Consider the following 54931-nt stretch of genomic DNA (forward strand, 5'->3'; position numbering starts at 1 on the left):
CCTCGTCGGCTTCTACGGCGACCGAATCGACCTCGACGGACTACCCCTCGCCACGAACGAGTGACCAACTAGAACTAAACCCCCAAGACGTCAAAGAAAGGGCATACACAAAACTCAAGACATTCCCTCCTGTGCGAACGCGGCTTCCTGAAGACCTGTTAGCGCGATCATGACAAAAGCGACAACAAGCGTAACGGCGCGAAACGCACGCACAGAGACCCCCCAAGGCCCTTACCGGCACTGTATGGCGATCTATCTATCAGACGGAGATCGTTCTTACAAGGATCACAACGCACAAGCCAGCCCATCGCTGCAAATCGAATGGTCTGATACGGCACACGGGCGCTCGCCGCACAGAGCTGCAGCCCTCGGCCGAGTTCCGTGTTTGACTACCTTCCGTAGGAGTCCTGTTGATCACGTCCGGAGGGATTCGCCCGTGGCCCATTCGGTTGGCAGTCGTGGTGTCGACGAAGTGTTCCTTGCCCTGCCCCTGCGTGCCCTCGCGGACGCCGCGCTCGCGCGGGCCCGGGCACTGGGGGCGGAGCACGCGGACTTCCGGGTGGAGCGGGTGCGCAGCGCCTCGTGGCGGTTGCGGGATGCGAAGCTGTCCGGGTCGTCCGACACGACGGACCTCGGGTTCGCGGTGCGGGTCGTGCACGGCGGGGCGTGGGGGTTCGCGTCCGGCGTCGACCTGACCATGGACGGGGCCGCCAAGGTCGCCTCGCAGGCGGTGGCCATGGCCCAGCTGTCGGCGAAGGTGATCCGGGCGGCCGGGTCCGACGAGCGCGTGGAGCTGGCGGCGGAGCCGGTGCATGCCGAGCAGACGTGGGTGTCCTCGTACGAGATCAACCCCTTCGAGGTGCCCGACTCCGAGAAGATCGCCCTGCTCGGTGAGTGGAGCGGGCGGCTGCTGGGGGCCGACGGCGTCGATCATGTGGACGCCTCGCTGATGGCCGTACAGGAGAACAAGTTCTACGCGGACACCGCCGGGACCGTCACCACCCAGCAGCGGGTGCGGCTGCATCCGCAGCTGACCGCCGTGGCCGTGGCCGAGTCCGGTGAGTTCGACTCGATGCGGACGATCGCGCCGCCCGTCGGACGCGGCTGGGAGTATCTGACCGGCACCGGATGGGACTGGGACGACGAGCTCGCGCGGATCCCCGGGTGGCTGGCGGAGAAGATGGCTGCGCCCGGCGTCGAGGCGGGGACGTACGACCTGGTCGTCGATCCGTCGAACCTGTGGCTGACCATTCACGAGTCGATCGGTCACGCGACGGAGCTCGACCGGGCGCTCGGGTACGAGGCCGCGTACGCCGGGACCTCGTTCGCGACGTTCGACCAGCTGGGGAAGCTGCAATACGGGTCGGGGCTGATGAACGTCACCGGTGACCGGACCGCCGAGCACGGGCTGGCGAGCGTCGGGTACGACGACGAGGGTGTGGCGGCGCAGTCCTGGGATCTCGTACGGGACGGGGTGCTCGTCGGGTATCAGCTGGACCGGCGGATCGCGAAGCTGACCGGCTTCGAGCGGTCGAACGGGTGTGCCTTCGCGGACTCCCCCGGCCATGTGCCGGTGCAGCGGATGGCGAACGTGTCGCTGCAGCCCGCGCCCGAGGGGCCGTCGACCGAGGAGCTGATCGGGGAGGTCGAGCGCGGGATCTACGTGGTCGGGGACCGGTCGTGGTCCATCGACATGCAGCGCTACAACTTCCAGTTCACGGGGCAGCGCTTCTTCCGGATCGAGAACGGGAAACTGGCCGGTCAGCTGAAGGACGTCGCGTACCAGGCGACGACCACGGACTTCTGGGGGTCGATGTCGGCCGTCGGCGGCCCGGAGACGTACGTCCTGGGCGGCGCCTTCAACTGCGGCAAGGCCCAGCCAGGGCAGGTCGCGGCGGTGTCGCACGGGTGCCCGTCGGCGCTCTTCAGGAACGTCAATATTCTCAACACGACTCAGGAGGCCGGACGATGACGCCCGTGAAGCCGCACGAGATCGTCGAGCGGGCGCTCGAGCTGTCCGTCGCCGACGGCTGTGTCGTCATCGCCGACGAGCAGTCCACCGCCAATCTGCGCTGGGCCGGCAACGCCCTCACCACGAACGGCGTCACCCGGGGCCGCACCCTGACCGTGATCGCCACCGTCGACGGCGCCTCGGGGACCGCGTCCGGCGTGGTGTCCCGGACCGCCGTGACCGCCGACGACCTGGAGCCCCTGGTCCGCGCCGCCGAGCAGGCCGCCCGGGACGCGGGGCCGGCGGAGGACGCGGGACCGCTGGTCACCGGGGTCGCGGCCTCCCCCGACTTCACCGCGCCGCCCGCCGAGACGTCCTCCGAGGTCTTCGGCGGCTTCGCCCCCCGGCTGGGCGAGACCTTCGCGCACGCCAGGGCCGCCGGACACGAGCTGTACGGCTTCGCGAACCATCTGATGACGTCCACCTACCTCGGCACCTCCACCGGCCTGCGGCTGCGCCACGACCAGCCGACCGGCACCCTCGAGCTCAACGCCAAGTCCCCGGACCGTACGAAGTCCGCGTGGGCGGGCCGCGCGACGCGCGACTTCACCGACGTGGACCCGGCGGAGCTGGACGCCGAGCTCGCGCAGCGGCTGGCGTGGGCGAAGCGGCAGATCGAGCTGCCCGCCGGGCGGTACGAGACGCTGCTGCCGCCCAGCGCGGTGGCGGACCTGATGGTGTACCTGACCTGGTCGGCGTCCGCCCGGGACGCCCACGAGGGCCGGACGGTGTTCTCCAGGCCCGGCGGCGGCACGAAGATCGGTACGAAGCTGACCGACCTCCCGCTGACCCTGCGCAGCGACCCGGCGGCGCCCGGGATCGAGTGCGCGCCGTTCGTGGTGGCGCACGCCTCCGGCGGGGAGTCGTCGGTGTTCGACAACGGGCTGCCGCTGACCGCCACGGACTGGATCCGCGACGGCGAGCTCACGCATCTGCTGTCCTCGCGCTTCTCGGCGGGGCTCACGGGGCTGCCGGTCACGCCGGAGATCGACAACCTGACCCTCGAGGCGGGCGGCACGAAGTCGCTGGAGGAGATGGTCGCCGCCACCGAGCGCGGGCTGCTGCTGACGTGTCTGTGGTACATCCGCGAGGTCGACCCGGCGACACTGCTGCTCACCGGGCTGACCCGGGACGGGGTGTATCTGGTGGAGAACGGCGAGGTCACGGGCGCGGTGAACAACTTCCGCTTCAACGAGTCCCCCGTCGACCTCCTCGGCCGCGCGGCAGAGGCGGGGCAAACGGCGCCGACGCTGCCCCGGGAGTGGAGCGACTGGTTCACCCGGGCGGCGATGCCGCCGGTGCGGGTGCCGGACTTCAACATGAGCTCGGTCAGCAAGGGGGTCTGACCCCGCCGGATCCAGCCGGCCACCCGCCCCGGCTGGGGGTCCGGGGGTTACCCCCGGAGATATGCAGTCGGGCCGCCGGTGGTGAGCGCGTACCCTCTGAGGTGCGCGCCGGCCGGCGCGCCCGTACACCACAGCCGAGGAGAGACAGATCGTGACGGACATCGTCGACGAGCTGCAGTGGCGCGGGCTCATCGCCCTCTCCACTGACGAGGACGCACTGCGCAAGGCGTTCGCGGACGGTCCCGTCACCTTCTATTGCGGCTTCGACCCGACCGCGCCCAGCCTCCACATCGGCAACCTGGTCCAGATCCTCACCATGCGCCGGATCCAGCAGGCGGGCAACCGCCCGCTGGGCCTGGTCGGCGGGGCGACGGGCCTGATCGGCGACCCGAAGCCGAACTCGGAGCGCACGCTGAACGCGCCCGAGACCGTCGCCGGCTGGGTGGAGCGGCTGCGCGGCCAGATCGCGCCGCTGCTGGACTTCGAGGGCCCGCACGCGGCAGTCATGGTCAACAACCTGGACTGGACGTCCGGGCTGTCGGCGATCGACTTCCTGCGGGACATGGGCAAGCACTTCCGGGTGAACAAGATGATCGCCAAGGAGGCCGTCGCCCGGCGGCTCAACTCCGACGCGGGCATCAGCTACACGGAGTTCAGCTACCAGATCCTCCAGGGCATGGACTTCCTGGAGCTCTACAGGCGCCACGGCTGCACGCTGCAGACCGGCGGCAGCGACCAGTGGGGCAATCTGACGGCCGGCACGGACCTGATCCACCGGGTCGACCCCACGGCCGTGGTGCACGCGATCGGCACCCCGCTGATCACCAAGGCGGACGGCACGAAGTTCGGCAAGACGGAGTCCGGCACGGTCTGGCTCGACCCGGAGATGACCACGCCGTACGCGTTCTACCAGTTCTGGCTGAACGCGGACGACCGCGACGTGGCGAACTTCCTGCGGACCTTCAGCTTCCGGAGCCGCGAGGAGATCGAGGACCTGGAGCGGCAGACCGCCGAGCGGCCGCAGGCGCGGGCCGCACAGCGGGCGCTGGCCGAGGAGCTGACGACGCTGGTGCACGGGGCCGGGCAGTGCGCGGCCGTCATCGCCGCGTCGAAGGCGCTGTTCGGCCAGGGTGAGCTGGCGGAGCTGGACGAGGCGACGCTGGCCGGGGCGCTGGCGGAGCTGCCGCGGGTGAAGGTCGCCGAGCTGGGCCTCGTGGTGGATCTGTTCGCCGAGGTCGGACTGGTGGCCAGCAAGTCGGCGGCGCGGCGGACGGTGAAGGAGGGCGGCGCCTACGTGAACAACGTGAAGGTCGCCGCCGAGGACGCCGTCCCGTCGCGGGACGAGCTGCTGCACGGGCGGTGGCTGCTGCTGCGGCGCGGCAAGAGGAATCTGGCGGCGGTCGAGGTCGGCTGACTCCCGCTTGCGCAGGGGCCGGGCGGGCGACTCGCGTCGCCGCCCGGCCCCTGCGCGACTCAGTAGTGCTGGGGCGGGGGGTTCCGGTGCTTCTTGTTGCCCCGCAGCGACGCGTACAGCGGTGCGCCCACGGCCACCGCCAGGACCGCGCCCGCCAGCTCCAGGAGGTGCCGGATCCAGTCGATGCCCGAGGTCTCCTCGACACCGATCCAGCCCGCGACCGCGTTGCCCAGCAGGGAGCCGACGATGCCGCAGACAATCGTCAGCCAGATCGGGATCTTCTGTTTGCCGGGCAGGATGAGTCGGGCGATGAAGCCCAACACCAGGCCCACCAGAATCGCCCACAACCAGCTCATGTCGCCTCCTATGGCGCGTTACGCGCAGTTCGTTCCACTGTCCGCCCGAATCGGGTACGCCGCATGCCGGATACGTCCGTACGATGCGTGCACGGGTGCGGCCGTCGCGTCGCCGTACCCGCTCTCGGCGCCTTGCGCAGGGCGACGTATGGTGAGGAGACCCAGTCGTCAGGTGGTGGAACGTGATACGGAAGCGCGGCGGACCCCAGGTCTTCGCGATCAGTGGGGCGCGCAAGGGGCTGGCCGAGGATGTGGCCGGCCGCCAGCGGCGCTACGTGATCTCCATGCTCGTGCGGTGTGTCGCGGTGCTGGCCGCGGCACTGTTGTGGAACGTGGAGCGCTATGTGGCTGTGGTGGCGCTGGTGCTGGGTACGTTCATGCCCTATGTTGCCGTGATCGCGGCTAACGCCGGGCGTGAGAACGCTCCTTCTGGTCCGTCCCCATTTGTTCCTGTGCCGGTGCGGCCGGCGCTGGGGCCGGTGATCCGGGGGGACGATCAGGCCGAAGGCGTACCGGAAGATGAGGAATCGGGCGGCAGCAGTCGTGATTCCGGGGCGCGTTGAGCGGCTGAGTTGTCAAAAGCTCAAGAAAACCTCAGATCAATCATGGCGTTCTGCTGACTCGAACCCCCCGCTCCGTGACATACTTCGTAGGCGCTCCGCATCCCCCGTCGGAGCGACGGACCGACGCCGGGCGGCTCCCCCCGTGGCTGCCCGGCGTCGCCATGTCCGGGACGGTCGTAGGGTGGGGGTGTGACATCCCCTGTGAACGATGCGATCTGCTCCGCGAAGGGGTGCCGGGTGGCGGCCTCGTGGGTGCTTGTCTGGAACAACCCGAAGGTGCATACGCCTGAGCGGCGGAAGACGTGGCTCGCCTGTGGGGAACACCGGGAATACCTGGAGCAGTTCCTGGGGGTTCGGGGGTTCCTCAAGGAGGTCGTCGCGTTCACGGACTGGCGTCCGTAGGGTCGCCGTCCCGGGGGCTCCGCCCCCGGACCCCCGTATCGGCGCTTCGCGCCTTGTCCTCAAACGCCGGACAGGCTGATAGGTCAGCCGCCGATCGCCGACATAGGACGCTCCGGCTGGACGAAGTCCTCGCTGTCCAGGCCCGCGCCCGCCTTCTTGCCCCACATCGCCTCGCGCCAGCGGGTCGCGATCGCCTCGTCGGAGGCGTCCGAGCGGAGGAGGGCGCGGAGGTCCGTTTCCTCGCGGGCGAAGAGGCAGTTGCGGATCTGGCCGTCCGCCGTGAGGCGGGTGCGGTCGCAGGCGCGGCAGAAGGGGCGGGTGACCGAGGCGATCACGCCTACGCGGTGGGGGCCGCCGTTCACCAGCCAGCGTTCCGCGGGGGCCGAGCCCCGGGCCTCGTCCGGTTCGGGCGTGAGGCTGAAGCGGGTGCGCAGGGACGTGAGGATGTCGCCCGCGGTGATCATGCCGTCGCGCTGCCAGCCGTGCTGCGCGTCCAGGGGCATCTGCTCGATGAAGCGGAGCTCGTACCCGTTCTCCACGGCCCAGGCGAGGAGGTCGGGGGCCTCGGTGTCGTTCACCCCGGGCATCAGGACGGTGTTCACCTTCACCGGGTCCAGGCCCGACGCCCGCGCCGCCGCGAGGCCGCGCAGGACGTCCGCGTGGCGCTTGCGGCGCGTCAGGCGGTGGAAGACCTCGGGGCTCAGAGTGTCGAGCGAGACGTTCACCCGGTCCAGGCCCGACGCGCGCAGGGCCGCCGCCGTGCGTTCCAGGCCGATGCCGTTCGTCGTGAGCGACAGCCGGGGGCGGGGCTCGAGGGCCGCGCAGCGTTCGACGATGCCCGTCAGGCCGGGGCGCAGGAGGGGCTCGCCGCCGGTGAACCGCACGTCGGTGACGCCGAGATCGGTGACCGCGATACGGACCAGGCGGACGATCTCGTCGTCCGTGAGCAGCTCGGGCTTGGCCAGCCACTGCAGCCCTTCCTCGGGCATGCAGTAGGTGCAGCGCAGATTGCACCGGTCGGTCAGGGAGACCCGCAGGTCCGTGGCCTGTCGGCCGAAGGTGTCCAACAGCATGGCGGCGGCCCCTCGCTCGGCTGGATCTCTCTGACGCCACCCTACGCGAGGCCGCCGACAAACTGTAGGACGTGGAATTTATATTCCGGATTATGGAATCGCGGTCAGTGCGCCCCCGCGCCCGTGAGCGCCCGTACCTCCAGCTCCGCGTACTTCTCGCCGTCCGTGTCCTCCACCGGCGTCAGCACCGACGCCAGCCACCCCAGCAGGAAGCCCGCCGGGATCGACACCAGCCCGGGGTTCTCCAGCGGGAACCAGTGGAAGTCCACCCCGGGGAACATCGACGTCGGCTTCCCCGACACCACCGGCGAGAACAGCACCAGCAGCACCGACACCGACAGCCCGCCGTAGATCGACCACAGCGCCCCGGAGGTGTTGAAGCGCCGCCAGAAGAGGCTGTAGAGGATGGCCGGGAGGTTCGCGGAGGCCGCGACGGCGAACGCCAGCGCTACCAGCCCCGCGACGTTCAGCTTCCCGGCGAAGATGCCCAGCCCGATCGCCACCGCCCCGATGGCCACCGCGGAGATCCGCGCCGCGGCGATCTCCTGGCGCTCGGTGGCCTGTCCGCGCCGGATGACGTTGGCGTAGATGTCGTGGGCGAAGGACGACGACGAGGCCAGCGTCAGCCCGGCCACGACCGCGAGGATGGTGGCGAAGGCGACCGCGGAGATCACGGCGAGCAGGATCGCCCCGCCCGGGGAGCCCTCTCCCCCGCCCAGCTGCCAGGCGAGCAGTGGTGCCGCGGTGTTGCCGGCCGGGTTGGAGGCGACGATGTCGGCCCGGGTGATCAGCGCGGCGGCGCCGAAGCCGAGGGCGATGGTCATCAGATAGAAGCCGCCGATGATCCCGATCGCCCACAGCACGGACTTCCGGGCGGCCTTCGCGGACGGCACCGTGTAGAAGCGGATGAGGATGTGCGGCAGCCCGGCGGTGCCCAGGACCAGGGCGAGGCCCAGGGAGACGAAGTCGAGCTTCGAGACGGCCGTGGCCCCGTACTTCTGCCCGGGCTCCAGGAACGCCCGCCCGGTGCCGCTGTGGTGCGCGGCGGCGTCCAGCAGCGCGGGGACGCTCCAGCCGAACCGCTGGAGGACGAGCACGGTCAGCAGCACGGCGCCCGCGATCAGCAGGGCCGCCTTGACGATCTGCACCCACGTGGTGCCCTTCATGCCGCCGACCGTGACGTAGAGGATCATGATGACGCCGACCAGGACGACGATCAGGTTCTTGCCCGTCTCCCCCGTGACCCCGAGCAGCAGCGCGACGAGCGCCCCGGCGCCGACCATCTGGGCCAGCAGGTAGAAGATCGACACCACGATCGTGGACACACCGGCGGCGGTACGGACGGGACGCTGGCGCATCCGGTACGCCAGTACGTCCCCCATGGTGAAGCGGCCGGAGTTGCGCAGCGGTTCCGCGACCAGCAGCAGGGCCACCAGCCACGCCACCAGGAAGCCGACGGAGTACAGGAGGCCGTCGTACCCGAACAGGGCGATGGCGCCGGCGATGCCGAGGAAGGACGCCGCCGACATGTAGTCGCCGGAGATCGCCAGACCGTTCTGGAAGCCGGTGAACGACCGTCCGCCCGCGTAGTAGTCGGTGGCGTCCTTCGTCCGGCGCCCCGCCCACACGGTGATCGCCAGGGTCGCCAGGACGAAGACGGAGAACAGCCCGATGATGAGCGGCCGGTGCTGCTGCGCGTCCACGGCCAGGGGGACGGGGGTCATGCGCCGCCCTCCATCCGCCCGCGGATCTCCTCGGCGCGCGGGTCGAGGCGGGCCGCGGCGTAGCGGGCGTACCACCAGGCGATCAGAAAGGTCGTCAGGAACTGGGCGAGGCCCAGCGCGAAGGCGACGTTGACGTGGCCGGTGAGCTCACGGGCCATCAGGCCGCCCGCGTAGTTGGACAGCAGGACGTACAGCAGGTACCAGCCGGTGAAGGCGAGCGTGAGCGGGAAGGCGAACGAGCGCTGCGCGTGGCGCAGTCGCGCGAACTCCGGGCTGCGCTGCACCTCCCGGTAGCGTCCGGGCCCCGGCTGCCTGGGGATGGCGGCGGGGGCTGCGCTCCCCGGCTGCGGTGGTGCGGTGTTCACGTGGGCTCCTGGTCCGTTGGGGGCGGATCGGCACTCGGGCGGTTTCTGCCGTTCTATGGCGATCCCTGTCCGATATGACGATTTGCGCATGTTACAAATGCGACGGCCGGTACCCCTGGTGCCGACACGGCTGATCTGTCACCAAGTGGCGTATTGAACGGGGGTGGTGATCGGGGATAGCTTCCCTTGCCATGTCCCCGCCCACGGGTGCGCACCTCGTCCGCGGGCGGAATCACCGATGATCTGGAGATCCCATGACTCATCCCGGTTCGAGACGCCGCCGTCTGCTCGCGGTGTCGCTCGGTCTGGCGCTCACCGCGTCGCTCGGCTTCCTGCCGGCGGCAGCATCGGCCGCGACCGCCCCGGCCGCCGGCACCGAGGCGGCGGCCGCGGGCACCCTCGCCTATGTCGTGAACACCACCCCGGACGCCCGCACCGTCGCGCGGGTGTCCAGGGCGATCGAGGATGCCGACGGACAGGTCGTCATCGCGTACGGGAAGATCGGCGTCATCGTCGTGCACTCCGCCAACCCTGACTTCGCCGCGCGGATGCGCGCCGTCCGCGGGGTGCAGTCGGCCGGTGCCACCCGTACCGCCCCGCTGCAGGCCGCCGGCACCACGGAGGTCGGCGCGCCGCAGAAGCTCGACGCCGCGCAGCGGGCCCGTACCGCCGCGGCGGCGACGCCCGCGCAGGAGCCGCTCGAGGCGGACCAGTGGGACCTGCGGGCGATCAAGGCCGACCAGGCCTCGGGGATCAACCCCGGCAGCTCCAAGGTGACCGTCGCCGTCGTCGACACCGGTGTGGACGACACCCACCCGGACCTGACGGCGAACTTCTCCGCGTCCCAGTCGGCGTCCTGCGTCGGGGGTGTGCCGGACACCAGCCCGGGCGCCTGGCGGCCGATGAACGCCGGCCACTACCACGGCACCCATGTCGCCGGTGAGATCGCCGCCGCCCGCAACGGCATCGGCGTGGCCGGCGTGGCACCGGGCGTCAAGGTGGCCTCGATCAAGGTCGCCCAGCAGGACGACACCCAGCTCTTCTACCCGGAGTCGGTGGTCTGCGCCTTCGTCTTCGCCGCCGATCACGGCGTGGAGATCACCAACAACAGCTACTACATCGACCCGTGGCTCTACAACTGCCCGGACGACCCCGACCAGCGCGCCATCCTCGACGCGGTCGGCCGGGCCTCGATGTACGCCCAGGGCAAGGGGGTGCTGAACGTGGCCTCGGCGGGCAACTCCTCCCACGACCTGGACTCGGACGCGATCGTCGACGCCTCGAGCCCCGACGACGGCACCACGTTCCCCCGGACCATCGACCCGCACGTGTGCCTCGACATCCCGACCCAGCTGCCCGGCGTGCTCACCGTGAGCGCCACGGGCCCGCTGAACGGCAAGTCGTACTACTCGTCGTACGGCAACGGCGTCATCGACGTCGCCGCCCCCGGCGGCGACGGCCGGGTCCCGGCCGACACCCCGTCGAAGAACGGGCGCATCCTGTCGACGCTGCCCGGCGGCCAGTACGGCTTCCTCCAGGGCACCTCGATGGCCGGCCCGCACGCGGCGGCGGTGGCGGCGCTCATCAAAAGCAGTCACCCGGCGCTGGGCGGCGCCCAGCTCCAGGTGCTGCTGAAGGCCCAGGCGAACGACCAGGTCTGCCCCGAGTTCTACGACACGGACGGCAACGGCGTCGCGGACGCGGTCTGCGTCGGCGGCAAGAGCCGCAACGGGTTCTACGGCGAGGGCATCGTGGACGCCCTGGACGCCGTCAGGAAGTGACCGGCTGCACCGATTGAGGGCGGACGGTGTGCTGTTCCCGCAGCACACCGTCCGTCAGCAGGTACTGGGCACCGAGATAGGTGGCCATCACCCAGAACGACGCCAGCGGCAGCTGCGGCCAGTCCGCCAGGTCGGTGGCGATCAGCCCGTCGGAGACAAAGAACAGCGCGCCGCCCGCCGCGGCGGTGCGGCCCAGCTCGGTGGCGCAGCAGGCCATCGCCGCGAGCAGCAGGCTGTAGAGCCCGATGGGGATCCGCAGGGCGCCGTCCAGCCCCGTCCACAGCGCGGCGACGAGCCCCGCCCACACCACGGCGTAGCCGACCGCGACCCACAGGCCGGGCCGGGCGCGGAAGAGCAGCAGGTAGCAGACGTGCCCGGCGGCGAAGCACCCCATGCCGGCGAGGAACTGCACGGTCGAGCCGAACTGCAGCAGGACGTCGCCGGCCCAGCCGCACAGCAGCGCGGCCGTCAGCAGCCGCGGCGCCTTGCGGGAGGCGGCGTAGGCGGCGAGGGCGGGCATCAGCAGCGGCTTGGTGAGGTCGTCCAGCCAGTCGAGGCCGGCGAGCAGGCCGATCAGATGGACGGCGCTGATCCCGGCGAAGACACGCAGCAGCGGCTTGGGCCTGGGCATGATGTCGGCCCACGCCGGGCCTCTGCTCAGGGTGCTCATGCGACTGTCCCCTCCACTGCTGCCGTTACGCCGCTCGTCGAACGTGGCAGAACAATAGCTTCCGCAAGCGGCGCCATGGGCCCCGCCGGACAACCGTGACCAGCCTGTTCACCGCCCCCGATGGCCGGTTTTCGCTCACGCCGCCGAGTCGGCGGCCTGCGGGGCCGCCGCGACGGCGGCCGGGGCCCCGGCGGGCTGCCAGCCGGGGCCGCGGAACACCCGTCCCAGGCGCTCGCGCCAGTCCCCCGCGGCCCGTACATCGCGTGCGATGGCGGCGTACTCGTGGGTGGCGACGCGCAGCGGGTTGAACGTCGTGATGTTCTTCGTCAGCCCGTAGACGCACGGCTCGGTCTGCGCGCGCTCCGGCTCGAAGGAGCGGAAGAGCCGGTCCCAGACGATGAGGATGCCGCCGAAGTTGCGGTCCAGATAGCTGCCCTGGGAGGCGTGGTGGACCCGGTGGTGCGAGGGGGTGTTGAAGAGCCACTCCACGGGCCGCGGCAGTGTCCTGATCCGCTCGGTGTGGATCGGGAACTGGTAGACCAGGCTGACGGACGAGCAGAAGGCCAGCACCGCCGGATGCACGCCGGCGGCGATCATCGGCAGATAGAAGAGCCAGGTCGTCGCACCCGTCCAGGGCTGGCGCAGTGCGGTGGAGAGGTTGAACTTCCGGCTGGAGTGGTGGACCACGTGGCTGGCCCACAGCACCCGGATCACATGGTGGCCGCGGTGCGACCAGTAGTAGCAGTAGTCCTGCGCCAGCAGCGCGAGCAGCACCGACCACCAGGTGATGTCCCAGTGCACCGGGGTCGCCGCGTACAGGGCGGTGTAGACGGCGACCGCCGGGATCTTCCACAGCGCCTCGGTGAAGAGGCTGCCGAGGCCCATCGTGATGCTGGTCGCGGCGTCCTTCGTCTCGTACCCGACGGCGTCGTCGTCGGGATGGAGCCGGTAACTGATGATCTCGACGACCGTCAGCAGGATGAACGCGGGTATGGACCAGAGCACCACGTCGGGGAGCTGGGGAACAGACATGAGCGCAGGTTAGAGGCACCGGGGCGGTGGCACCAGAGGCCGCCGCCGCTTCATCGCGCCACCGGCGCGCCCACCGGCTGTTTGCGGATGAACGCCGAGCGTAGCCGGTGGTAGGTCCCGCCCGTGAAATCCAGACGCATCCGGGCCAGTTCACCGGCCCGGTACAGGGCCAGGGGCTTGGTCTCCTCGTCCAGCTCGCGGCGCCGGGCCTTGTCCCGCAGCCGCGCGGCCAGATGCGGGGAGGCGGCGACGCGGCGGGCGAGGGCGGCGGCCTCGCCGGGGAAGCCCTCGGGGGAGGCGGGCAGCACGCAGTCCGCGAGGCCCAGATGGCGGGCCCGGGCGGCGCTGACGGGGACGGCGTCCTCGGTGAGCCGGCGGGCCTGCTCGCGGCCGACGCGGCGGGGCAGGGTGTACGTCCAGTACTCGGAGCCGTACAGGCCCATCAGCCGGTAGTGGGGGTTCAGCACCACGCCCTGGCGGCACCAGACCTCGTCGGCGGCCAGCGCCAGCATGACCCCGCCGGCCGCCGCGTTGCCGCCGAGGGCGGCGACGGTGAGCCGGTCGGTGGTCGTCAGGACCGCCTCGACGAGGTCGTCCATGGCGTTGATGTTCTCCCAGGACTCCCGCACCGGGTCGGCGGCGGCCTCGATCTCGCCGAGGTGGATGCCGTTGGAGAAGAAGTCGCGGGTGGCGCCGAGGACGACGACCCGGGTGGGGCGGGTGAGGGCGTGCCGGTACGCGCCGAGCAGCCGGCGGCACTGGAGGGTCGACATGGCACCCGCCGGGAAGGAGAAGCGCACCAGGCCCACCCGGCCCCGCTCCTCGTAGCGGACGTCGGTCCAGGTGCGCCGGCCGGGCGGCAGGACCAGGCGGACGGGGGCGTCGGGCAGCGCGCGGGCCTCGTCGCCCAGCGCGGTGACGGCGGACTGCTTGAACGTGGGGACGGTGCGGCGTCCGGGTCTGAGCTGGGTGAGCCACACCGCCCCGTCGGCCGTGCCCCGGCAGACGGCGCCGGCCCGGCGGGCGAGGAGACGGCCGGGGGCGCCGGTGATGCGGTCCTCCTCGTGGCCGCCGTAGAGGAAGAACTCCCGGCCGCCGATCTCGTCGAGGACCCCGGGCTGGGAGTCGGCCGCCCGCAGCCGGCGCAGCACGGTCGCAGTGGTGTCGCGGGTCCAGTCGATCCGGCGCCGCGCCTGCGGGAAGCGGGGGCGGGCCCGGCCGGTGACGCCGGGGCGGGAGTAGTCGAGCGGCTCGGGGCGGTAGCCGCCGGAGGCGAAGCGCTGGACGGCGAGATGGACGGCCTCCAGGGCGGCGTCGGCCACCTCGCCGCGGTAGAGGTCGCTCTTCGCGGCGTCCGGGGGCAGTTCGCAGGCGACGCTCGCCCAGATGTCGCCGGCGTCGAACTCCTCGGCCGCCTGCAGAACCGTTACGCCCCAGTGCCGCTCCCCGCCGTCGATCGCCCAGTCCAGGGCCGCGGGGCCGCGGTCGCCCACCGGGCCGGGATGGACGACCAGACAGACCCGCCGGGTCCACAGCTCGCGGGGGATCGCGGACTTCAGCATCGGGGCGACGACGAGATGGGGGTCGAAGGTACGGACGGTGGCGCAGACCTCCTCGTCGGCACCGGCCAGTTGGAGTCGTACGACATGTCCCCGGTCGTGGAGCTCGGCGTCCACGCGCTGGGTCAGGCTGTTGTTCGCGCTGGCGAGAAGAAGGATCCGCATGTGTCCTCCGGGCGGCTGTGAATCATCACCATTGGTGCACGCGCCACCACACGAGGTAACGCGATTCCCCGTTTCCGCCGAATCGGTCAGGCGTTTCGGATATACCTGTTCGGGCGTGCGCCCGCGCGGGCAGGCTGCCGCACAGGTCCTCTCGGTTCAGGGGGACTTCCTCGCGTGTACGTGCCACCGTCACCGCCGATTCGCCGGCAGACCCGACCGTGAAGCGCCCCTCCCGAACTCCCCGAGGACCCAGGAGGCACCTTCATGTCCCCCATCGACCGCCGCAGGTTCCTGCGGACCGCGGGCGCCACCGCCGCCTTCACCGCACTGGCCGACAGCATCGACCGGGCCGCGGCCATCCCGCCCGCCCGGGGGTCCGGCTCGATCCGCGACGTCGAGCACATCGTCGTGCTGATGCAGGAGAACGAGTCGTTCGACCACTATCTGGGCCGGCTGTCCGGCGTCAGAGGCTTCGGCGACCCGCGTCCGGTCGTCCTGCCGTCCGGCAGGACCGTGTGGCACCAGCAGGACGGCGAGCGGACCGTGCTGCCGTTCCGCCCGGACGACGAGCTGCTGGGCAGCGAGTATCTGCAGGGCCTCAACCATGACTGGGCCGGCGGCCAGGCCGCGTACAACGGCGGTGCGTACGACAACTGGATCGCGGCGAAGACCGCCGCCACCATGTCGTACCTGGACCGCGGGGACATCCCGTTCCACTATGCGCTCGCCGACGCGTTCACCGTGTGCGACGCGTACTTCTGCTCCTTCATCGGCGCCACCGACCCCAACCGCTACTACCTGTGGTCGGGTTCCAACGGCAGCGACGGCACGGGCGGCGGGCCCGTCCTCGGCAACGAGGAGCGCGGGTACGGCTGGCGCACGTACCCCGAGCGGCTCGAGGCGGCGGGGGTGTCCTGGAAGATCTACCAGGACGTCGGCGACGGGCTGGACGCGGGCGGGTCCTGGGGCTGGATCGAGGACGCCTTCCGCGGGAACTACGGCGACAACTCGCTGCTGTACTTCGACAACTACCGGGAGGCGCAACCGGGCGACCCGCTGTACGAGAAGGCGCGCACGGGGACGAACGCGAAGGCCGGCGAGGACTTCTTCCACGTCCTGCGCTCCGACGTGCGGACCGGGAAGCTGCCGCAGGTCTCGTGGATCGTGGCCCCCGAGGCCTTCAGCGAGCACTCCAACTGGCCGCCGAACTACGGCGCCTGGTACATCTCGCGGGTGCTGGACGCGCTGACCTCCGACCCGGAGGTGTGGAGCCGGACGGCGCTGTTCGTCACGTACGACGAGAACGACGGCTTCTTCGACCACGTGGTCCCGCCGTTCCCGCCGCTGTCGCCCGAGCAGGGCGCCTCCACCGCCGACACCTCGCTGGACGTCTACCGCGGCGGTGTCGCGGGGTACGCGCGGCCGGGTCCGTACGGGTTCGGGCCGCGGGTGCCGATGTTCGTCGTCTCGCCGTGGTCGACGGGCGGTTACGTCTGCTCCGAGACCTTCGACCACACCTCGATCATCCGGTTCACGGAGGAGCGCTTCGGCGTCCGCGAGCCGAACATCTCGCCCTGGCGCCGGGCCGTGGCCGGCGATCTGACCTCGGCGTTCGACTTCCGGCGCAAGGACACGCGGGTACGTCCGCTGCCGGACACCTCCGGCTTCACGCCGCCGGACCGGGAGCGGCACCCGTCGTATCCGCTTCTCCCGCCGGCCGACGGGGCGATGCCCGGGCAGGAGCGCGGCGGGCGTCCGGCACGGCCGCTGCGGTACGCGCCGGTGGTCGACGGGCGCCGGGGCGCGGACGGCTTCGAGGTGTCGTTCAGCGGCGGCGCGCACGCCGGTGCGTGCTTCTACGCGACCTCCGCGGCGGACGGCCAGGGCCCGCGTACGTACACGGCGGAGGCCGGGAAGAGCATCGCCGGTGCCTGGGCGACGGACGGCGCGTACGACGTGTCGGTGTGGGGGCCGAACGGCAGCCTCGCCGCCTTCCGCGGCGCCACGCTGGACCCGGGCGCCGAGGTGACCGCGCGGCACGACGCGCGCACGGGCGACGTGACGCTGACGCTGGACAACGGCGGCCCGCGCGAGCGGCGGCTGACGGTGACCAACGCGTACGGGGGCGCGTCCCGCACGCTGCGGGTGAGGCCCGGCGCCCGGGTGCGGCACACGGTGGAACTGCGGCACAGCGCCCGGTGGTTCGACGTGAGCGTGACGGACGAGGCGGACCCGGCGTTCCTGCGCCGCTTCGCGGGACACGTCGAAACGGGCGAGCCGGGCGTGAGCGACCCGGCGCTGGGCACGGACTGACGGCTGCCCGCGGGCGCCCCGCCCCCGGGACCGTCAGCGCGGCTTCACGGCCGTCACGCAGCGGGTCCACGGCGGCAGGTCGGTGAAGACCAGGTCCTTGAAGCCGGCCGTCTCGAGGACGTCCGTGTACTGGCGGACGTCGGTGTCCACCGGGGCGTCCCCGTCGTGGGCGTGACGGGACATCCGGGCCATCGCGGCGACCACCCGCGGCGTCACCCGGCCGGTGGGGAAGGCGTCCGCGAGCAGCAGCCGGCCGCCGGGGCGCAGCACCCGGTACATCTCGCGCAGCGCGGCCTCGCGGGCGTCCGCCGCGATGTGGTGCAGCGCGAACGTGCTGGTGATCACGTCACGGCTGGCGGCGGGGAGGTCCAGCGACTGGGCCTCGCCCTGCTGGAAGCGGATGCCCGGCACCGCCCGGGCGCGGCGGCGGGCGTAGCGCATCATGCCCGGCGACGGGTCGATGCCCAGCACGTCGCCGTCCGGGGCGACGCGGGCGGCGAGCCGGCGGGCCAGATGGCCGGGGCCGCAGCCGATGTCGACGACCCGCTCCCCCGGTGCCGCCCCGGTGGCGGCGGCCAGCCGCCGGTCGAGGGCGCCGCGCCGGCCGCCGAACATCAGGGCGACGAGGGCGTTGTACTGCCGGGCGCGGGTGATGAGCAGCCCCTCGGCACGGGTCTCGGTGAACGGCATGGGTACCTCCCGGTGGTACGAGCTCGTACGCCGATGATGGCCCGCGCGCCCGCCGCGCCGCGTCGCCCGCGAGGACGTCCGGCGGCTGCTGTCCGAAGCTCCCCCGCCGGTCCGTCTGCTGCGGAAGGCGCAGACCGTACCTGCTACTCCGGGACGAGGCGCGGGGGGTGTGCGGCGGGCTACCGTCGGCGCATGGCACGTATGGGGGAGTCGACGGTGGTGCGGCTGCGGCACGAGTTCGCGCTCGCCGCCGGGGTGTTCGCGGTGTCGCTGGGCAGCATGGCGATCGCCCCGGACAACCGGACGCCCGCCGACGCCGGTGCGTACGCGCTCGCCGCCCTCGCCTCCGCCGCGCTGCCGGCCCGCCGCCGCTTCCCGGTGGCGATGCTCGCCGTCGCCGTCGGCTGCGTCTTCGCGTACCACCTGCGCGGCTACCCGGACGGCGCGCCCGTGCTGCCCGTCCTCGTCTGCGTCTACACCGCCGTCCGCCTGGGCCACCGGGCGGCCACCGCCGTCGTCGTGGGTACGGGCGTGGTGGCCGGCGCCGTGGCGCTGCCCCTCCTGCTCGGGCCGGACGACGAGTTGTCGGCCGCCCTCGAGCGGCGGCTGCTGCTCGTCGGCTGGCTGGTGGCGGGCGCCGTCACCGCCGAGATGCGGCGCACGTATCTCGCGTACCTCGAACAGGCCCGGCGGCGGGTGGAGGAGGCGGAGCGGACCCGGGAGGAGACGGCGCTGCGGCGGGCCGGCGAGGAGCGGCTGCGGATCGCGCGCGAGCTGCACGACTCCCTCACCCACAGCATCTCCGTCATCAAGGTGCAGGCGGGCGTCGCCGTCCATCTGGCCCGCAAGCGCGGCGAGGAGGTCCCGGCGGCCCTGGCGGCCGTCCAGGAGGCCGCCGCGGACGCCGCCCGCGAACTGCGCGCCACCCTGCACGTCCTGCGCGACGAACCGCCCAGCGGCCTGGCCCGGCTGCCCGCCCTCGTGGAACGGGCGCACGGCGCCGGCGTCCCGGCCGCCGTCACCGTCGACGGCGACCCCCGCCCGCTGCCCGAGGCCGTGGACCGCGCGGCGTACCGGATCGTGCAGGAGGCGCTGACGAACATCGCCCGCCACGCCGGCCCGGGCGCCGCCGCCGCGATCCGGATCGGCCACCGTCCGGACGCCCTGTGCGTCGAGGTCCGGGACGACGGCACGGCCACCGCCGAACCGGTGCCCGGCGTGGGCCTGACGGGCATGCGCGAACGCGTCACCGCCCTCGGCGGCGAACTGACCACCGGCCCGCGCCCCGAGGGGGGCTTCACGGTACGGGCCGTACTGCCGCTGGGGGACGCGTGATCCGGGTGCTGCTGGTCGACGACCAGCCCCTCATCCGGGCGGGCTTCCGCGCCCTGCTCGAGGCGGAGGACGACATCGAGGTCACCGGCGAGGCCGCCGACGGCGCGGCGGGCGCCGAACTCGCCGCGCTGCACCGCCCGGACGTGGCGCTGGTCGACATCCAGATGCCGGGGACCGACGGCATCGAGGCGACGCGGCGGATCTCCGGGGACCCGGCGCTGACCGGCACGCATGTGGTCATCCTCACCAACTACGGCCTCGACGAGTACGTGTTCGACGCGCTGCGGGCGGGGGCGGCGGGCTTTCTGCTGAAGGACATGGAGCCCGAGGACCTGCTGCACGGCGTACGGGTCGCCGCCCGCGGCGACGCGCTGCTGTCCCCCGAGGTGACCCGGCGGCTGATCCTGGAGTACGTCTCCAAGCCCCGCGTCACCGTCCACGACGCCCGGCTCGACACCCTGACGCAGCGCGAACGCGAGGTCGTCGCCCTCGTCGGCCGCGGCCTGTCGAACCCCGAAATCGCCGCCCGGCTGCACATCAGCCCGGTCACCGCGAAGACCCACGCGGGCCGCGCGATGGCGAAACTCGGCGCGCGGGACCGGGCACAGCTCGTGGTGATCGCGTACGAATCGGGACTTGTCACCCCACGGGGGACGTCAACATCGTGATCCCGCCGTACCGGTGTGTCAGTGCCGCCCCTTATGCTCCTGGACCATGCTCGAAGACCGCACGGCGCCATCGATCTGGCCCGACGAATACCCGGAGGGTTATGCCGTCGTCGACGTGGAGACCACCGGTCTGGCGAAGGACGACCGGATCATCTCCGCGGCGGTCTACCGGCTGGACGCCCGGGGCGAGGTCCAGGACCACTGGTACACGCTGGTCAACCCCGACCGCGGGCCCGGACCGGTGTGGATCCACGGCCTGACGGCCGAGATGCTCGCCGGCGCGCCCCGGTTCCCGGAGGTCGCCGAGGAGTTCGGGGAGCGGCTGAAGGGCCGGGTCCTCGTCGCGCACAACGCGAACTTCGACTGGGGGATGATCGCCCGGGAGTACGCGCGGGCGGGCGTCGAGCCGCCGGTGCGCCAGCGGTTGTGCACGATCACGCTGGCCAAGACGCTGCAGCTGGAGCTGCCGAGCCTGCGGTTGCAGGCCCTCGCCGAACACTTCGGCGTCGTGCAGCAGCGGGCGCACCACGCGCTGGACGACGCCCGGGTGCTCACCGAGATCTTCCGCCCCAGCCTGCGCCGGGCGGCCACGGCCGGGCTGACGCTGCCGCTGCTGGCGTGCCAGCCGCTCACCGAGTGGAGCGATCCCGTGGCGCCGGACGCCGGGGTGCCGGCGCAGCAGTCGCGGCGCGGGTGGCGGCCCTCGCGGCGGCTGGCGCCGTCGCCGTACCCCAATCCGGGCCGGTTCGAGCCGGGCGGGCGGCTGGTCCAGGGGATGCGGGTCGCCTTCTCGGGTGACACGTCGGTGGACCGCGAGCTGCTCGAGGACCGGGCGGTGGCGGCCGGCCTGCATGTCGCGGGCAGCGTGTCCCGGCTGACGAGCCTGCTCGTGACGAACGACCCGCAGGCACCCACGGGCAAGGTGTCCAACGCCGCCTCGTACGGCACGCCGGTCGTCGACGAGACGGTCTTCATACAGCTCCTCAAGCACGTGGCGCCCGCCCCCGGCTGACGCCGATCAGGTGAACCCTCGCCGACGCGCGCGCCCGGGGCGCGGATCGGCGGGGGCCCGGGTCGCACGCTGTGCGTATGGCTACGTGCGAGGTCTGCGGCAACGACTACGGGATGTCCTTCGAGGTGCACGCGCAGGGCGAGGTGCACGTCTTTGACTGCTTCGCGTGCGCGATCCACAAGATGGCGCCGATCTGCGAGCACTGCGACTGCCAGGTGATCGGGCAGGGCGTGGAGTCCGGGGGCCACTGGTACTGCGGCGCGCACTGCGCCCGGTCCGAGGGCGCCCGGGGCATCGTCAGCCACGTGTGACACGGCGGCCCGCCCCGGCGGCGGGCGGCGGCCGGGCGGGCTGTACCGTCGTGGTGTGTACCGCTTCCTCCTGACCCGGCAGTGGGTGATCCTCACCCTGATCGCCGTCCTCCTCATCCCGGTGATGATCAGGCTGGGGTTCTGGCAGTACCACCGGCACGAGGCCCGGGTCGCCCGCAACGACCTGGTCGCCCGCAATCTCGGCGCCGCCCCCGTCCCGGTCGGTGAGCTCTCCGCGCCCGGCCGTGACATCCCCACGCCGGACACCTGGCGCCGGGTCACGGCGACCGGCTCGTACGACTCGGGACACGAGGTCGTCGTCCGCCAGCGCACCGACGCCGACGGACACCAGGGCTACTTCGTCCTCACCCCGCTGCGGCCGGCCGGCGGCGGCGCCACGGTGCTGGTGAACCGCGGCTGGATCCCGGCGGGCGACGACATCACGGCGTTCCCCGACGTACCGAAGGCCCCCGCGGGCGAGGTCACCGTCACCGGCTATCTGCGCGCCGACGAGACGACGTCCGCCAGCGGCATCGAGAACCGGCGCGGGCTGCCCGACCGCCAGGTCATGCTGATCAACAGCACCCAGAGCGCCGCCGACGGCGTCACCGGTCCCGTGCTGGGCGGCTACATCCAGCTCACCGGCACCTCCCCGAAGCCGTCGGGCGCGCAGCCCGAGCCGGTCGAGGAGCCGGACCACAGCAGCATCGGGGTGCACATCGCGTACGCGATCCAGTGGTGGATCTTCGCGGCGGCGGTGCCGTTCGGCTGGTGGGTGCTGGTCCGCCGGGAGCGGCGCGACCGGGCCGCTGCCGCCGCCGCGCCGGCCGAGCCCGCACAGACCGCGACGCCCGTCGCCTGAACCCTCCCCACCTGATGAAAGACTGACCCCATGGATCTTGAACTCGAAGGCCGCGTCTACATCGTCACCGGCGCCACCCGGGGCCTGGGCCGGGCCGCCGCGGAGCAGCTGGTCGCCGACGGCGCGAAGGTGGTCGTCACCGGACGCGACGGCGACAAGGCGGCGGCCACCGCCAAGGAGCTGGGCGAGGGCGCCATCGGCGTCGGCGCGGACAACTCCGACCCGGCCACGCCCGGCCGGCTGCTGCACACCGCCCGGGAGCACTTCGGCCGGGTGGACGGCGTGCTGATCAGCGTCGGCGGCCCGCCGGCCGGCCCCGCGGCGGACATGACGGACGAGCAGTGGGAGCAGGCCTTCTCCTCGGTCTTCCTCGGCGCGGTACGCCTCGCCCGGGCCGCCGCGGGCGAGCTCGGCGAGGGCGGCGTGATCGGCTTCGTGCTGTCGTCGTCGGTGTACGAGCCGGTGCCGGGCCTCACCATCTCCAACGGGCTGCGGCCGGGCCTGGCCGGGTTCGCCAAGTCGCTGGCGGACGAGCTCGGCCCGCAGGGCATCCGTGTCGTCGGCCTGCTGCCGGCGCGGATCGACACCGACCGGGTGCGGGAGCTCGACGCCCTCACCGGCGACGCCGGGGCGGCCCGCGCCAAGCTGTCGGCCGGGATCCCGCTGCGCCGCTACGGGCGGCCGGAGGAGTTCGGCAAGACGGCCGCCTTCCTGCTGTCGCCGGCCGCGTCGTATCTGACGGGCGTCCTGCTGCCGGTCGACGGCGGGGCACTGCGGGGCATCTGAGTCAGAGGTGCCTGACGCGGCCCGCCGCGCACCGCGCGCGGTGGGCCACCGTCATCTCCCGGGCGAGCGCGCCCAGCCCGAGGAACAGCCCCTCCCGCTCGCGCCCGGTCATCGCCGCCAGCATCTCCTCGTGCCGCTCGCGCCAGTGGCGCCGCAGCCGCAGCGCCTCCGCCCTGCCCGCCGCGGTGAGACGGAGGCTGAGGTTGCGCCGGTTGGACTCGTCGCGGACCCGCTCGAGCAGGTCCTTGCGCTCCAGTGAGGTGCACAGCCGGCTGATCCGGCTCTTGTCGAGGCCGAGGCGGTCGGCGATCTGCTGCTGGGTGACCTCGCCGGCGGTCAGCACCTCGACGAGGACGTGCTCCTCGCTGGAATCCGCGTGCCGCGCCATCATCGCCAGCAGTTCCGCCAGCAGCCCCTCGAGCCGCTGGGCCTCGGTATCCGGCACTCCGCACTCCCCTTCGCACCCCATGGCCGCCGTCCGGTGACGAACGGTTGTCGGCGGCAACTATAGGAGGGGGCGGGCACACGTCACGAACCGGGAAGGTCTACGTCACGCGCTCCGGCCGGTGCTTGACGGCGCGCAGCCGGACCTCCGCGGGCAGGCTCACGAGCCCCGTCGACGTCCGGGCGGCCTTCAGCGCGCCGGAGCGCAGGGCGTCGACGGCCGCCGCCGGCCGGGCCCGGGGACCGAGGACGAGCCCTATCCGGGCGCGCGGCGCGGTGCGCTTGCCGGAGAGGGACACATGGGCCCGTTCCACGCCGTCCAGGTCCGTGGCCTGCTCGGCGACGGCGTCCTCCAGCGCCCGGCCGCGCAGCAGGGCCAGCGGGGTGGAGCCGGACTCACCCTGGTCGATGAGCACCTCCGCCAGCCGCGGCCGCCGCAGCTGGGCAAACAGCCACCACAGCGCGAGGAGCAGCACGACCGCCAGCGTCCCGATGACCACCGGCCACCACCAGTCGCGCCCCTCGAAACGCCGCCGGTCCGCCGCGCTGAGCAGCACGTCCGACGAGCCCTCGTAGGGCGTCCAGTCCACTCCCGCGGCGGACACCAGCACCAGCGCCGCCCCGAGCACGAGCGCGGCGCCGATCAGTCCGAGCAGCGTCCGGTTGACGATCGCGAGCATCCCCTCACCCCTTCGACGGCGGTCGCCGGACGGACACGCTGAGCGCCGGCCGCCGGGTCAGACCGAGCTCCCCGATGCCCACGCCGAGCACCGCCTCGAGGTCGGTCCGTACGTCGTCCAGCGCCCGGAAGTGGGCCTCCGCCCGCGCGGCCACCGACCTGCGGCCCACATCGACCCGTACCGACTGCACCCCGGAGATCTGCATCGCCCGGTCCCGCAGCACCACGGCCGCCGCGGACCGCTCCAGCCCGGCGCGCAGCTCACCGGACGCGCCGCTCATCGGCAGCAGCGTACGCAGCCCCGGCGTCGCCGCGAGCACGATCAGCCCCACGCCCAGCAGCAGCACCAGGGACGCCGCCAGCAGCACCCACGGGTCGTCCGGCGGCCGGGCGGCCAGCTCCGCGGCGAGGCGCCGGCGCCAGGCCATCGCGGGGCGCTCGGCCCGTACGGAGACGATGTCGTACAGCAGCACCCCCGCGCCCAGCGCCACCGCGACCGCGGTGAGCGCGGCGGGGACGCGGCGCACGGACCAGAACCGCCAGTCGCCGCCCTCCCCCTCGCCCGGCGAGAAGCCGGAGGCGGCGGTGCGCTGCTCGCCCAGCAGCGTCCCGGTGTCGTCGCTCATCGCACCCTCCCGTGCCTCGGCCGGCCGCCGCCCGCCGTGTGCAGCCGCTCCACCTCCACGGCCACCTCCGCCGTCGTCAGCCCGGCCAGCTCGATCACCCGCTCGGCGACCGCGCCGCGCACCAGCACGCACTGGGCGCGGATGTCGGACGGGAAGCCCAGCTCGACCCCTACCCGGATCCGGGCGCCGGATCCGCGACGTACGACGGCGGCATGGCGGGAGTCGGTTCCCGGGGCGCCGCGCAGGGCCTCGCGGGCGGCCTGGGAGGCGATCTTGGCGATGACCCGGTCGGCGATCCGGGTGGAGCCCCGCTCGTGCGGCGGGACGGTCTCGGGGGACGTCACCGGCGCCGGTCCTCCCGCTCGCCCGAACGGCGGAAGAAGTCGCCGGGCTCCATGTCGCCGTCCAGCACCCGGCCGACGACGAAGCCGATCGCGCCCAGCGCGGCCACCAGGAGGAACGCCCCGAAGCCGCCGAAGTACCCGGCGAACCCGAGCGCCATGCCGGCGATCAGACCGACGACTGCCATGCTCATCGTGCGCTCCCTCGTCCCGCCCGCCGGCCGCTACTGCAGCCGCAGCTGCTCCGCCGATTCGTCCTCGTCGTCGTCGGGCAGATTCACGTCGCTCACCGCGATGTTGACCTCGACGACCTCGAGGCCCGTCATCCGCTCCACGGCGGCGATCACGTTCTCCCGTACGGAGCGGGCGACATCGGCGATCGCCACCCCGTAGTCGACGACGATCTCCAGGTCGAGCGCCGTCTGCAGCTCGCCGACCTCGGCCTTGACTCCGGCCAGGGTACGGCTGCCGCCCCCGCCGGGAACCCGTTCGCGCACCGCGCCGATCGTCCGGGAGAGGCCGCTGCCCAGCGCGTGCACGCCGACCACGTCACGGGCGGCGAGCCCGGCGATCTTGGCGACGACGCCGTCGGCGATGGTGGTACGCCCGCGGGTCGCCGGATCACCGGTGCCGCGCCTGGTCGCCGACGGCCGCACCGCTCCCGGATCGGCCGCGGCTGCCCCCTGGATGGTCGTCTCGGTGTCCACCGTCCCAGCCCTTCCCGGTCGCGCCGTCACATGGGGCCACCCTACTCATGATTGGCGCGCGGGGCCCGTGGCGATCAGCGGCGGATCCGGGGCCGGTCCGATGCGGCAGGATGGCGGTATGGCAGGGGAGCGTTGGGCCGAGGCGGTACGGGCACAGCTGGCGCTCGGGCGGCTGCTGCCGCTCGGGGAGGCGGCCGAGGGCGCGTGGATCGCGGAGGCCGCGGCGGCGTCGGTGCTGCGGCGGTGCACGGCTCCGGGGACGCGGGTGGCGTCCCTGCGGCTGGAGCTCGCCGATCCGGCGGGGGCCGGGGAGCCGGCGGTGCCGCCGCCGGGCGGGGCGCTGGCGCCGGGGGCGCTGCTGGTGACGGCGCGGTGCGAGGCGGCGGCGGGCGAACCGCTGCCGGTCGTGGCGGGGGCGCTGCGGGCGGAGCTGTGGCGGGCGGCGGCGGAACTGGGGCTGGTCGTCGAGGCGGTGGACGTGCATGTCGCCGCGCTGCTGGACGAGGTGCCGGAGGCGGCGCCTGTCGTACGGCCGGAGGTGTCCGGGACCGCGCTGGCGGGGCTGCGGGTGGTCCGCGAGAGCCCGGGGCACGCGGAGGCGCACATCGAGGTGCGGTCGGGCCGCCTCCCGCTGGAGGCGGCCCGTGAGGCCCGCGCGTCGGTCCCGGCACCGGTGGTGACGGTGCTGGTCACGGCGTTCCGATAGGACTCCCCGGGTTACTCCCCGACGCCCGCGAGGTCGCGCAGCCGGCGGCCCTGGGCGGCCCGCTCGGCGGCGCGCTGCTCGTCGTACGAACGGGTCACCGCCCCGCGCAGCAGGGCCTTGGTCTCCACCACCGCGTCACGCGGCGCGGCGAGGAGGGCGGCCGTCAGATCGCCGACGGCGGCGTCGAGCTCCGCGCGCGGTACGACGAGGTTCGCCAGGCCCACCCGCTCGGCTTCCTCCGCGCGTACGAAACGGCCCGTGGCGCAGATCTCCAACGCCCGCGCATAACCCACGAGTTCGACCAGCGGCCGGGTCCCGGTGAGGTCCGGTACAAGGCCGAGGCTGGTCTCGCGCATCGCGAACTGGACGTCGTCCGCGCATACCCGGAGGTCGCATGCCAGAGCCAGCTGAAAGCCCGCGCCAATGGCGTGACCGTGAACAGCGGCCAGGGAAACGATGTCATTCCGGCGCCACCAGGTGAATGCCTCCTGGTATTCGGCGATGGCGTCGTCGAGTTGAGCTTCCGGATACCGGGCGAGCTCGTGAAATGAGGGCATGCCGGGAATACCCTCGGGGGTGATGACCCCGAGGTCCAGGCCGGCCGAGAAGGATTTCCCTTCGGCGCGCAGGACGGCCACCCGGACGGAACCGGGCAGCAGCCGGCCGGCCTCGGTGAGGGCACGCCAGGTGGCGGCCGTCTGGGCGTTGCGCTTGGCGGGGTTGTCCAGCGTCACCGTGGCGACGGTGTCACCGTCGCCGCCGAGGGTGACCCGGACCCCGTCCTTGTTCAGCAGCTCAGTCATATACCGAACAGTAACCACCCGGCCGGCCCACCAGCCGACCGGGTCGCCACTGATTCCCTCGCGTCACGGGGGAAGAACCACAACCTCAGGAGGAAGCGGCCTTCTTGCCCCGCGTCGCGCCGCCGCGACCGCGCAGGGTCACGCCGGATTCACTGAGCATCCGGTGCACGAATCCATAGGAGCGACCGGTTTCTTCGGCCAGCGCCCGGATGCTCGCTCCGGAGTCGTACTTCTTCTTCAGGTCTGCCGCGAGCTTTTCGCGCGCGGCGCCGGTAACCCGGCTGCCCTTCTTCAGAGTCTCGGCCACCCGTGCCTCCTCATACGGAAGTGCGCTCTGCGACTCTCATGATCACCCCTTTATGGCGTGCTGGCCACCCATTCCGCAAGGTCCGCGTCAACAGGTTTTTCCGACAGACCGTCGTGAAGACAAACGGAACGACTAATTCCGCCGATCATGGAAACGCTCCCATGACCGGTGAGGCTTCAAACAAGCAGGTCAGATCGGTGCGCCCGGATCACGGGGCGCGCGAGAGCGGCGGTACGCCCCCGGTCCCGGCGGCGCGCCGGGGGATGAGGGGGACTCACTCAGATGATGGATCACGCGTGGGCCGAATGATCCAGTTCCAGTGGATCAGCGGCCCACGCGGGCGTCCCGGGGCGGCCGGGGGCGTCAGGCCAGGGCCACCAGGTCGGCGTAGTCCTCGCCCCAGAGGTCCTCCACGCCGTCCGGCAGCAGGATGATGCGCTCGGGCTGCAGGGCGTCCACCGCGCCCTCGTCGTGGGTCACCAGAACCACGGCGCCCTCGTACGTGTGCAGCGCGCCGAGGATCTCCGCGCGGCTGGCCGGGTCGAGGTTGTTGGTGGGCTCGTCCAGCAGCAGGACGTTCGCCGAGGAGACCACCAGGGTCGCCAGGGCGAGCCGGGTCTTCTCGCCGCCGGAGAGCACCCCGGCCGGCTTGTCCACGTCGTCGCCGGAGAACAGGAACGAGCCGAGGATCTTGCGCACCTCGACCAGATCCGTGTCCGGGGCCGCCGAGCGCATGTTCTCCAGCACCGTACGGTCCGGGTCCAGCGTCTCGTGCTCCTGGGCGTAGTAGCCGAGCTTGAGCCCGTGCCCGGGCTGCACCTCGCCGGTGTCGGGCGTCTCGATACCGGCGAGCAGCCGCAGCAGCGTGGTCTTGCCGGCGCCGTTGAGGCCGAGGATGACGACGCGTGAGCCCTTGTCGATGGCCAGGTTCACGTCGGTGAAGATCTCGAGCGATCCGTACGACTTCGACAGGGCCTCCGCCATCAGCGGGGTCTTGCCGCAGGGCGCGGGGGTGGGGAAGCGGAGCTTGGCGACCTTGTCCGACTGGCGCACCTCGTCCAGCCCGGCCAGCAGCTTCTCCGCGCGGCGGGCCATGTTCTGGGCGGCGACGGTCTTGGTCGCCTTGGCGCGCATCTTGTCGGCCTGGGAGTTGAGCGCGGCGGCCTTCTTCTCGGCGTTCTGCCGCTCGCGGCGGCGGCGCTTCTCGTCGGCCTCGCGCTGGGCGAGGTAGAGCTTCCAGCCCATGTTGTAGACGTCGATGGTGGCCCGGTTGGCGTCGAGGTAGAAGACCTTGTTCACCACGGTCTCGACCAGGTCCACGTCGTGGGAGATCACGATGAAGCCGCCGTGGTACGTCTTCAGGTAGTCGCGCAGCCAGGCGATGGAGTCGGCGTCCAGATGGTTCGTCGGCTCGTCGAGCAGCAGGATGTCGGAGTCCGAGAAGAGGATCCGGGCCAGCTCGACGCGGCGGCGCTGGCCGCCGGACAGGGTGTGCAGGGGCTGGCCCAGCACCCGGTCGGGCAGGCCCAGGCTGGCGGCGATGGTCGCGGCCTCGGCCTCGGCGGCGTAGCCGCCCTTGGTGAGGAACTCCGTCTCCATGCGCTCGTAGCGCTTCATGGCCTTCTCGCGGGTGGCGCCCTTTCCGGTGGCCATCCGCTCCTCGTCCTCGCGCATCTTGCGGATCATGGCGTCCAGACCGCGCGCGGAGAGGATCCGGTCGCGGGCGATGACGTCCAGGTCACCCGTGCGCGGGTCCTGCGGCAGATAGCCGACCTGGCCGCCGCGCGTGACGGCGCCGGCGGCGGGCTGGCCCTGGCCGGCGAGGACCTTGGTGAGGGTGGTCTTGCCGGCGCCGTTGCGGCCGACCAGGCCGATACGGTCACCCTTGGCGACGCGGAAGGTGGCGGATTCGATGAGAACGCGTGCGCCGGCACGCAGTTCTACGCCGGTGGCGGTGATCACGGTCGAGCTCCAGGCAGCGGGAACGGACGTCGGACGGGGGCGCGGGATCGTGCGACGTCGGTCTAGTGCACGAGGAGGTGGGCCATGGATCCAGTGTATCCGGGGCGGGCAAGCGCTTTTCCTGGTCCCGGAGGGCGGGGCCCTCTCCGGTGGACGCCCGAAAAAGGCGCGTTTGTGCTGGTTGGACCATACTCGGCTGCATGCAGTTCGATGACGATGCCGGGCTGGACACCTCCCAGGTCCAGGACGCCCGGGGCCGGGGCCGGCTGGGCACTCCGGCGGCCAGGACGGGGGGCCTGATCGGGCTCATCGTGGCGCTGGTCGGGCTGTTCTTCGGGGTGGGTCCGGACCGGCTGGGGCTGAGCGGGGACGAGTCGCCGGCGCCGGCGACGACGGACGCCGCGGATCTGGCGGCGCGGTGCCGGACGGGGGCGGACGCGAACGCGAGCGCGGACTGCCGGACCGTGGCGGTGGTGAACAGCGTGCAGTCCTTCTGGGCGCAGGAGTTCCGGCGGCGGGGCGGGACGTACCGGGACGCGGACACGGTGCTGTACTCGGGGGCCGTGGACACCGCGTGCGGGGCGGCCTCGGCGGCCGTGGGGCCGTTCTACTGTCCCGGGGACAACAAGGTGTACCTCGACCTGTCGTTCTTCGACGAGCTGCAGTCGCGGTTCGGGGCGACCGGGGGGCCGTTCGCCCAGGCGTACGTCATCGCGCACGAGTACGGGCACCACGTGCAGTGGCTCACGGGGGTGATGGACCGGATCGGGCCGAACTCCGGGATGGGGACGACGTCGAACTCGGTGCGGCTGGAGCTGCAGGCGGACTGCTACGCGGGGGTGTGGGCGCATCACGCGCAGTCGACGCCGCAGCGGGACACGGGGCGGCCGCTGATCTCCTCCCTGACGGAGGAGGACATCCGGGACGGGCTCGACGCGGCGGCGGCGGTCGGCGACGACCGTATCCAGGAGCGGTTCTCGGGGCGGGTCACCCCGGACACGTGGACGCACGGCTCCGCCGCGGAGCGTCAGGAATGGTTCGCGCGGGGGCTGCGGTCGGGGGACATGAACGCGTGCGACACCTTCCGGTGAGGGTTGGCCGCCCCGGTCGTTGTTGTGTTGCGCCGGCTGACGCGCTTCGGCTTCGCCGGAGGCCTCAAACGCCGGCCGGGCTGTGGGCCGGCCCGAGGTGAGCGTTCACCCTCCAGCCCGGCCGGCGTTTGAGGCCTCCGGGCGAAGCCCGGAGCGCGTCAGCCGGCGCAACGGCACCCTCCGAAGGTCAGTCCCCCGCACCCCCCGGGGGTGTGTACGTGCCGAAGCTCCAGATGTTTCCCTCCAGGTCGCGGGCCATGTAGTCGCGCGAGCCGTAGTCCTGGTCCGTGGGAGGCATCAGGATCTCCGCGCCGTGCGACGCCGCGCGGGCGTGGTGGGCGTCGACGTCCGTGACCGCCACGTACACCGCGGCCGGTCCCGCGTTCTTCATCGCCTCGTCGAAGGCACTCCCCGTGCCCTTCGACCCGAGCATCACCGCCCCGCCGGCGTGGCCGAGCTCGGCGTGGGCGACCGTGCCGTCCTCGCCCTCGTACACGGCGATCCGCTCCAGGCCGAACGCCTCGGTGAGCTGCTGGATCGCCGCCTTCGCGTCGCTGTACAGCAGCGCCGGATACATGCCGGACATGGTGTCTCCCTTCCTGGGACGTGACCCGTGTCCCAGTCTGGCACCGGGGTCCGACACTCACCCCCGGGCGGGGCTCAGGCCCCGCCCACATGCACCTCAAAGGCCGCCTTGCGGACCGCCTTGGCCAGCGCCGGATCGGGGTGGGCGGCCGCGAGGGCGACCAGCACCTGCACCGTGCGCGGATGGCCCACCGCGCGGACCTCCGCCAGCAGCTCCGGGACCGTCGGCTGGAGCGCCGAGTCGAGGTGCCGTACCAGCAGCCGCCCCTCGCCGTGGTCGGCGACGGCGGCGGCCGTGTCGACCCACAGCCAGGTGGCCTCCTCGCGGCTCAGCACGCCCGGCGCGTCCTCGGGGTCCACGCCCTCCTGCTCGGCCAGCCAGAGCAGCGCGTACGGGCGCAGCACCGGCTCCCCCAGCACGCCGCGTACCGCCTGCTCCCCCGCGGCGCCCGCGACCCGCAGCGCCTCGAAGGCCAGACCGCGCAGCAGGGCGTCGTCGCCGCGCGCGGCCTCCAGCAGCTCGGCGACGGCGCCGGCCGTGGGGCGGGCGGCGAACCAGGCCCGGTACTCGGCGCGCGCGGGGCGCGGGGTGAGGCCGGCGCAGCCGCGGAGCATGGCGGCGGCGGGGGCCTCGATGTTGCCGCCGGCAGGGCTCTGCGCGGCGACGCAGATCTGCTCGATCTTCGTCCACACCGCCCAGTGGCCGAGCGGGGTGAGGGTGGACTCCTCCCCCTCCGCCGCGCGGACCAGCGCACCGACGGACGCGAAGGCGGTCAGCGCCCAGTCGAGGAGCCCGGGGAGGGCCGCGTCGTCCGCCCGGACGGGGCCGGCGCCGCCGGGGACGGGCAGGCCCTCGTCGCCGTACGGGACCTCGCAGCGTTCGGTGCGGATCTCGGCGACGCGCTGGCGCAGGATGTCCAGCAGGACGGGCTCGCGGACGGGGCCGCCCGTGAGGTGGAGCAGCGCGAGGAGCTGCGGCATGGCCTCGATGACCTCGGCGACGGTCTCCGCGGACTGCGTCTCGGGGGCCGGGTGGGCGAACGACCAGGCGTCGAAGAGGGCGACCCAGCCGCGCAGCACCGCGCCGTCGTCGCTGTCCCAGGCGCGCAGCCGCCAGCCGGGGCGGGCCCGGCCGCCGTGCAGCTCGATGAGGCCGGCCAGGCGGGCGCGGGCCCAGTCGGCGACGATCTCGGCGGAGGTGACGCCGAGCTGTTCGGCGGCCTCCTCGGCGGCGACCTTGCTCGGGGTGCCGACGGCCTGCGCCCAGCGCGCGACGCGGGTCGCGCCGGTGAGTGTGCGCCGGGCGTGCGCTGCCAGGGTGCGCGCGGGGGCGATGCCCTCCGGTGGCTTGGGTGCCGGGCGCATGGCCCGGTCGGTGACCGCCCGCCGGGCGCTCTCGGCTGCCTGCTGGGAGTGCTTGCGCACCAGTCGGAGCGGTGCGCTTCCGCGCGCGTTTCGGGCCGTCACGGGACACCAGTGTTCCTGCTGGGGGCCGGAATGCCCAATCCGGGGTGCCGTCTTGCCCCGTACCGGCCCGCGGACAGGCGGTGGCCTGGGCTTCCTACGGAGCGTAACCGGCCCCGGTGCGGGCCCGCGGAATCCCCCGGAACGGTGTCCGGCTACAGCAGCGGGGTGAGGAACCGGCGCAAAGTCTCCTCGTACGCGGCCGGCGCCGCGTTCCACATCGCCGCGTGCCGGCCGCCCGGGACGGTGTGCAGATGGACCCGGTCGGGGTGGCGCGCGGCGAGGTCGAGGGACGTCTGCCAGGGGGCGACGGTGTCGTCGGGGCCGTGGAAGATCAGCACCGGCGGGGTGCCGGGGCCGGGCCACAGGTCGGCGGGCGCGGGGCCGTTGCCCAGGCCCGTGCGCTCGCCCGCGGCGATGACCGCGAGCCGGCCGAGGGCGGCGGGCAGCCGGCGGACGGTGGCCAGGGCCCGTACCGTGGCCTGCCAGTCGAGCACCGGCGAATCGAGGATCAGCCCGCCGACCCGCGCCCGCAGCGCCGACATGGCCGCCGTGCGCAGCGCCATCACCGCGCCCGTCGACCAGCCGTACAGCACCACGTGCCGTGCGCCGTGGCCCGTGGCGTAGCGCAGCGCGGCGTCCAGGTCCCGCCACTCGGCGTGGCCCAGCCGCCGGGGACCGCCGGAGGGCATCGGTGCGCCGTCGTCGCCGCGGTGGGCGAGCAGGAGCAGGGGCAGCCCGAGGTCCTGGAGGAAGGGGAGCACGCACAGGGCCTGTTCCCGGCCGGCGCCCAGGCCGTGCGCGGCGATCACCCAGGTGTCGCGGGTGCCCGGCACGAACCAGGCGGGCAGGCCGCCCAGCTCGCCGGGGACCAGGACGTCGCGGTGGTCGAAGCCCAGCGCGGTGCGGGGGCTGCCGGCGTACACCTGCGGCGTGACGCGCAGCCTGGTGCCGGGGCGCAGACGGCCGGAGGTGACGGCCTCCAGGATCCGTACGACGGTGCCCTCGGCGCCGTCCGCGGGGAGCTCGGGACCCACGCGGGCGTGCGTGCCGGCGCCCAGCAGCCCGTACACGCCGGGGAGCGCCGCTGCCGGGGTGCGGGTGAGGGTGACGGTGTCGCCGCGGACGCGGCGGACGGTGACCGGCCGGTCGGTGAACCCGGCGGGGCCACCGGGGTCGAGGGCCGCGGCGGCGCCGTAGCGGCCGGCGGCGACGGCGGCCGCGGCGCCGGTGAGCGCGGTGCCGGCCAGGGCGGCGGCCGTACGCAGCGCGGCCCCGGCGGTGTTCGGGCGGTACCGGTCGGCGGACACGCCTTCATTGTCGGCCGGACGGCGCCGACCGGCCAGCCGTCAGACGCCCGGCGGCTGCCCGTACCCGCGCAGCTGCTCCGCGACCCCGGCCAGCTCCGCCGCGTCCAGCAGGGACGGCTCCAGGCCCGGGACGGAGCGGGCCGCCAGCCACACCCTGCACATCCATTCGAGCTGGGCCGTCCGCTCGTACGCCTGCGCGAGGGTGGCGCCGTACGCCATCGTGCCGTGGTTGCGCAGCAGACAGGCGGAGCGGTCGCGCAGCGCCCTGGCCATGTGGACGGCCAGCTCGGCGGAGCCGTAACGGGCGTAGGGGGCGACGCGGACCGGACCGCCCAGCGCCGCCGTCATGTAGTGGATGGCGGGGACGGTGTCGACGAGGGTGGAGACCGCCGTGGCGTGCACGGCGTGGGTGTGCACGACGGCGCGCGCGCCGGGGGCCTTCGCGTAGAGGGTCAGATGCATCGGGAGCTCGCTGGTGGGGCGCAGGCGGCCGGCGGTCCGGTTGCCGTCGGGGTCGACCGCCGTGAGATCGTCGGGGCCGAGTTCGTCGTACGGGACGCCGGTCGGGGTCACCAGGATCTCGTCGCCGACGCGTACCGAGACATTCCCGGACGTACCCACCACGAGTCCGTCCGTCACCGTCCGCCGTGCGACGGCCACCAGCTCCGCCCAGGCGGCCGCGCGCTCCGGTGAGTTGACCTTCGGCACTGCCGGTACCTCATTTCGTCATACGTCCCGTAGGCCGGGAACGTCCGCGATGGAGTGAACTCCAGATGAATCGACCGTGATGTGCATCACGCCGTGACACGGTCTCCTTGTGACCGGAAGCCCATGATTCAAGGGCTCGAAGCTCCGTCCGGATGACGTTCGTTCATCACCGTCATCATGCGGACCGACCTCGTTCACCTTCTGTTCATTCACAGTGCTTACGTTCCTCAAGCCCCCAGACGTTCGAGTGGATTGTTGGGTCTCCATGGAACACCTCACACTCATCATCGGAGTCGTGATCGTCACGGCACTGGTGTTCGACTTCACCAACGGGTTCCACGACACAGCCAATGCCATGGCCACCACCATCTCGACCGGTGCGCTGAAGCCCAGGACCGCGGTCGCGATGTCCGCGGTCCTCAATCTGATCGGTGCGTTCCTCTCGGTCGAGGTCGCCGCCACCATCTCCAAAGGCATCATCGACGAAGGCTCCGGCGTACGGCCCGAAGTGATCTTCGCGGGGCTGGTCGGCGCGATCATATGGAATCTGCTGACCTGGCTGGCCGGTCTCCCCTCCAGCTCCTCGCACGCTCTGTTCGGCGGCCTGATCGGCGCCACCGTCGTCTCGGTCGGCTGGGACGCCGTCCACATGGACGCCGTCGTCACGAAGATCCTCATCCCGGCGGTCGCCGCGCCGGTCGTCGCCGGACTCGCCGCCCTGCTCGCCACCCGGCTGACGTACAGGCTGGCCGCGGGACGCGACCCGAAGGACACCACCAAGGGCTACCGGGCCGGCCAGATTGCCTCCGGCGCGCTGGTCTCCCTGGCGCACGGCACCAACGACGCGCAGAAGACGATGGGCGTCATCACCCTCGCGCTGGTCACCGGCGGCGTCATCGCCCCGAAGTCGGACCCGCCGCTGTGGGTCATCGTCTCCGCGGCCATGGCGATCGCGCTCGGCACCTTCCTCGGCGGCTGGCGGATCATCCGCACCATGGGCAAGGGCCTCACCGACATCCAGCCCCCGCAGGGCTTCGCGGCGCAGACCAGCTCGGCCGCGGTCATCCTGGCCTCCTCCCACCTGGGGTACGCGCTGTCCACCACGCAGGTCTGCACCGGCTCGATCATGGGCGCGGGCAAGGGCCGCAAGGCCGGTGTCGTGTACTGGGGCACCGCCGGCCGGATGGCCGCCGCCTGGGGGCTGACCCTGCCGGCCGCGGGTCTGGTCGCGGGCGCCGCCGCCTTCCTCGCCGACCGCGGCGACTGGGGCGTCACGGCGGTGGCCGTCCTCGGTCTGGCCGGCTGCGCGGCGGTCTGGCTGGCCTCCCGCCGCAACGCGGTCACCCACCACAACGTCAACGACGTCGAGACCCGCGAGACCGTCTCGGTGATCATCCCCTCCCCGCCGGCGCCCGCGGTGAAGCCCGCGCCGCAGGCCACGGTCTGAGACAGGCAGGAGCGTTCACATGGACATCGACTGGGCCGCACTGGGTCAGGTCTTCGGGGTCAGCGTCGCGGTGACCGTCGCGACGGTGGGTCTGTTCACGCTGGGCATCCTCGGCACGTCGCGCCGTACGCGGCCCGCCGAGGCGGGGGCCGAGGCCGTCGTCACGGGGCCCTCCGCGGGCGCCCGGGCGGGCGCGCTGGTCTCCTTCGCGCTCTGCGGGGCGGCCGTGGCGTACGGCATCTGGATCATCGTCGCCGGCTGACACCGGGCCGGTGAGCACAGGGGCGGACACCCGCGTGTCCGCCCCTGTCGTACGTGTACGGGCTAACGCCGGGCCCGCCGCCGGGCCAGCAGCAGCACCCCGGCGCCGGCGGCCAGCAGGGCCAGCGCCGTACCGGCGAGCAGCGGGGTCGACGAGCCACCGCCCGTCTCCGCCAGATCCCGGCCGCCGCCCTGCGCGCGCGGGGCGGGCTCCCCGGCGGGCGCCTCGGCCGGGGCCGCCGCGGGGGCCGGGGCCTCGCAGGCGGCCTCCGCGAGGGTGACCCGGCCCTCGACCCGGGCCACGCCCAGCTTCAGCGGGTCGACCGTGACGTCGAGCGCCAGCGCGGTGGCCGTCGCCGCCGCGTCGCCGGCCCGGGTCTGCGAGAAGCCCAGGGACACCTCACCCACCCCGGGCACGGTGACCTCGGTCGGGGGGCCGCCCGCGGTGACCTCGTAGCGCTTGCCGAGGATCCGGACCGGGCCGGCGAGCGTGGACTTCGCCTCGGGCTTCTCCCCCGCCTCGCAGACCGCGGTGGACGTCACCGCCTCGACCTCGATCAGGGAGAGCAGCGGGAGGCCCGGTACATGCACCCGGGCGTGCGCGAGCCGGGCCGTGGCCCGGGCGCCGTGCCGGTCGGCGGTAGCCTTCGCGCTCGCCGCCCCGGCGCCGAGCAGCTGGACGGGGCGGCCGCTCTCGACGCCGTCGAGGGTGACGGTGAGGGCGGTCTTCCCGGCGGTGGCGGGGGCGCGTACCTCGTTGAGGGCGGTGTGCACCGGGAGCCGGACCGACTGGTGCAGCAGGGAGACGTCCAGGTCGGCGCGGAGGACCGCCGCCGAGGCGGTGCCGTCGCCGTGGCCGGCGGCGTGCGCCTGCGGGGCCCCGGCCAGGGCGAGGAGGGCCGCCGCGAGGGCGGCGGCCGGGGTGCGTAAGGAAAGGGAGTGGGTCGGGGTGTTCATGGTGGGAGCGTCCTTGTGTCGGGATGACCACTCGTCAACAACACGACCATCGTTACGCACAGTGGGTGACCGCGCGGCAACTCACAGCTCGTTCACCCCATCGAGTGAGTTTCAACCCGGGTATGCCCTGCGTAACTTGAGCCCCGCTCCCTACGCGACCACGTTCCCCCGCAGCACGATCCGCCGCGGCGCGGTGAGCACCCGCAGATCGGCCCGCGGATCCGTCTCGTACACCACGAGGTCCGCCGGCGCGCCCTCCGTCAGCCCCGGGCGGCCGAGCCACTCCCGGGCGCCCCAACTGGCCGCGGACAGCGCCGCCTCGGGCGGCAGGCCCGCCGTGGCCAGCTCCGCCACCTCCTGCGCGACGAGCCCGTGCGCGAGCCCGCCGCCCGCGTCCGTGCCGGCGTACACCGGGATGCCCGCGTCGTACGCCGCGCGCACCGTCTCGTACCGGCGCGCGTGCAGCCGCCGCATGTGGTCCGCCCAGCGGGGGAACTTGGCGTCGCCGCCCGCGGCGAGGGTGGGGAACGTCGCGGTGTTCACCAGCGTCGGGACGATCGCCACGCCGCGCTCGGCGAACAGCGGGACGGTCTCCTCGGTGAGCCCCGTGGCGTGCTCGACGCAGTCGATGCCCGCCTCGACGAGGTCGGCGAGGGACTCCTCGGCGAAGCAGTGCGCGGTCACCCGGGCCCCGAGCCGGTGCGCCTCGGCGATGGCGGCCTTCACGGCCCCGCGCGGCCAGCAGGCGCCGAGGTCGCCGGCCTCGCGGTCGATCCAGTCGCCGACGAGCTTGACCCAGCCGTCGCCGCGCCGGGCCTCCCGCGCCACATAGGCGACGAGGTCCCCGGGCTCGATCTCGTGGGCGTAGTTGCGGATGTAACGGCGGGTACGGGCGATGTGCCGGCCGGCGCGGATGATCCGCGGCAGGTCCTCGCGGTCGTCGATCCACCGGGTGTCGGAGGGCGAGCCCGCGTCGCGCAGCAGCAGGGTGCCGGCCTCGCGGTCGGCGACGGCCTGCTTCTCGCTGGTCGCGTCGTCGACGGCGCCGTGGCTGTCCAGCCCGACGTGGCAGTGCGCGTCGACCAGTCCGGGCAGCGCCCAGCCGTCGACGACGGTGGTCTCCCGGGCGGTGCCGGGGCGGTCGAAGGTGACGCGTCCGCCGACGACCCACAGTTCGTCGCGGACCTCGTCCGGTCCGGTGAGAATCCGGCCTCTGATGTGCAGCACTGCGCTCTCGGTCATAGGCGCAGGGTAGATCGTCGGTGTCCGGGGGCCGGAGAACGGGTGCGCTTTACCCGCCGCCCGGCCTTCGTGTGAAGCCGCTCACGACAACCGTGCATAAATGCGCCGGAATTACCGCGGCGACAATTCACCCCGGTTTCCATACCTGCTCCTGCCCCGACTTCGTCAACGCAAACATTAAAGAAACGCCAATGAATTTCTGAGTGTGACTCAGGTCACATCATGCCTGTTTTGTACGGGAATAACCGGACAGAACGTCCCAGTTTTCGAAGCGCGCTATAACACGTTCCGAGGCCGACCGTAAGGCCCGAGGTGCATGCAATCGCGATTTCTCGTCGGTAAATTACCCCTACATGACTGCCGCACAAGCAGACCTGGCACAACCGACCGCCAATTCCACGGAAATGACGGGGGAGCCAATGCTGGACGTCCCCGAGGTCGCCGACGGAGCCCATCTGTGGCGTATCGCCCGGGACTCCGGGACGCTGGACCTCAACTCCTCGTACAGCTATCTGCTGTGGTGCCGCGACTTCGCCGCCACGTCCGTCGTGGCGCGCGGCGCCGACGGCCTGCCGGTCGCCTTCGTCACCGGCTACGTGCGCCCCGACGCGCCCGACACGCTGCTGGTCTGGCAGGTCGCCGTCGACGCCGCGCACCGCGGCCGCGGGCTCGCCGGCCGGCTGCTGGACACGCTGAGCGACCGGGTCGCCGCCACGCACGGCATACGCCGGCTCGAGACCACGGTGACGCCGGACAACACGGCCTCCGACCGGCTGTTCACGTCGTTCGCCGAGCGCCGCGGAGCCTTGCTGAGCCGCGAGGTGCTGTTCGCCGGGGAGCAGTTCCCCGGCCCGGACGGCGGGCACGAGCCCGAGGTGCTGTACGCGATAGAGCCGCTCACGGCACCGGCCGCCTCGTAGCCCCTCCCCCACCGAGATCCAAATCCCCCCGCATCCGGCTCTGTCAGGAGTGAACCCGCTGTGACCATCACCCCGCCCGCCCTGAGTGTCTTCGAGACCCTTGAGTCGGAGGTGCGCAGCTACTGCCGCGGCTGGCCCGCCGTGTTCGACCGTGCCCGGGGCAGCCGGCTGTACGACGAGGACGACCACACGTACCTCGACTTCTTCGCCGGCGCCGGCGCCCTCAACTACGGCCACAACAACCCCGTACTCAAACGCGCCCTGCTCGACTATCTCGAGCGCGACGGCATCACCCACGGCCTGGACATGGGGACGACGGCCAAGCGCGCGTTCCTGGAGACGTTCCAGAACGTGATCCTGCGGCCGCGCGACCTGCCGTACAAGGTCATGTTTCCGGGGCCGACCGGCACCAACGCGGTGGAGTCGGCGCTGAAGCTGGCCCGCAAGGTCAAGGGCCGCGAGTCGATCGTCTCGTTCACCAACGCCTTCCACGGCATGTCGCTGGGCTCGCTCGCCGTCACCGGCAACGCGTTCAAACGGGCCGGGGCCGGGGTGCCGCTGGTGCACGGCACGCCGATGCCGTTCGACAACTACCTCGACGGGCAGGTCCCGGACTTCCTGTGGTTCGAGCGGCTGCTGCAGGACTCGGGCTCCGGGCTCAACCACCCGGCCGCGGTGATCGTGGAGACCATCCAGGGCGAGGGCGGCATCAACGTGGCCCGCCTCGAGTGGCTGCGCGCCCTGGCGGACGTGTGCAGGCGGCACGACATGCTGCTCATCGTCGACGACATCCAGATGGGCTGCGGCCGTACGGGCCCGTTCTTCTCGTTCGAGGAGGCGGGGATCACCCCGGACATCGTGACGCTGTCGAAGTCCATCAGCGGCTACGGGCTGCCGATGGCGCTCACCCTGTTCAAGCCGGAGCTGGACATCTGGGAGCCGGGCGAGCACAACGGCACGTTCCGCGGCAACAACCCGGCGTTCGTCACCGCCACGGCGGCGCTCGACACGTACTGGGCCGACGGGCAGACGGAGAAGCAGACCCTCGCGCGCGGCGAGCAGATCGAGTCGGCGCTGGTCGCGCTCTGCGCGGAGCCGTCGGCGGAGGGCGCCACCTACCGCGGGCGCGGGCTGGCGTGGGGCGTGGAGTTCCCGGACCGGGCGCGGGCCACGGCGATCTGCCGGCGGGCGTTCGAGCTGGGGCTCATCGTCGAGACGTCCGGCCCCGACAGCGAGGTCGTCAAGCTGCTGCCGGCGCTCACCATCACCCCCGACGAGCTCGAGGAAGGGCTGCGGACCCTCGCCCGCGCCGTCCGCGAGACCGCCTGACCTCACCCCCCACCCCGGCAAGAAAGGCACGTACACCAGTGATCGTCCGATCTTTCGCAGAACTCGACGGCACCGACCGGCACATCAAGTCCGCGTCCGGCACCTGGGAGAGCAAGCGCATCGTCCTGGCCAAGGAGGGCGTCGGCTTCTCCCTGCACGAGACCGTGCTGTACGCGGGCACCGAGACCCGGATGTGGTACGCGAACCACATCGAGGCCGTCGTCTGCACCGAGGGGGAGGCCGAGCTCACCGACGAGGAGACGGGGCAGTCGTACACCATCACGCCCGGCGTGATGTACCTGCTGAACGGCCACGAGCGGCACACCCTGCGGCCGAAGAGCGACTTCCGCTGTCTGTGCGTCTTCAACCCGCCCGTCACCGGGCGCGAGGACCACGACGAGAACGGTACCTACCCGCTGCTGACCGAGGAGGACTGAGCAGACGTGACCACGACCACCGTGCGGACCGACCTGTACCCCACCCGAGGCGCCGACGAGGTCGTCACGACCCGCCAGGATCCGGTCGTGTGGTCCGGCCCCGGCGACGAGGGTCCGATCACCCCGTGGGACCTCGAGGCGTACGACCGCAACGGCTTCATGGCGATGGAGCAGCTGATCACCCCGGAGGAGGTGGAGGTCTACCGGGCCGAGCTGGACCGGCTGGTCGCCGATCCGGCGGTGCGCGCGGACGAGCGGTCCATCGTCGAACCGACGTCGCAGTCCGTGCGCTCCGTCTTCGAGGTGCACAGGATCAGTGAGGTGTTCGCCGGGCTGGTCCGCGATCCGCGGGTGCTGGACCGCGCCCGGCAGATCCTGGGCTCCGACGTGTACGTCCACCAGTCGCGGATCAACGTCAAGCCCGGCTTCGGGGCGTCCGGTTTCTACTGGCACTCGGACTTCGAGACCTGGCACGCCGAGGACGGCATGCCGAACATGCGGGCCGTGTCCGTCTCGATCGCGCTGACCGAGAACTACGAGACCAACGGCGGCCTCATGATCATGCCGGGGTCGCACCGGACGTTCCTGGGCTGCGCGGGCGAGACGCCGGCGGACAACTACAAGAAGTCGCTGCAGATGCAGGACGCCGGCACCCCGTCCGACGCGGCGCTGACGCGGATGGCGGACGCGCACGGCATCAAGCTGTTCACCGGCGCGGCGGGCTGCGCGACGTGGTTCGACTGCAACTGCATGCACGGCTCGGGCGACAACATCACGCCGTATGCGCGGAGCAATGTGTTCATCGTGTTCAACAGCGTGGAGAACGCCGCGGAGGAGCCCTTCGCGGCGCCGGTGCCGCGGCCGGACTTCATCGGGGCGCGGGACTTCACGCCCATTCGGTAGGTCTTCTTCGCGGACGCCTCCCTCGTTCTTTGTACGAGGGGGGCGTCCGCTTTACAGCTCGGCCAGCACCTCGAGGGTCCGCGACCAGTCCGACGTGCACCGACACCGAGCTGCCCACCGCGACGCGCTCCGGAGGAGATCATCGGGTCCATGCCCTACGACCCTACGCGCGCCTCCAGCGCGGCCAGCAACATGTCCACGTCCGCCGCCGAGTTGTACAGGTGGAACGACGTGCGCAGGCCGCCGTCGGCGCGGTCGGCGACGCGGATGCCCTCCCGCGTCAGCTGGTCGGCGTACTTGCCGAGGCCGGGCAGCGACACGATCGCGGAGCCGGGGGCCGGGGCTGCGACCAGGCCCAGCTCGCGGGCGCCGGTGCGGAAGCGGTCGGCGAGGGCGGTGTTGTGGGCGCCGATGGCATCGGGGCCGAGCCGTTCGACGAGCGCGAGGGAGGCCGGGGCGCCGGTGTACGGGAGGTAGGCGGGCGCCTCGTCGTAGCGGCGGGCGGTGGGGGCGAAGTCGCGTACGGGGCCGTAGCAGTCGCCGTAGGGGTCGGTGGTGGTGACCCAGCCGGCGTGCAGGGAGCGCAGTTCGGCGCGGACGGTCAGGAAGGACACCCCGCGCGGGCAGAGCAGCCATTTGAAGGCGCCGGTGGCGGTGTAGTCGAAGCGTCCGGCGTCGAACGGCAGCCAGCCGACCGCCTGGGTGCCGTCGACGAAGGTGCGCGCCCCGTGCCCGGCGCAGGCCTCGGTGAGCGCGTCGAGGGGGGCGAGGCGGCCGTCGGCGGACTGGACGGCGCTGACGACGGCGAGGTCGGTCCCGGGGCGGACGGCGTCCGCGATCTCCTCCAGGGGGACGCTGCGCACCGTCAGGTCGCCGCGGACGGCGAACGGGGTGACGAGGGAGGAGAAGTCGCCGTCGGCGATCACCACCTCGGCGCCGGGCCGCAGCGAGGCGGCGATCAGCGCGGCGTGGGTGGCGACGGTGCTGCCGACGGCGACCTGGTCGGCGGGCACCCCGGCGATGCGGGCGAAGGCCGCGCGGGCGGTGTCGGCGACGTCCAGATAGTCGGGGCCCATGGTGCCGCCGGTGGCGGCGGCGTCCACGGCGGTGCGCAGGGAGTCGACGGAGGCCAGCGGGGCGCGGCCGCTGCCGGCGGTGTTGAGGTAGGCGCCGGCGGCGGGCGCGAACGCTTCGGGGGCGAGGGGGTCCATGCGCCGACTATGCCCGGCGGGCGGGGGAAGGGGTACCGCCTTTCCCCCTTTCGCCGGGCCGGGCGGGCTGCCCCGGACCCGCCTGCCCTGCGGCGGGGGTCCGGGGCTGTGCCGCGGGCGGGTTCAGTCCGCCTGCGGCACGTCGCAGACGCCGTCCTCGCAGGCGGGGGCGGCCTCGTCGGCGGCGACCAGCTGCAGCGGGTTGTCGGCGGCGGCCTGGCGCAGGGCCTGGGTGAAGACCTCGGCGGGCTGACCGCCGGAGATGCCGTACTTACGGTCGATGACGAAGAACGGCACCGCGCTGATGCCCAGCGCCGCCGCCTCGGCCTCGTCGGCGCGCACGGCGTCGGCGTAGGCGGTCTCGTCGGCGAGGACCTTGCGGACCTCGTCGGCGTCCAGGCCGGCGGCGGCCGCGGCCTCGACCACGGGCTCGTCCTCGCCGATCGGGCGGGCCTCGGCGAAGTTCGCCCGGTAGAAGGCGCCGAGGACCTCGTCCTGCAGGCCCCGCTCCTTGGCCAGGTGCACCACGCGGTGCAGGTCGAAGGTGCCCGAGCTCAGCCGGTCCGTCCGGTACCCCAGGCCCTCGGCGGCCGCGGCGTCGGCGACCCGGCCCTCCATGGTGCGGGCCTGCTCAGGGCTCACGCCGTACTTCCCGGCGAGCATCTCGCTCACCGGCTTCCCGCCCGGCGCACGGCGGGCGCCGGCGTCCAGCTCGAAGGAGCGGTGGACGACCTCGACGCCGGCACGCCCCTCGAAGGCGGCGAGGCCCTTCTCGAACCGGGCCTTGCCGATGTAACACCAGGGACAGACGATGTCGGACCAGATCTCTACACGCATGACTCCGGGAACACGGGTGCTACCCGGGTTATTCCGGACCCGCTCCCCCCGCCCAGGGGGCCGAGCGCTGCCGGGGCGGACGGCGGGAGGTACCGTGAGCTGCCGCTTCCGTTCCCCCGTCCCCCGCGAGGAGCTATGCCGCCCACCGTTGTCCGGCTGCCCGGTGTCGTCCTGACCGACCACGTCATCGACGTCCCACTCGACCACGACGATCCCGGCGGGGAGCGCATCCAGGTCCTGGCGCGCGAGGCGGTGGCCGCCGGACGGGAGAAGGACGACCTGCCGTGGCTGCTGTATCTGCAGGGCGGCCCGGGCTTCGGCGCCGCGCGTCCGCAGGGCACGGACGGCTGGCTGGGCCGGGCGCTCAAGGACTACCGGGTGCTGCTGCTCGACCAGCGCGGCACCGGGCGCTCCACACCGCTGAACCGACAGACCCTCGCCGCGCTCGGCGGACCCGATGCGCAGGCCGGGTATCTGGCCCGGTTCCGGGCGGACTCCATCGTGCGCGACGCGGAGTTCATCCGCCGCAAGCTGCTCGGGCCGAGCGGCGGCTGGTCGCTGCTGGGGCAGAGTTTCGGCGGCTTCTGCACGCTGACGTATCTGTCGTACGCGCCGCAGCATCTGCGCGAGTGCTTCGTCACCGGCGGGCTGCCGGGACTGGCGTCGACCGCCGAGCACGTGTACCGCGCGGCGTACCCCCGGGTCGCGCTGAAGAACGAGCGGCACTACGCGCGCTATCCGCAGGACCGGGAGACGGCCGCGCGGATCGCCGCTCATCTGCGGGAGCACGACGTGGCGCTGCCGGACGGACGCCGGCTGACCGTCGAGGCGTTCCAGTCGCTGGGCATCATGCTGGGCTCCGGCAGCGGCTCGCACCAGCTGCACTGGCTGCTGGAGGGCGCCTGGGTGCGGGGGGCACGCGGCCCGGAGCTCGCGGACGGCTTCCTCGCCGAGGTCCAGTACAAGCTCGGCTACGCCGGGAACCCGCTGTACGCCGTGCTGCACGAGGCGATCTACGCCCAGCGCTCGGTGAGCGGGGAGCCGACCGCGTGGGCTGCGCAGCGGGTACGTGCGGAATTCCCGGAGTTCGACCCCAACGCCGATCAGCTGTACTTCACCGGCGAGATGATCTACCCGTGGATGTTCGACTCCGATCCGGTGCTCAAGCCGCTCCGCCAGGCGGCGCATCTGCTGGCGGAGCGGATCGACTGGCCCGACCTGTACGACCCGAAGCGGCTGGCCGCCAACCGGGTGCCGGTGTACGCGGCGGTGTACCACGACGACATGTACGTGGACCGGCAGGACTCCCTGGCCACGGCGGACGCGGTCCCGGGCGTGCGGACCTGGGTGACGAACGAGTGGGAGCACGACGCGCTGCGGGTCAGCCAGGGCGCGGTGCTGGACCGGCTGATCGGGATGAGCCGGGGGGAGATCTAGCGGCGCCGGGTGGCGCTGAATCAACGACGCCTGGCGGCACTCCGGGGCGGGGTTATCCGGACCCGCTGCTCGGCCGGGGCGCTCTCCAGGTCGTGGAGCTGCGCCAGCACCGTGCCGCGCAGCTCGTCGTAGTCCTGGAACGAGTGGTCCCGGAAGAGCGTGTAGCCCGACCACATCAGGTTCGCGCACACCCGCGCCGGCACCCGCCCGGTGCGGGCGCCCATGCCGACCAGCGCCACCGAGCGGATGCTGCCCGGCGCGGTCCGGTTCTGCCGGTGGATGGCCTGGAACGCGGCGGCGCAGGCCAGGGCCACGTTCAGCGTCTCCGAGACGTTCTGCGAGGACTGCTCCATCGTCGGCGTCGAGATCAGGAACCGCGGCACGGTCGCCCCGGAGGACACGCACACCGCGCTGCCCACCGGCAGTGATCCGGCGAACCGGTCCCGTATCGCCTTCTGCACGCGCAGCTGGATGCCGGCCCCGAGATGCCGCTTGATCACCGCGTCCACGCCGCCGTCCATCCGCCCCCTGGCGTTGGTCGGGCTGACCCAGGCGTCCACGTCGACGTCGAGGATCGAACCCTTGCGGATCTCGATCTCCGGATCGTCCGCGAACGCCGCCCGCCACGACTGGACCACCGCGGGCGTGACGTCGGTCAGCACCACCCTGAGCGGTGTCTGGGCACGGTCTTCGGTCATGGCTCACTCCGATCGGCGACGGTCACTCGACTTGCTCACGACGTTACCCGGAGCCACTGACAACGCCCCGGACCGATCACCGGGGGCTGTCAGTGGGTCGCCCTATTGTCGGGATCACTTCGGCCCAGGGCCGCCAAAAGCCCGTACGCCCCGACCTCTTGGAGTCCGTACGCCATGAGTGACACCACCGCCTCCACCACGCCCGGCCCCGACGACCCGCTGGCTCTGGCGGAGTTGTTCCAGGGCGGGGGCGAGCCGTGGCTGCCGCTGCTGAAGCCGGTGATCGAGGCGCAGCCGGACGCGGCGTCGTTCATCGGTCCGGGCCGCGGGGCGGAGGTCGTGCCGGTGCGCGAGCTGACGTTCCAGGCGCTCAAGCCGCACGCGCCGCACGAGTGGAAGGTCGTGGTGTTCGGGCAGAACCCGTATCCGCGGCCGGAGAGCGCCACCGGCATCGCGATGTTCGACAACACCTTCCACGACTGGAAGGACAGCCGCTTCGGCCGGGTCGTGAGCATCCGCTGCATCATCAAGGCGGCGGCCATGTGGAAGTACGGCATACCGAAGAAGACCCCGGTCGCCGACATCCGCAAGCTGCTGGCGGAGCGGGAGACCGTGCAGCCGCCGGAGTGGTTCCAGGCGATGCTCACCCAGGGGGTGCTGCTGCTCAACTCGGCGCTGACGGCCCACAGTGACGGGAGCGTCGGCCCCGACCGGCACACCCGGTTCTGGCGGCCGGTCGCCGAGCGGATCGCCGAGGAGATCCTGAGGGCCAAGCAGAACGCCCCCGAGGAGCACCGCGGGGTGGTCTTCGCCTGGTGGGGCGCGCACGCGCGGAGCCTGAAGCGCGTCGTCACGAAGCTCCAGGCGAAGTACCCGGACGTCGAGGTCCGGCACATCGACCACGCCAACCCGGCCGCGCAGGGCGACATCTTCTGCGACAACGACCACTTCACGACGGTGAACGACGCCCTGGCTTCGCTGGGCGCCGACCCGGTCGACTGGCTGCCGAGCACGGGGTGGAACGACGGCGCGGGGACGGTCGGCGGCGACGGTGTCGCCGACCGGATGGGGGCGTTCATCGCGTCCACCATGGAGCTGCACCAGATGTATCTGGACCGGCTCTCGAGCGTGAAGGACGAGGGTCTCGCGCTGCCCGCGATCACGGGCGTGTTCGACACCCCGCTGATGGACTTCCGCGACGCGGTGTCTCCGGTGGCGGATCTGCTGAAGGGGCTGCGCGGATACGTCGACCGGTCGTACGAGTTCGGCAGGGAGCGGGTGGACGGGGCCGCCGGCGGGCTGCCCGCCGACGCGATAGCCGCCCTGTATCTCTACACCTGCGAGTCGGCGTTCTACCGGGAGATCAACCGGGTGCTGCGGGACCCGGACCGCTCGCGGCTGGTGCCGTATCTGCCGTATCTGCGGCTGCTGTTCTCGGCGGTGTCGCAGCTCCCGGCGCGTACGGCGCCGCTGTGGCGCGGTGTGGCGCTGGATCTGCGGGCGCAGTATCCGCTGGGGAAGACGGTGACGTGGTGGGGTGTCTCCTCGTGCACGTCGCAGCCGGCGGTGGCCCGCAACTTCCTCGGCGGGCGCGGCAGGCGGACGCTGTTCGAGGTGACGCCCGCCCGTGCGGTGGGGATCCGTGCCTTCTCGGCGTTCACCGGCGAGGAGGAGTTCATCCTGCTGCCGGGCACGCAGCTGAAGGTCACGGAGGTCACCTCCGAGCGGGGCGGGCTGTGCACCGTGAAGCTGGCGGAGCTGGCGGAGGCCCCGCCGCTGGCGTCCTGACGTGTCCTACGAGCCGTCCCCCGACGGCGATCCGCAGCGCAGGTGCCACTGCCCGTCCCGGGCGGTAAGCACGGTCGCCGACAGGGGGGCGGCGTCGAGCAGCCAGAAGCTCCGCGCGGGCAGGGACAGGGCGGACACCACCGCCGCGCGGACGAGGGCCTGGTCCGTCACTGCGACGGTGTGCCCGGCGGGGACGGTGTCCAGCCAGCGGCCGGTCCGGGCGAGCAGCCCGGTCAGCGACTCGCCGCCGTGCGGGGCGGCGTCGGGGTCGGTCAGCCAGGCCTCGAGGTCGCCGGGACACTCGGCGGCGAGGTCGGCGCGCGTGCGGCCGCGCCACTCCCCCAGGTCCCAGCCGGCGAGCTCCGCGACGGCCGTCCCGGGCACGCCCAGGGCCTCGGCCGTCTCGCGGCACCGTACTTCCGGCCCGCACCACGTCCGGTCGGCGCGCGGCGCCCCGGCCTCCCCGGCGGCCTTGCGGCCGGCCTCGTCGAGCGGCCCGTCCGCGCCGAGTACGGCGGACGGCGCCTCCCAGCTCGTCGCCGGCGTCACCAGCGTCACCTGTGCTGTCACGGCCGGTCACGCTATCGCGCCCCGTACAGCCGGCTCCGGGGTGCCCCGTAACCGCCGTTAACGTGGCGTCTTTGGCCGGACGGGCTGCCGTTCGTACCGCCTGCGGCGCCCGTCAGGTCCCGTCAGGTGCGGGTCATCGTGCGGCAGACCTCGTCGCCGCCCTTGATCTCCCGGCCGCGGTCGTACGGGTCGACCCGCTCCGGCGACTTCTCCGCGTCGCCCGCCGGCTCCTCCCCGGGGAAGCCGGGGACGAGCCAGCCGCCGGTGAAGCCGCAGCCGCCGTTCGCGCGCTCGCCGCTCCAGTTCCGGATCCACAGGGTGCCCGGTGTGACCTTCACCCGGGCCGGATCGGCCACGACGGTCTCCAGGACGCGGCGGACGATCACGCGGGAGACCTCGGTGCCGGCCGGGGCCTTGTGCACGGGGTAGACGAAGGTGTAGTCCGCCCGGACCAGGACCGACTCGTGGTCGCCCTCCCGGAAGCTCATCGTCCCCCTGACCTTGACCACGTCTCCGACGAGCCGGAACTTCGCCGGGTCGAAGCGGGGGAAGTAGTCGGCGGGGTCGTCCTTCTCGCTCGGCGACCTCAGGGAGCGCTTCATTTTCCCGACGATGTCCGTGGCCTTCGGGTCGATCAGGGCGAGGGCCGCGTCCGGCCGTCCACCCTCGAGCACGGACGGATCGAGGCTCGCGGCGACGAGGAGGTCGCGCGTCCTGCGCAGGGCGAAGTCCACCTGCTGCACGCTCATCCGCCCGACGGGACGCGCCTTCGGCAGCACGATCCCGGCGGCCCCGTCCGCGTAGTCCTCCGCCGGTGATCCGCTGAACGGCCGGGCGAGGGTGGGGGTGTCGGGCAGGGGCTCGGCCCGCACCGGTACGGAGGGGGCAGGTATGCCGGTGTCCGTGTCGCCGCCGGAGCCCGGCAGTCCGAGCCGCCCGGTCAGCGCGGCGGCCGCCACGGCCCCGCCGGCCACCAGCAGCGCGGTCACGAGCAGCAGCCGGCGACGGATGCGCGACCTGCGTTTCCGCTCCCGCAGCGCCTGCAGCTCGTCCCCATGCCGCAGCCGCTCGGTGACCATCCGGGCCCGGGCGGACGGCTCCTTGGGCGCGTCGACGGCCGAACCGTCCGTCAGTCCCCGCTGGAATCGCTCCCACTCCTCGTCGGAGACGAAAGCGCCCTCTTCCCGGCCCGTGGCCATTCGAAACCCCACTCCACCGCTGGTTGATCGCTGAGCGAAGGAGCATATCCGCCGCCTCCGGCAGGTCAGGGCCAGGGGCAGGCCTGCCGCCACGCTCCCAGAGCCGGACGTTTGCGCATGGAACTCAGCTCCAGCCGACGGCTGCCCGGGCAGAACCGGGCGGGAGGCAGTTCGTACTCGACGTGGAAGACGGCCTTCCCCGCGCGCGTGAACGCACGCAGGGCGTCGCACTCGCGGTGCTCGGCGCACTGCTCGTTCACCGCGAAATCGACGTCCCCCAGCAGCTCCGGGATCTGCTCGAGGTCGTTCTTCAGCCCCACCGCCAGGCCCCGTTCGTGGGCGAGCGAGGCCAGCATGCGGTTGTACGCGAGCTGGTCGGCGGCCGTCAGCGGGAAGCCGGTGTCGTTCGTGTAACCGTCCATGAGATCCGGCTCGACCGCGTCGAAGCCCTTCTTCGCGCACATGTCGAAGCGCGCCGCCATCAGCGGACGCAGGGCACCGCGGCGGCGGATGTCCAGCCAGCGCTCGCCCGGCCAGCCGTTGCCCCGGCCCAACAGGTCACGGGGGAACGCCGCCGCGTCGGGGCGGAAGTCCTCCCACGCGCCGGCGTTGACATAGCAGACGACCTTGCGTCCGGCGGCGTGGAGCGTACGGACCAGCGCGGCGTCGTTCTCGAAGCCGTCGACGTCGTACACCGGGACGTCCACGGAGGTGTCGACCCGGCCGCTGAGCTGCCACTGCCACGCCTGCCCCGGCCGGGGGCGCCAGTACGACGGCGGGGCGTCGTCGGCGGGCGGGGCCGCGCATCCCGCGAGGAGCAGGAGCGCGGCGAGCAGCAGCCGCCTCACCCGGGCGCCGACTGCCACGGGTTCACCCCCGTCGCGGACACCGCCCAGTGCACCCCGGCGCCACGCTGACGCGCCAGCCGGGCGACGAGGTCACGCAGGCCGTCCGGGACGCCGTGCACCAGATGGCAGAAGCGCTCCGCCCGGTGCCGGCGGGTCCAGGACGGCACCGCCAGCCGGGTGTACGTCTGCCACGGCCCCTCGAACGTCACCAGCACGTCCGCCGCCCGCGCGTAGTCGGGGTCGGGGTGCACACCGGGGTTGAGCACCACGGTGCGCGCGCCCTCGCCGCGCGCCGCCCGCACCGCCGCGCGTGCCCCCGGCAGCCGGTCGGCGCCGGACGTGGCACGGTCGAGGAAGGCGCCCTCGGCCCCGTACCACTCCCGGTGCCTGCGCACGTCCCGGCCCACCTCCGCGGCAGTCCGCCCGCCGTACGCCAGATCGACGTACCCCAGCACCCGCACGCCCGCCCGCCGCAGCGAACCGACGGCCGCCGGGTAGCCGGCGTCCGGTGCGTCCCCCGGCCCGTCGGCGGCGTTCAGTACGACGCCGTACAGCAGCGGCGCCGCGTCCACCAGCCGGCGCCACGCCCCCGGGTCCACCGCCGGATGCACGTACAGCGGCACCAGCAGCGATCCCGGCGCGGGCCCGACCCCGGCGAGCGGGCGCCGTCCGCCGGGCGCGGGCACCCGGGCGGGACGCGGCGCCGGCTCGGGGCGGGACCGCGCGGGGAAGGCGTCGAGGGAGGGGACGCGGGGGCGCTTCATTCAGCGGCACTCCGCGGGGCGGGCCCCGGGTCGTCCGCCCACAGATCCTTCAGCGACTGTACGAGCGGAACCTCCGCCCGCCAGCCCAGCGCCGCGCCGGCCGCCGACACGTCCGCCTGCTGCCAGTCCACGAACGCCGACCGCTCCGGGCCGCCGCCCGACTCCTCGATCCGCCCCCGGAACCCCGCCGCCTCCGCGAGCCCATCGGCGACGTCCCGGACCGGCACCGCCCGCCCTCCGGCGACGTTCAGCACCCGGGGTGTCGCGCGCCCCAGGGCGAGCGCCACGGCCCGGGCCACGTCGCGCGGATCGACGTAGTCCCGCGCGGCCGTCAGCGCCCCCGTCCGCACCACGCCGTCCGCCCCCGCCTCCCGCAGCCCGCGCACCAGACGCCCGGGCAGCGACGTGGGCGGCGCGCCGGGGCCGACGGCGTTGAACACCCGCAGCACCACGGCGTCCAGCGGCGATCCGGCCACGGCGAGGGACCCGGCGAGCTTCGACGCCCCGTACAGCCCCTGCGGGCACGTCGGCGCGTCCTCCGTCAGCGGCGCGCGGCCGGCGACCGCCCCGTACTCCGCCGCCGACCCCAGATGCACCAGCCGTGCCCGCGGCGCGGCGGCGGACAGCGCGGCGCACAGCACCGCCGGTCCGCGGGCGTTGGCGCCGATCAGGCCGAGCGCGTCACCGCCGACGCGCCCCGCGCAGTTGACCACCGCGTCGGGGGCGAGGGACGCCAGCCGGCCGGCGAGGTCGCCCACACCGGTGACACCGAGCTCGACGGTGCCGCGCGGCACCGGGATCACCTCGCGGTCCTGCGCCAGCTCGTCCAGGACGTATCCGCCGAGCCAGCCGGAACTCCCCAGCAGCACCACACGCATCGCGACGCTCACGCCCCCTTCAGCAGCAGTTCACGATAGGCCGTGAACTCCGCGTTGGCCCGGTCATAGTCGTCGGGTCGCCCGATATCCAGCCAATAGCCGTCGAATTCGTATGAGTACGGCAGATTCCGACCGTTCAGCAGGTCGAGCACGAGTTCGTCGAATCCGAGCGGCAGCCCGGGGAGATACCCGGCGAGGGTGCGGCGGGAGACGCCGTACACGCCCATCGACACCCGGTAGTCGTGGCGCGGTTTCTCGGCGAAGCCGACGACCCGGCCGCCGTCCGTGGTCAGCACCCCGAAGTCGATGTGCACCTCGCGCCGGTGGGTGGCGATGGTGAGCGGGGCGCCGCTGTCGCGGTGGGTGCGCAGGACGTCGCCGTAGTCGAGGTCGGTGAGGATGTCGCCGTTCAGCACCAGGAAGTGCTCCGGCAGGTCGCCGAGCATCGGCAGCAGCGGGCCCATGGTGCCCAGCGGGCTGTCCTCGGCCGCGTATTCGACGCGCAGTCCCCACTGGGAGCCGTCGCCGACGTAGGCGCGGATGATCTGGCCGAGATGGCCGATGGCGAGGGTGACGGCGGTGAAGCCGGCGCGGGCGAGCTGGCGGAGGACGATTTCGAGGATCGGGTGCTGGTCGCCGATGGGGACCAGCGGCTTGGGCAGGGCCGTGGTGTACGGGCGCAGGCGGACGCCTTTGCCGCCCGCGAGGATGACTGCGTGCATGGTGTTTCTCCCCCCGGAGAACGGATCAGATGGTGTAGGCCGCGGTGCGGTAGCGGGCGAGGTTGGCGGGGTCGCGGAAGAAGCGGATGGTGTGGTCGAGGCCCGATTCCAGGGTGTGCTCGGGTTTCCAGCCGGTGGCGTCGCGCAGCCGGGAGGCGTCGCAGAGCAGCCGCATGACCTCGGAGCCGGTGGGACGCAGCCGCTGGGGGTCCTCCTCCACGACCGCGCCGGTGTCCATCAGTTGGGCGATGAGGCGGACGGCCTCACCGACGGACGTCTCGGTGCCGGTCCCGGCGTTGAAGACCCGGCCGAGGACGTCGGCGCCGGGCGCGGTGCCGACGGCGACGAACGCCTGTGCGGTGTCCTGGACGAACATGAAGTCCCGGGTGGGCCGCAGATCGCCGAGCCGCAGGGTCTCCGCGCCGGCGGCGAGCTGGCCGATGACGGCGGGGATGACGGCGCGCATGGACTGGCGGGGGCCGAAGGTGTTGAAGGGGCGCAGGGTGACGGCGGGGGTGTCGAAGCTCGCCGTGTAGGAGGCGACGAGCTGGTCGGCGCCGGCCTTGGACGCGGCGTACGGGGACTGGCAGTTCACCGGATGGTCCTCGGTGATCGGGACGGTCTGCGCGGTGCCGTACGTCTCGCTGGTGGACGTGTGCACCAGGCGCGGGGTGGCGGCCCGGCGGACGGCCTGCAGGACGTTAAGGGTGCCGGAGACGTTGGTCTCCACGTACGAGTGCGGGGCGCGGTAGGAGTACGGGATCGCGATGAGGGCGGCGAGGTGGTAGACGCAGTCGGCGCCCGCCACGAGGTCCTGGACGGAGCCGGGGTCGCGGACGTCGCCGAGGACGGTGTCGACCTGGTCCAGCACGTCGGGCGGCAGGGTGTCCAGCCAGCCGTGGGTGCCCCAGGAGTTGTACTGCGCCATCGCGCGCACCCGGTGGCCGGAGGCGACGAGGGCCTGGACGAGATGGGAGCCGATGAAGCCGTCGGCGCCGGTGACGGCGGCGAGTGGAGTGGTCATACGGGGGTGCCTTTCGGTCGTTCGGGGATCAGCGGGTTCGGGTCGGACGGCTTGGGGGTAGAGCGCTGTCCGGGATTCAGCGGTGTGCGGTGGCCCGCCCCAGGACCGCCGTCGCGAGGGCGAGCAGTACGACGCCCGCGCCGCCGGCGACGGTGAGCTGGGCGGTGGCCGGGCCGGCCGTGTCCGTGCCCAGCAGGGCGAGTTCGAGGGCGGCGGCCCCGGCGCAGATCAGCGCGGGGGGCCAGGCGGTGCCGAGGGCCTGCAGGAGCAGCGCCAGCCACAGGACGGCGCCCAGCGCGAGCAGGGGCCCGGGGGGCTGGCGCAGGACGAGGCCGAGGGCGGCCAGCAGGGCCAGGTAGGCGGCCAGCGCGGTGAGCAGCACCCCGGCCGCCGCGGCGCGGAAGCCGAGGGGGGTACGGCAGCGGCGCAGGGTGGTGAGGGCGCGGCCGCGGACCTGGTAGAGGAGCCATTCGGCGCCGCCCATGCCGAGGGTGAGGGCGAGGGTGGCGGTGCCCGCGAGGGGGGTGCCGGGGCCGTGGCGGAGGATGCCGCCGACGGCGGTGGTGAGGGTGAGCAGTCCGGCGGCGAGGCCGAACAGTCCGTACGGCAAGCAGGCCGCGGCGGGCGGGGAGGGGACGAGCCGTACGGTGACGGCGCGTTCCGCCCGGGGGCGCGCCGCCCACTCCTCGACCAGCGCGCGTCCGGCGACGCCGCCCGCGGAGAGCACCGCGAGGGCGACGGTGGCGGTGAGCAGGACGGCCGCGGCGGTGTCCGGCACGCCGGCGACGGCGAGCAGCGCGGCGCCGAGGACGGTGGGGGCGAGGGCGGCGAGGAGGAGCCGTTCGCCGCCGAGGACGAGCAGCACCGTGGCGGCGCCCAGATAGCAGGACTGTCCGGCGGCGAACAGCCCGGCGGCGGCCTTGCCGGGGACGGCGAGCGCCGGCACCGCCACGGCGAGCGCGCCGAGCACGGCGCCGGTCAGCAGACAGCGGGCGGCCGCCGCCCGGCCTCCGTCGCCGCTGCCGAGGAGGACGTACGCGCGGTGGGCGAGCGCCTGGTTCCACGCCCAGCCGAAGAGGACGGAGACGGCGAGCAGCGCGCCGCCCGCGGGGAGGCCGAACACGTCGGGCTCCCCGGTGGGCAGCAGGCGGGCGCCCAGCACATAGCCGAGGCCGGGGAGGGCGAAGAGGACGCCGCGCAGCAGACAGCGCCAGGCGTCGGTGCGCCAGGGGTCGGGGGCGGGCGGCGGTTCGGGATGAGAGCGCGGGGAGCGTTCGTACAGCTCGGC

General features: G+C 73.0%; 57 protein-coding genes (1 of these 57 cut by a window edge). 23 read left to right on the forward strand and 34 right to left on the reverse strand.

The features are described from left to right. Positions 1–436: 436 nt before the first annotated feature. The 3 genes from SRB5_RS11975 to tyrS all read left to right on the forward strand — a co-directional run bounded on the left by SRB5_RS11975 (position 437) and on the right by tyrS (position 4771). Entirely contained in the window at positions 437–1972 is a 1536-nt protein-coding gene (locus SRB5_RS11975; protein ID WP_323377782.1) for a TldD/PmbA family protein, read from the forward strand. Next, positions 1969–3357, forward strand: coding sequence for a metallopeptidase TldD-related protein (locus SRB5_RS11980; protein WP_153451751.1), 1389 nt, complete (start codon positions 1969–1971; stop codon positions 3355–3357). Before SRB5_RS11975 ends, SRB5_RS11980 begins: the two co-directional genes overlap by 4 nt. 151 nt (positions 3358–3508) lie before the next feature. Then, positions 3509–4771: a tyrosine--tRNA ligase gene (gene tyrS / locus SRB5_RS11985; protein WP_323377783.1), complete on the forward strand. Its 1263-nt coding sequence runs from the start codon at positions 3509–3511 to the stop codon at positions 4769–4771. 59 nt (positions 4772–4830) lie between these two features. Here tyrS and SRB5_RS11990 read toward each other — a convergent pair whose 3' ends face one another. After that, positions 4831–5127: a GlsB/YeaQ/YmgE family stress response membrane protein gene (locus tag SRB5_RS11990; RefSeq protein WP_153451753.1), complete on the reverse strand. Its 297-nt coding sequence runs from the start codon at positions 5125–5127 to the stop codon at positions 4831–4833. 182 nt (positions 5128–5309) lie between these two features. Here SRB5_RS11990 and SRB5_RS11995 point away from each other — a divergent pair, with 182 nt between their 5' ends. Together SRB5_RS11995 and SRB5_RS12000 are read left to right on the forward strand one after the other, a co-directional pair. After that, positions 5310–5690, forward strand: coding sequence for a DUF3099 domain-containing protein (locus SRB5_RS11995; RefSeq protein WP_323377784.1), 381 nt, complete (start codon positions 5310–5312; stop codon positions 5688–5690). A 189-nt stretch (positions 5691–5879) separates the two neighbouring features. After that, positions 5880–6092, forward strand: coding sequence for a hypothetical protein (locus SRB5_RS12000; RefSeq protein WP_407703907.1), 213 nt, complete (start codon positions 5880–5882; stop codon positions 6090–6092). A gap of 83 nt (positions 6093–6175) precedes the next feature. On the opposite strand, the gene moaA is transcribed toward SRB5_RS12000, so the two are convergent. From moaA to SRB5_RS36425, 3 genes are all read right to left on the reverse strand, one after another. Continuing rightward, positions 6176–7165, reverse strand: a complete 990-nt coding sequence (gene moaA / locus SRB5_RS12005) for a GTP 3',8-cyclase MoaA (protein ID WP_153451754.1) — start codon at positions 7163–7165, stop codon at positions 6176–6178. A 104-nt stretch (positions 7166–7269) separates the two neighbouring features. After that, positions 7270–8889, reverse strand: a complete 1620-nt coding sequence (locus SRB5_RS12010) for a solute symporter family protein (RefSeq protein ID WP_153451756.1) — start codon at positions 8887–8889, stop codon at positions 7270–7272. Beyond that, positions 8886–9254 carry a DUF485 domain-containing protein gene (locus SRB5_RS36425; RefSeq protein WP_407703908.1) on the reverse strand — a complete coding sequence of 123 codons (369 nt, stop codon included), beginning with the start codon at positions 9252–9254 and terminating at the stop codon, positions 8886–8888. Before SRB5_RS36425 ends, SRB5_RS12010 begins: the two co-directional genes overlap by 4 nt. Before the next feature lie 254 nt (positions 9255–9508). Here SRB5_RS36425 and SRB5_RS12020 point away from each other — a divergent pair, with 254 nt between their 5' ends. Beyond that, the gene (locus SRB5_RS12020) at positions 9509–11035 is read left to right on the forward strand and encodes a S8 family peptidase (protein WP_153451758.1); all 1527 of its coding nucleotides are present in this window, start codon (positions 9509–9511) and stop codon (positions 11033–11035) included. Here the strand turns inward: SRB5_RS12020 and SRB5_RS12025 are convergent. From SRB5_RS12025 to SRB5_RS12035, 3 genes are all read right to left on the reverse strand, one after another. Next, the gene (locus SRB5_RS12025; RefSeq protein ID WP_407703909.1) at positions 11025–11705 is read right to left on the reverse strand and encodes a lysoplasmalogenase; all 681 of its coding nucleotides are present in this window, start codon (positions 11703–11705) and stop codon (positions 11025–11027) included. The two genes, SRB5_RS12020 and SRB5_RS12025, sit on opposite strands and share 11 nt — an antisense overlap. Before the next feature lie 135 nt (positions 11706–11840). Beyond that, on the reverse strand, positions 11841–12737 hold the full coding sequence (locus SRB5_RS12030; RefSeq protein ID WP_153451760.1) for a sterol desaturase family protein: 897 nt from the start codon (positions 12735–12737) through the stop codon (positions 11841–11843). A gap of 50 nt (positions 12738–12787) precedes the next feature. Then, the gene (locus tag SRB5_RS12035) at positions 12788–14461 is read right to left on the reverse strand and encodes a hydrogenase maturation protein (protein ID WP_153451762.1); all 1674 of its coding nucleotides are present in this window, start codon (positions 14459–14461) and stop codon (positions 12788–12790) included. A 264-nt stretch (positions 14462–14725) separates the two neighbouring features. On the opposite strand from SRB5_RS12035, the gene SRB5_RS12040 reads away from it, so the two are divergent. Continuing rightward, on the forward strand, positions 14726–16774 hold the full coding sequence (locus SRB5_RS12040) for a phosphocholine-specific phospholipase C (RefSeq protein ID WP_153451763.1): 2049 nt from the start codon (positions 14726–14728) through the stop codon (positions 16772–16774). 33 nt (positions 16775–16807) lie between these two features. Here the strand turns inward: SRB5_RS12040 and SRB5_RS12045 are convergent, their stop codons facing one another. Beyond that, complete coding sequence (locus tag SRB5_RS12045) at positions 16808–17464, reverse strand: class I SAM-dependent methyltransferase (RefSeq protein WP_153451765.1); 657 nt, start codon at positions 17462–17464, stop codon at positions 16808–16810. Between the two features lie 192 nt (positions 17465–17656). On the opposite strand from SRB5_RS12045, the gene SRB5_RS12050 reads away from it, so the two are divergent. The 6 genes from SRB5_RS12050 to SRB5_RS12075 all read left to right on the forward strand — a co-directional run bounded on the left by SRB5_RS12050 (position 17657) and on the right by SRB5_RS12075 (position 22438). Next, the gene (locus SRB5_RS12050) at positions 17657–18799 is read left to right on the forward strand and encodes a sensor histidine kinase (RefSeq protein ID WP_153451766.1); all 1143 of its coding nucleotides are present in this window, start codon (positions 17657–17659) and stop codon (positions 18797–18799) included. Continuing rightward, positions 18796–19467: a response regulator transcription factor gene (locus SRB5_RS12055; protein WP_323377785.1), complete on the forward strand. Its 672-nt coding sequence runs from the start codon at positions 18796–18798 to the stop codon at positions 19465–19467. The genes SRB5_RS12050 and SRB5_RS12055 overlap by 4 nt, the downstream gene beginning before the upstream one ends. Before the next feature lie 46 nt (positions 19468–19513). Beyond that, on the forward strand, positions 19514–20479 hold the full coding sequence (locus SRB5_RS12060) for a DEDDh family exonuclease (protein ID WP_153451768.1): 966 nt from the start codon (positions 19514–19516) through the stop codon (positions 20477–20479). A gap of 77 nt (positions 20480–20556) precedes the next feature. Continuing rightward, complete coding sequence (locus tag SRB5_RS12065) at positions 20557–20790, forward strand: hypothetical protein (RefSeq protein WP_153451770.1); 234 nt, start codon at positions 20557–20559, stop codon at positions 20788–20790. 55 nt (positions 20791–20845) lie between these two features. Further along, positions 20846–21652: an SURF1 family cytochrome oxidase biogenesis protein gene (locus SRB5_RS12070; RefSeq protein WP_323377786.1), complete on the forward strand. Its 807-nt coding sequence runs from the start codon at positions 20846–20848 to the stop codon at positions 21650–21652. 30 nt (positions 21653–21682) lie between these two features. Beyond that, positions 21683–22438, forward strand: coding sequence for an SDR family oxidoreductase (locus SRB5_RS12075; RefSeq protein WP_153451771.1), 756 nt, complete (start codon positions 21683–21685; stop codon positions 22436–22438). A gap of 1 nt (position 22439) precedes the next feature. On the opposite strand, the gene SRB5_RS12080 is transcribed toward SRB5_RS12075, so the two are convergent. The 6 genes from SRB5_RS12080 to SRB5_RS12105 form a co-directional block, all read right to left on the reverse strand. Further along, on the reverse strand, positions 22440–22883 hold the full coding sequence (locus tag SRB5_RS12080) for a MarR family winged helix-turn-helix transcriptional regulator (protein ID WP_194292904.1): 444 nt from the start codon (positions 22881–22883) through the stop codon (positions 22440–22442). A 100-nt stretch (positions 22884–22983) separates the two neighbouring features. After that, a complete protein-coding gene (amaP, locus tag SRB5_RS12085) occupies positions 22984–23562 on the reverse strand; it encodes an alkaline shock response membrane anchor protein AmaP (protein ID WP_153451775.1) in 579 nt (192 codons plus the stop codon). A 4-nt stretch (positions 23563–23566) separates the two neighbouring features. Beyond that, complete coding sequence (locus SRB5_RS12090; RefSeq protein ID WP_228389990.1) at positions 23567–24187, reverse strand: DUF6286 domain-containing protein; 621 nt, start codon at positions 24185–24187, stop codon at positions 23567–23569. Beyond that, positions 24184–24531 (reverse strand): Asp23/Gls24 family envelope stress response protein, encoded by a 348-nt coding sequence (locus tag SRB5_RS12095; RefSeq protein WP_323377787.1) that lies wholly within the window; start codon positions 24529–24531, stop codon positions 24184–24186. The genes SRB5_RS12090 and SRB5_RS12095 overlap by 4 nt, the downstream gene beginning before the upstream one ends. Beyond that, on the reverse strand, positions 24528–24722 hold the full coding sequence (locus SRB5_RS12100; RefSeq protein ID WP_153451777.1) for a hypothetical protein: 195 nt from the start codon (positions 24720–24722) through the stop codon (positions 24528–24530). The genes SRB5_RS12095 and SRB5_RS12100 overlap by 4 nt, the downstream gene beginning before the upstream one ends. A gap of 30 nt (positions 24723–24752) precedes the next feature. Further along, a complete protein-coding gene (locus tag SRB5_RS12105; RefSeq protein ID WP_323377843.1) occupies positions 24753–25217 on the reverse strand; it encodes an Asp23/Gls24 family envelope stress response protein in 465 nt (154 codons plus the stop codon). Positions 25218–25353: 136 nt separating this feature from the next. On the opposite strand from SRB5_RS12105, the gene SRB5_RS12110 reads away from it, so the two are divergent. Next, a complete protein-coding gene (locus SRB5_RS12110; RefSeq protein WP_153451778.1) occupies positions 25354–25941 on the forward strand; it encodes a nucleopolyhedrovirus P10 family protein in 588 nt (195 codons plus the stop codon). Positions 25942–25952: 11 nt separating this feature from the next. On the opposite strand, the gene SRB5_RS12115 is transcribed toward SRB5_RS12110, so the two are convergent. The 3 genes from SRB5_RS12115 to SRB5_RS12125 form a co-directional block, all read right to left on the reverse strand. Beyond that, on the reverse strand, positions 25953–26744 hold the full coding sequence (locus SRB5_RS12115) for an enoyl-CoA hydratase/isomerase family protein (RefSeq protein ID WP_153451780.1): 792 nt from the start codon (positions 26742–26744) through the stop codon (positions 25953–25955). An 85-nt stretch (positions 26745–26829) separates the two neighbouring features. After that, on the reverse strand, positions 26830–27051 hold the full coding sequence (locus tag SRB5_RS12120; RefSeq protein WP_323377788.1) for a helix-turn-helix domain-containing protein: 222 nt from the start codon (positions 27049–27051) through the stop codon (positions 26830–26832). Between the two features lie 363 nt (positions 27052–27414). Next, complete coding sequence (locus SRB5_RS12125; protein WP_323377789.1) at positions 27415–29013, reverse strand: ABC-F family ATP-binding cassette domain-containing protein; 1599 nt, start codon at positions 29011–29013, stop codon at positions 27415–27417. 200 nt (positions 29014–29213) lie between these two features. Here SRB5_RS12125 and ypfJ point away from each other — a divergent pair, with 200 nt between their 5' ends. Next, a complete protein-coding gene (gene ypfJ / locus SRB5_RS12130; RefSeq protein WP_153451781.1) occupies positions 29214–30104 on the forward strand; it encodes a KPN_02809 family neutral zinc metallopeptidase in 891 nt (296 codons plus the stop codon). Between the two features lie 187 nt (positions 30105–30291). On the opposite strand, the gene SRB5_RS12135 is transcribed toward ypfJ, so the two are convergent. From SRB5_RS12135 to SRB5_RS12150, 4 genes are all read right to left on the reverse strand, one after another. Beyond that, positions 30292–30690: a VOC family protein gene (locus SRB5_RS12135; protein WP_153451783.1), complete on the reverse strand. Its 399-nt coding sequence runs from the start codon at positions 30688–30690 to the stop codon at positions 30292–30294. Between the two features lie 74 nt (positions 30691–30764). Continuing rightward, entirely contained in the window at positions 30765–32156 is a 1392-nt protein-coding gene (locus tag SRB5_RS12140; protein ID WP_323377790.1) for a hypothetical protein, read from the reverse strand. A gap of 152 nt (positions 32157–32308) precedes the next feature. Beyond that, on the reverse strand, positions 32309–33463 hold the full coding sequence (locus tag SRB5_RS12145) for an alpha/beta hydrolase (protein ID WP_407703910.1): 1155 nt from the start codon (positions 33461–33463) through the stop codon (positions 32309–32311). Positions 33464–33502: 39 nt separating this feature from the next. Beyond that, the gene (locus SRB5_RS12150; RefSeq protein WP_323377792.1) at positions 33503–34171 is read right to left on the reverse strand and encodes a class II aldolase/adducin family protein; all 669 of its coding nucleotides are present in this window, start codon (positions 34169–34171) and stop codon (positions 33503–33505) included. Positions 34172–34436: 265 nt separating this feature from the next. On the opposite strand from SRB5_RS12150, the gene SRB5_RS12155 reads away from it, so the two are divergent. Together SRB5_RS12155 and SRB5_RS12160 are read left to right on the forward strand one after the other, a co-directional pair. Beyond that, positions 34437–35618: an inorganic phosphate transporter gene (locus SRB5_RS12155; protein ID WP_153451785.1), complete on the forward strand. Its 1182-nt coding sequence runs from the start codon at positions 34437–34439 to the stop codon at positions 35616–35618. A gap of 19 nt (positions 35619–35637) precedes the next feature. Then, positions 35638–35880 carry a hypothetical protein gene (locus SRB5_RS12160; RefSeq protein WP_153451786.1) on the forward strand — a complete coding sequence of 81 codons (243 nt, stop codon included), beginning with the start codon at positions 35638–35640 and terminating at the stop codon, positions 35878–35880. A gap of 62 nt (positions 35881–35942) precedes the next feature. On the opposite strand, the gene SRB5_RS12165 is transcribed toward SRB5_RS12160, so the two are convergent. Together SRB5_RS12165 and SRB5_RS12170 are read right to left on the reverse strand one after the other, a co-directional pair. Beyond that, positions 35943–36836, reverse strand: coding sequence for an SCO1860 family LAETG-anchored protein (locus SRB5_RS12165; RefSeq protein WP_153451788.1), 894 nt, complete (start codon positions 36834–36836; stop codon positions 35943–35945). Between the two features lie 150 nt (positions 36837–36986). Continuing rightward, positions 36987–38078 carry an amidohydrolase family protein gene (locus SRB5_RS12170; RefSeq protein WP_153451790.1) on the reverse strand — a complete coding sequence of 364 codons (1092 nt, stop codon included), beginning with the start codon at positions 38076–38078 and terminating at the stop codon, positions 36987–36989. A gap of 353 nt (positions 38079–38431) precedes the next feature. Between SRB5_RS12170 and ectA the strand changes: the two genes are divergently transcribed. From ectA to thpD, 4 genes are read left to right on the forward strand one after another with little or no spacing between them, the layout of a single operon-like run. Continuing rightward, positions 38432–38998 carry a diaminobutyrate acetyltransferase gene (ectA, locus tag SRB5_RS12175; protein ID WP_153451792.1) on the forward strand — a complete coding sequence of 189 codons (567 nt, stop codon included), beginning with the start codon at positions 38432–38434 and terminating at the stop codon, positions 38996–38998. Between the two features lie 60 nt (positions 38999–39058). Then, positions 39059–40327 (forward strand): diaminobutyrate--2-oxoglutarate transaminase, encoded by a 1269-nt coding sequence (gene ectB, locus SRB5_RS12180; RefSeq protein WP_323377793.1) that lies wholly within the window; start codon positions 39059–39061, stop codon positions 40325–40327. 38 nt (positions 40328–40365) lie between these two features. Next, positions 40366–40764, forward strand: coding sequence for an ectoine synthase (locus SRB5_RS12185; RefSeq protein WP_323377794.1), 399 nt, complete (start codon positions 40366–40368; stop codon positions 40762–40764). Between the two features lie 6 nt (positions 40765–40770). Beyond that, a complete protein-coding gene (gene thpD / locus SRB5_RS12190) occupies positions 40771–41667 on the forward strand; it encodes an ectoine hydroxylase (protein ID WP_323377795.1) in 897 nt (298 codons plus the stop codon). Positions 41668–41822: 155 nt separating this feature from the next. Here thpD and SRB5_RS12195 read toward each other — a convergent pair whose 3' ends face one another. Next, the gene (locus SRB5_RS12195; RefSeq protein WP_153451794.1) at positions 41823–42878 is read right to left on the reverse strand and encodes an aminotransferase class V-fold PLP-dependent enzyme; all 1056 of its coding nucleotides are present in this window, start codon (positions 42876–42878) and stop codon (positions 41823–41825) included. Between the two features lie 123 nt (positions 42879–43001). Continuing rightward, positions 43002–43715 (reverse strand): DsbA family oxidoreductase, encoded by a 714-nt coding sequence (locus SRB5_RS12200; protein WP_153451795.1) that lies wholly within the window; start codon positions 43713–43715, stop codon positions 43002–43004. A gap of 135 nt (positions 43716–43850) precedes the next feature. On the opposite strand from SRB5_RS12200, the gene SRB5_RS12205 reads away from it, so the two are divergent. Beyond that, a complete protein-coding gene (locus SRB5_RS12205; protein ID WP_153451797.1) occupies positions 43851–45152 on the forward strand; it encodes an alpha/beta fold hydrolase in 1302 nt (433 codons plus the stop codon). A 20-nt stretch (positions 45153–45172) separates the two neighbouring features. Here SRB5_RS12205 and SRB5_RS12210 read toward each other — a convergent pair whose 3' ends face one another. Next, positions 45173–45850 (reverse strand): macro domain-containing protein, encoded by a 678-nt coding sequence (locus SRB5_RS12210; RefSeq protein WP_153451798.1) that lies wholly within the window; start codon positions 45848–45850, stop codon positions 45173–45175. 174 nt (positions 45851–46024) lie between these two features. On the opposite strand from SRB5_RS12210, the gene SRB5_RS12215 reads away from it, so the two are divergent. Next, positions 46025–47638, forward strand: coding sequence for an ADP-ribosyltransferase domain-containing protein (locus tag SRB5_RS12215; RefSeq protein ID WP_153451800.1), 1614 nt, complete (start codon positions 46025–46027; stop codon positions 47636–47638). Between the two features lie 6 nt (positions 47639–47644). Here the strand turns inward: SRB5_RS12215 and SRB5_RS12220 are convergent, their stop codons facing one another. The 8 genes from SRB5_RS12220 to SRB5_RS12255 all read right to left on the reverse strand — a co-directional run. Continuing rightward, positions 47645–48208: a histidine phosphatase family protein gene (locus SRB5_RS12220; RefSeq protein ID WP_323377796.1), complete on the reverse strand. Its 564-nt coding sequence runs from the start codon at positions 48206–48208 to the stop codon at positions 47645–47647. 122 nt (positions 48209–48330) lie between these two features. Beyond that, positions 48331–49407 carry a hypothetical protein gene (locus SRB5_RS12225; protein WP_153451802.1) on the reverse strand — a complete coding sequence of 359 codons (1077 nt, stop codon included), beginning with the start codon at positions 49405–49407 and terminating at the stop codon, positions 48331–48333. Between the two features lie 65 nt (positions 49408–49472). Beyond that, positions 49473–50273, reverse strand: a complete 801-nt coding sequence (locus tag SRB5_RS12230; RefSeq protein ID WP_323377797.1) for an endo alpha-1,4 polygalactosaminidase — start codon at positions 50271–50273, stop codon at positions 49473–49475. Next, positions 50252–51019, reverse strand: a complete 768-nt coding sequence (locus tag SRB5_RS12235; protein ID WP_153451806.1) for a spherulation-specific family 4 protein — start codon at positions 51017–51019, stop codon at positions 50252–50254. The genes SRB5_RS12230 and SRB5_RS12235 overlap by 22 nt, the downstream gene beginning before the upstream one ends. Next, on the reverse strand, positions 51016–51897 hold the full coding sequence (locus SRB5_RS12240) for an NAD-dependent epimerase/dehydratase family protein (protein WP_153452000.1): 882 nt from the start codon (positions 51895–51897) through the stop codon (positions 51016–51018). Before SRB5_RS12240 ends, SRB5_RS12235 begins: the two co-directional genes overlap by 4 nt. A gap of 8 nt (positions 51898–51905) precedes the next feature. Continuing rightward, positions 51906–52619 carry a nucleotidyltransferase family protein gene (locus SRB5_RS12245; RefSeq protein ID WP_153451808.1) on the reverse strand — a complete coding sequence of 238 codons (714 nt, stop codon included), beginning with the start codon at positions 52617–52619 and terminating at the stop codon, positions 51906–51908. Positions 52620–52644: 25 nt separating this feature from the next. Further along, the gene (locus SRB5_RS12250; RefSeq protein WP_153451809.1) at positions 52645–53643 is read right to left on the reverse strand and encodes an SDR family NAD(P)-dependent oxidoreductase; all 999 of its coding nucleotides are present in this window, start codon (positions 53641–53643) and stop codon (positions 52645–52647) included. A gap of 76 nt (positions 53644–53719) precedes the next feature. Continuing rightward, positions 53720–54931 carry the 3' portion of a hypothetical protein gene (locus tag SRB5_RS12255; protein WP_153451810.1) on the reverse strand. 189 nt of this gene lie beyond the right edge of the window, so only the last 1212 of its 1401 coding nucleotides appear in the window; its start codon lies off the right edge, out of view — the gene reads right to left on this strand; it ends in the stop codon at positions 53720–53722.

It is taken from the genome of Streptomyces smaragdinus (assembly GCF_009604385.1).
GTDB lineage: Bacteria > Actinomycetota > Actinomycetes > Streptomycetales > Streptomycetaceae > Streptomyces > Streptomyces smaragdinus.

What these genes read in the sequence shown, in the direction of transcription:
- SRB5_RS11980 (WP_153451751.1), top strand. Translation starts at nt 1,969, where the DNA reads ATGACGCCCGTGAAGCCGCACGAGATCGTCGAGCGGGCGCTCGAGCTG.
- SRB5_RS11990 (WP_153451753.1), bottom strand. Translation starts at nt 5,127, where the DNA reads ATGAGCTGGTTGTGGGCGATTCTGGTGGGCCTGGTGTTGGGCTTCATC.
- moaA (WP_153451754.1), bottom strand. Translation starts at nt 7,165, where the DNA reads ATGCTGTTGGACACCTTCGGCCGACAGGCCACGGACCTGCGGGTCTCC.
- SRB5_RS12010 (WP_153451756.1), bottom strand. Translation starts at nt 8,889, where the DNA reads ATGACCCCCGTCCCCCTGGCCGTGGACGCGCAGCAGCACCGGCCGCTC.
- SRB5_RS12020 (WP_153451758.1), top strand. Translation starts at nt 9,509, where the DNA reads ATGACTCATCCCGGTTCGAGACGCCGCCGTCTGCTCGCGGTGTCGCTC.
- SRB5_RS12025 (WP_407703909.1), bottom strand. Translation starts at nt 11,705, where the DNA reads ATGAGCACCCTGAGCAGAGGCCCGGCGTGGGCCGACATCATGCCCAGG.
- SRB5_RS12030 (WP_153451760.1), bottom strand. Translation starts at nt 12,737, where the DNA reads ATGTCTGTTCCCCAGCTCCCCGACGTGGTGCTCTGGTCCATACCCGCG.
- SRB5_RS12035 (WP_153451762.1), bottom strand. Translation starts at nt 14,461, where the DNA reads ATGCGGATCCTTCTTCTCGCCAGCGCGAACAACAGCCTGACCCAGCGC.
- SRB5_RS12040 (WP_153451763.1), top strand. Translation starts at nt 14,726, where the DNA reads ATGTCCCCCATCGACCGCCGCAGGTTCCTGCGGACCGCGGGCGCCACC.
- SRB5_RS12045 (WP_153451765.1), bottom strand. Translation starts at nt 17,464, where the DNA reads ATGCCGTTCACCGAGACCCGTGCCGAGGGGCTGCTCATCACCCGCGCC.
- SRB5_RS12050 (WP_153451766.1), top strand. Translation starts at nt 17,657, where the DNA reads ATGGCACGTATGGGGGAGTCGACGGTGGTGCGGCTGCGGCACGAGTTC.
- SRB5_RS12060 (WP_153451768.1), top strand. Translation starts at nt 19,514, where the DNA reads ATGCTCGAAGACCGCACGGCGCCATCGATCTGGCCCGACGAATACCCG.
- SRB5_RS12065 (WP_153451770.1), top strand. Translation starts at nt 20,557, where the DNA reads ATGGCTACGTGCGAGGTCTGCGGCAACGACTACGGGATGTCCTTCGAG.
- SRB5_RS12075 (WP_153451771.1), top strand. Translation starts at nt 21,683, where the DNA reads ATGGATCTTGAACTCGAAGGCCGCGTCTACATCGTCACCGGCGCCACC.
- amaP (WP_153451775.1), bottom strand. Translation starts at nt 23,562, where the DNA reads ATGCTCGCGATCGTCAACCGGACGCTGCTCGGACTGATCGGCGCCGCG.
- SRB5_RS12090 (WP_228389990.1), bottom strand. Translation starts at nt 24,187, where the DNA reads ATGAGCGACGACACCGGGACGCTGCTGGGCGAGCAGCGCACCGCCGCC.
- SRB5_RS12100 (WP_153451777.1), bottom strand. Translation starts at nt 24,722, where the DNA reads ATGAGCATGGCAGTCGTCGGTCTGATCGCCGGCATGGCGCTCGGGTTC.
- SRB5_RS12110 (WP_153451778.1), top strand. Translation starts at nt 25,354, where the DNA reads ATGGCAGGGGAGCGTTGGGCCGAGGCGGTACGGGCACAGCTGGCGCTC.
- SRB5_RS12115 (WP_153451780.1), bottom strand. Translation starts at nt 26,744, where the DNA reads ATGACTGAGCTGCTGAACAAGGACGGGGTCCGGGTCACCCTCGGCGGC.
- ypfJ (WP_153451781.1), top strand. Translation starts at nt 29,214, where the DNA reads ATGCAGTTCGATGACGATGCCGGGCTGGACACCTCCCAGGTCCAGGAC.
- SRB5_RS12135 (WP_153451783.1), bottom strand. Translation starts at nt 30,690, where the DNA reads ATGTCCGGCATGTATCCGGCGCTGCTGTACAGCGACGCGAAGGCGGCG.
- SRB5_RS12155 (WP_153451785.1), top strand. Translation starts at nt 34,437, where the DNA reads ATGGAACACCTCACACTCATCATCGGAGTCGTGATCGTCACGGCACTG.
- SRB5_RS12160 (WP_153451786.1), top strand. Translation starts at nt 35,638, where the DNA reads ATGGACATCGACTGGGCCGCACTGGGTCAGGTCTTCGGGGTCAGCGTC.
- SRB5_RS12165 (WP_153451788.1), bottom strand. Translation starts at nt 36,836, where the DNA reads ATGAACACCCCGACCCACTCCCTTTCCTTACGCACCCCGGCCGCCGCC.
- SRB5_RS12170 (WP_153451790.1), bottom strand. Translation starts at nt 38,078, where the DNA reads ATGACCGAGAGCGCAGTGCTGCACATCAGAGGCCGGATTCTCACCGGA.
- ectA (WP_153451792.1), top strand. Translation starts at nt 38,432, where the DNA reads ATGACTGCCGCACAAGCAGACCTGGCACAACCGACCGCCAATTCCACG.
- SRB5_RS12195 (WP_153451794.1), bottom strand. Translation starts at nt 42,878, where the DNA reads ATGGACCCCCTCGCCCCCGAAGCGTTCGCGCCCGCCGCCGGCGCCTAC.
- SRB5_RS12200 (WP_153451795.1), bottom strand. Translation starts at nt 43,715, where the DNA reads ATGCGTGTAGAGATCTGGTCCGACATCGTCTGTCCCTGGTGTTACATC.
- SRB5_RS12205 (WP_153451797.1), top strand. Translation starts at nt 43,851, where the DNA reads ATGCCGCCCACCGTTGTCCGGCTGCCCGGTGTCGTCCTGACCGACCAC.
- SRB5_RS12210 (WP_153451798.1), bottom strand. Translation starts at nt 45,850, where the DNA reads ATGACCGAAGACCGTGCCCAGACACCGCTCAGGGTGGTGCTGACCGAC.
- SRB5_RS12215 (WP_153451800.1), top strand. Translation starts at nt 46,025, where the DNA reads ATGAGTGACACCACCGCCTCCACCACGCCCGGCCCCGACGACCCGCTG.
- SRB5_RS12225 (WP_153451802.1), bottom strand. Translation starts at nt 49,407, where the DNA reads ATGGCCACGGGCCGGGAAGAGGGCGCTTTCGTCTCCGACGAGGAGTGG.
- SRB5_RS12235 (WP_153451806.1), bottom strand. Translation starts at nt 51,019, where the DNA reads ATGAAGCGCCCCCGCGTCCCCTCCCTCGACGCCTTCCCCGCGCGGTCC.
- SRB5_RS12240 (WP_153452000.1), bottom strand. Translation starts at nt 51,897, where the DNA reads ATGCGTGTGGTGCTGCTGGGGAGTTCCGGCTGGCTCGGCGGATACGTC.
- SRB5_RS12245 (WP_153451808.1), bottom strand. Translation starts at nt 52,619, where the DNA reads ATGCACGCAGTCATCCTCGCGGGCGGCAAAGGCGTCCGCCTGCGCCCG.
- SRB5_RS12250 (WP_153451809.1), bottom strand. Translation starts at nt 53,643, where the DNA reads ATGACCACTCCACTCGCCGCCGTCACCGGCGCCGACGGCTTCATCGGC.